54 protein-coding genes (2 of these 54 running past the window's edge) are annotated in these 55678 nt (G+C 57.8%); 29 read left to right on the top strand and 25 right to left on the bottom strand.

The features are described from left to right. From IE102_RS02405 to creD, 3 genes are all read left to right on the top strand, one after another. Window positions 1–137, top strand: partial view of a 2Fe-2S iron-sulfur cluster-binding protein gene (locus tag IE102_RS02405; protein ID WP_189484775.1) — the final stretch only. Its footprint begins 184 nt before the window's first position; 137 of the gene's 321 nt are visible here — the last part of the coding sequence; the start codon falls outside the window, past its left edge; it ends in the stop codon at window positions 135–137. Between the two features lie 99 nt (window positions 138–236). Further along, window positions 237–1358 (top strand): HPP family protein, encoded by a 1122-nt coding sequence (locus tag IE102_RS02400; RefSeq protein WP_189484774.1) that lies wholly within the window; start codon window positions 237–239, stop codon window positions 1356–1358. A gap of 106 nt (window positions 1359–1464) precedes the next feature. After that, complete coding sequence (creD, locus tag IE102_RS02395) at window positions 1465–2925, top strand: cell envelope integrity protein CreD (protein WP_189484773.1); 1461 nt, start codon at window positions 1465–1467, stop codon at window positions 2923–2925. A gap of 35 nt (window positions 2926–2960) precedes the next feature. On the opposite strand, the gene IE102_RS02390 is transcribed toward creD, so the two are convergent. Next, entirely contained in the window at window positions 2961–5366 is a 2406-nt protein-coding gene (locus IE102_RS02390) for a PAS domain-containing sensor histidine kinase (RefSeq protein WP_189484772.1), read from the bottom strand. Window positions 5367–5541: 175 nt separating this feature from the next. Here IE102_RS02390 and IE102_RS02385 point away from each other — a divergent pair, with 175 nt between their 5' ends. Then, entirely contained in the window at window positions 5542–6159 is a 618-nt protein-coding gene (locus IE102_RS02385) for a hypothetical protein (RefSeq protein ID WP_189484771.1), read from the top strand. Here IE102_RS02385 and IE102_RS02380 read toward each other — a convergent pair whose 3' ends face one another. Then, complete coding sequence (locus IE102_RS02380) at window positions 6160–6720, bottom strand: ActR/PrrA/RegA family redox response regulator transcription factor (protein ID WP_189484770.1); 561 nt, start codon at window positions 6718–6720, stop codon at window positions 6160–6162. Window position 6721: 1 nt separating this feature from the next. Continuing rightward, window positions 6722–8095 (bottom strand): ActS/PrrB/RegB family redox-sensitive histidine kinase, encoded by a 1374-nt coding sequence (locus tag IE102_RS02375; RefSeq protein ID WP_189484769.1) that lies wholly within the window; start codon window positions 8093–8095, stop codon window positions 6722–6724. 43 nt (window positions 8096–8138) lie between these two features. Between IE102_RS02375 and IE102_RS02370 the strand changes: the two genes are divergently transcribed. The 3 genes from IE102_RS02370 (at window position 8139) to IE102_RS02360 (ending at window position 10956) form a co-directional block, all read left to right on the top strand. Then, complete coding sequence (locus IE102_RS02370; protein WP_189484768.1) at window positions 8139–8747, top strand: SCO family protein; 609 nt, start codon at window positions 8139–8141, stop codon at window positions 8745–8747. A 154-nt stretch (window positions 8748–8901) separates the two neighbouring features. Next, a complete protein-coding gene (locus IE102_RS02365; protein ID WP_189484767.1) occupies window positions 8902–10152 on the top strand; it encodes a polyhydroxyalkanoate depolymerase in 1251 nt (416 codons plus the stop codon). 114 nt (window positions 10153–10266) lie between these two features. Beyond that, window positions 10267–10956 carry a M48 family metallopeptidase gene (locus IE102_RS02360; RefSeq protein ID WP_229807529.1) on the top strand — a complete coding sequence of 230 codons (690 nt, stop codon included), beginning with the start codon at window positions 10267–10269 and terminating at the stop codon, window positions 10954–10956. Window positions 10957–10959: 3 nt separating this feature from the next. On the opposite strand, the gene IE102_RS02355 is transcribed toward IE102_RS02360, so the two are convergent. After that, window positions 10960–12951, bottom strand: coding sequence for a transglycosylase domain-containing protein (locus tag IE102_RS02355; protein ID WP_189484765.1), 1992 nt, complete (start codon window positions 12949–12951; stop codon window positions 10960–10962). 165 nt (window positions 12952–13116) lie between these two features. Between IE102_RS02355 and IE102_RS02350 the strand changes: the two genes are divergently transcribed. The 3 genes from IE102_RS02350 to IE102_RS02340 all read left to right on the top strand — a co-directional run bounded on the left by IE102_RS02350 (window position 13117) and on the right by IE102_RS02340 (window position 16129). Further along, window positions 13117–14691, top strand: a complete 1575-nt coding sequence (locus IE102_RS02350; protein ID WP_189484764.1) for a RecQ family ATP-dependent DNA helicase — start codon at window positions 13117–13119, stop codon at window positions 14689–14691. 122 nt (window positions 14692–14813) lie between these two features. Then, the gene (locus tag IE102_RS02345; protein WP_189484763.1) at window positions 14814–15569 is read left to right on the top strand and encodes a vWA domain-containing protein; all 756 of its coding nucleotides are present in this window, start codon (window positions 14814–14816) and stop codon (window positions 15567–15569) included. Between the two features lie 68 nt (window positions 15570–15637). Continuing rightward, window positions 15638–16129, top strand: coding sequence for a hypothetical protein (locus IE102_RS02340; RefSeq protein ID WP_189484762.1), 492 nt, complete (start codon window positions 15638–15640; stop codon window positions 16127–16129). On the opposite strand, the gene IE102_RS02335 is transcribed toward IE102_RS02340, so the two are convergent. Together IE102_RS02335 and IE102_RS02330 are read right to left on the bottom strand one after the other, a co-directional pair. After that, a complete protein-coding gene (locus tag IE102_RS02335; protein ID WP_189484761.1) occupies window positions 16126–17043 on the bottom strand; it encodes a tyrosine recombinase XerC in 918 nt (305 codons plus the stop codon). The genes IE102_RS02340 and IE102_RS02335 overlap by 4 nt on opposite strands. Before the next feature lie 144 nt (window positions 17044–17187). Next, a complete protein-coding gene (locus tag IE102_RS02330; protein WP_189484760.1) occupies window positions 17188–17883 on the bottom strand; it encodes a DUF484 family protein in 696 nt (231 codons plus the stop codon). A gap of 78 nt (window positions 17884–17961) precedes the next feature. On the opposite strand from IE102_RS02330, the gene IE102_RS02325 reads away from it, so the two are divergent. After that, window positions 17962–20181, top strand: coding sequence for a primosomal protein N' (locus IE102_RS02325; RefSeq protein WP_189484759.1), 2220 nt, complete (start codon window positions 17962–17964; stop codon window positions 20179–20181). Here the strand turns inward: IE102_RS02325 and IE102_RS02320 are convergent. Together IE102_RS02320 and IE102_RS02315 are read right to left on the bottom strand one after the other, a co-directional pair. Next, window positions 20176–20799, bottom strand: a complete 624-nt coding sequence (locus tag IE102_RS02320; protein ID WP_189484758.1) for an SOS response-associated peptidase — start codon at window positions 20797–20799, stop codon at window positions 20176–20178. The genes IE102_RS02325 and IE102_RS02320 overlap by 6 nt on opposite strands. A gap of 67 nt (window positions 20800–20866) precedes the next feature. After that, a complete protein-coding gene (locus IE102_RS02315) occupies window positions 20867–21616 on the bottom strand; it encodes a TerC family protein (protein WP_189484757.1) in 750 nt (249 codons plus the stop codon). Between the two features lie 302 nt (window positions 21617–21918). Between IE102_RS02315 and IE102_RS02310 the strand changes: the two genes are divergently transcribed. The 6 genes from IE102_RS02310 to IE102_RS02285 all read left to right on the top strand — a co-directional run bounded on the left by IE102_RS02310 (window position 21919) and on the right by IE102_RS02285 (window position 28276). Beyond that, window positions 21919–22473, top strand: coding sequence for a F0F1 ATP synthase subunit delta (locus tag IE102_RS02310; RefSeq protein WP_189484756.1), 555 nt, complete (start codon window positions 21919–21921; stop codon window positions 22471–22473). A 5-nt stretch (window positions 22474–22478) separates the two neighbouring features. After that, a complete protein-coding gene (gene atpA, locus IE102_RS02305) occupies window positions 22479–24011 on the top strand; it encodes a F0F1 ATP synthase subunit alpha (protein WP_189484755.1) in 1533 nt (510 codons plus the stop codon). 140 nt (window positions 24012–24151) lie between these two features. After that, on the top strand, window positions 24152–25030 hold the full coding sequence (locus IE102_RS02300; protein ID WP_189484754.1) for a F0F1 ATP synthase subunit gamma: 879 nt from the start codon (window positions 24152–24154) through the stop codon (window positions 25028–25030). 10 nt (window positions 25031–25040) lie between these two features. Continuing rightward, window positions 25041–26489 carry a F0F1 ATP synthase subunit beta gene (atpD, locus tag IE102_RS02295; protein WP_189484753.1) on the top strand — a complete coding sequence of 483 codons (1449 nt, stop codon included), beginning with the start codon at window positions 25041–25043 and terminating at the stop codon, window positions 26487–26489. Window positions 26490–26643: 154 nt separating this feature from the next. After that, window positions 26644–26919 (top strand): ATP synthase F1 subunit epsilon, encoded by a 276-nt coding sequence (locus IE102_RS02290; RefSeq protein ID WP_189484752.1) that lies wholly within the window; start codon window positions 26644–26646, stop codon window positions 26917–26919. Window positions 26920–27019: 100 nt separating this feature from the next. Beyond that, window positions 27020–28276, top strand: a complete 1257-nt coding sequence (locus IE102_RS02285; RefSeq protein ID WP_189484751.1) for a hypothetical protein — start codon at window positions 27020–27022, stop codon at window positions 28274–28276. On the opposite strand, the gene IE102_RS02280 is transcribed toward IE102_RS02285, so the two are convergent. The 12 genes from IE102_RS02280 to rplU form a co-directional block, all read right to left on the bottom strand. Then, window positions 28273–28755: an RNA pyrophosphohydrolase gene (locus IE102_RS02280; protein WP_189484750.1), complete on the bottom strand. Its 483-nt coding sequence runs from the start codon at window positions 28753–28755 to the stop codon at window positions 28273–28275. The two genes, IE102_RS02285 and IE102_RS02280, sit on opposite strands and share 4 nt — an antisense overlap. Continuing rightward, window positions 28752–29975 carry a divergent polysaccharide deacetylase family protein gene (locus IE102_RS02275; RefSeq protein ID WP_189484749.1) on the bottom strand — a complete coding sequence of 408 codons (1224 nt, stop codon included), beginning with the start codon at window positions 29973–29975 and terminating at the stop codon, window positions 28752–28754. Before IE102_RS02275 ends, IE102_RS02280 begins: the two co-directional genes overlap by 4 nt. Window positions 29976–30078: 103 nt before the next feature. Further along, the gene (locus IE102_RS02270) at window positions 30079–31554 is read right to left on the bottom strand and encodes a S41 family peptidase (RefSeq protein WP_189484748.1); all 1476 of its coding nucleotides are present in this window, start codon (window positions 31552–31554) and stop codon (window positions 30079–30081) included. A gap of 149 nt (window positions 31555–31703) precedes the next feature. Beyond that, window positions 31704–32837 (bottom strand): murein hydrolase activator EnvC family protein, encoded by a 1134-nt coding sequence (locus IE102_RS02265; protein WP_229807527.1) that lies wholly within the window; start codon window positions 32835–32837, stop codon window positions 31704–31706. Window positions 32838–32888: 51 nt separating this feature from the next. Then, a complete protein-coding gene (locus IE102_RS02260) occupies window positions 32889–33764 on the bottom strand; it encodes a hypothetical protein (RefSeq protein ID WP_189484747.1) in 876 nt (291 codons plus the stop codon). 54 nt (window positions 33765–33818) lie between these two features. Beyond that, window positions 33819–34298, bottom strand: a complete 480-nt coding sequence (gene rlmH / locus IE102_RS02255; RefSeq protein ID WP_189484746.1) for a 23S rRNA (pseudouridine(1915)-N(3))-methyltransferase RlmH — start codon at window positions 34296–34298, stop codon at window positions 33819–33821. 14 nt (window positions 34299–34312) lie between these two features. After that, complete coding sequence (gene rsfS, locus IE102_RS02250; RefSeq protein ID WP_373295577.1) at window positions 34313–34765, bottom strand: ribosome silencing factor; 453 nt, start codon at window positions 34763–34765, stop codon at window positions 34313–34315. Window positions 34766–34906: 141 nt separating this feature from the next. Next, on the bottom strand, window positions 34907–35560 hold the full coding sequence (locus IE102_RS02245; protein ID WP_189484745.1) for a nicotinate-nucleotide adenylyltransferase: 654 nt from the start codon (window positions 35558–35560) through the stop codon (window positions 34907–34909). Between the two features lie 10 nt (window positions 35561–35570). Continuing rightward, window positions 35571–36626 (bottom strand): GTPase ObgE, encoded by a 1056-nt coding sequence (gene obgE / locus IE102_RS02240; RefSeq protein WP_189484744.1) that lies wholly within the window; start codon window positions 36624–36626, stop codon window positions 35571–35573. 73 nt (window positions 36627–36699) lie between these two features. Beyond that, a complete protein-coding gene (locus tag IE102_RS02235) occupies window positions 36700–37194 on the bottom strand; it encodes a GNAT family N-acetyltransferase (protein ID WP_229807639.1) in 495 nt (164 codons plus the stop codon). A 278-nt stretch (window positions 37195–37472) separates the two neighbouring features. Beyond that, entirely contained in the window at window positions 37473–37742 is a 270-nt protein-coding gene (rpmA, locus tag IE102_RS02230; protein WP_189484742.1) for a 50S ribosomal protein L27, read from the bottom strand. A 28-nt stretch (window positions 37743–37770) separates the two neighbouring features. Next, window positions 37771–38280, bottom strand: coding sequence for a 50S ribosomal protein L21 (gene rplU / locus IE102_RS02225; RefSeq protein ID WP_189484741.1), 510 nt, complete (start codon window positions 38278–38280; stop codon window positions 37771–37773). A gap of 312 nt (window positions 38281–38592) precedes the next feature. On the opposite strand from rplU, the gene IE102_RS02220 reads away from it, so the two are divergent. From IE102_RS02220 to IE102_RS02205, 4 genes are all read left to right on the top strand, one after another. Continuing rightward, on the top strand, window positions 38593–39726 hold the full coding sequence (locus IE102_RS02220; protein WP_189484740.1) for a CobW family GTP-binding protein: 1134 nt from the start codon (window positions 38593–38595) through the stop codon (window positions 39724–39726). A 156-nt stretch (window positions 39727–39882) separates the two neighbouring features. Then, window positions 39883–40878, top strand: a complete 996-nt coding sequence (locus IE102_RS02215; RefSeq protein ID WP_189484739.1) for a WD40 repeat domain-containing protein — start codon at window positions 39883–39885, stop codon at window positions 40876–40878. 60 nt (window positions 40879–40938) lie between these two features. Continuing rightward, entirely contained in the window at window positions 40939–41643 is a 705-nt protein-coding gene (gene mtgA, locus IE102_RS02210; protein ID WP_189484738.1) for a monofunctional biosynthetic peptidoglycan transglycosylase, read from the top strand. A 90-nt stretch (window positions 41644–41733) separates the two neighbouring features. After that, a complete protein-coding gene (locus IE102_RS02205) occupies window positions 41734–43605 on the top strand; it encodes a M2 family metallopeptidase (protein ID WP_229807526.1) in 1872 nt (623 codons plus the stop codon). A gap of 120 nt (window positions 43606–43725) precedes the next feature. Here IE102_RS02205 and IE102_RS02200 read toward each other — a convergent pair whose 3' ends face one another. Next, window positions 43726–44679: an isopenicillin N synthase family dioxygenase gene (locus IE102_RS02200; RefSeq protein ID WP_189484737.1), complete on the bottom strand. Its 954-nt coding sequence runs from the start codon at window positions 44677–44679 to the stop codon at window positions 43726–43728. 245 nt (window positions 44680–44924) lie between these two features. On the opposite strand from IE102_RS02200, the gene IE102_RS02195 reads away from it, so the two are divergent. From IE102_RS02195 to pseI, 6 genes are all read left to right on the top strand, one after another. Then, window positions 44925–46727, top strand: a complete 1803-nt coding sequence (locus IE102_RS02195) for a S1C family serine protease (RefSeq protein WP_189484736.1) — start codon at window positions 44925–44927, stop codon at window positions 46725–46727. Between the two features lie 173 nt (window positions 46728–46900). After that, window positions 46901–47566 (top strand): YiaD family glycine zipper/OmpA-like lipoprotein, encoded by a 666-nt coding sequence (locus IE102_RS02190; protein WP_189484735.1) that lies wholly within the window; start codon window positions 46901–46903, stop codon window positions 47564–47566. A 45-nt stretch (window positions 47567–47611) separates the two neighbouring features. Then, window positions 47612–48373 carry a WecB/TagA/CpsF family glycosyltransferase gene (locus IE102_RS02185; protein WP_189484734.1) on the top strand — a complete coding sequence of 254 codons (762 nt, stop codon included), beginning with the start codon at window positions 47612–47614 and terminating at the stop codon, window positions 48371–48373. 54 nt (window positions 48374–48427) lie between these two features. Further along, window positions 48428–49480 (top strand): UDP-N-acetylglucosamine 4,6-dehydratase (inverting), encoded by a 1053-nt coding sequence (pseB, locus tag IE102_RS02180; RefSeq protein WP_189484733.1) that lies wholly within the window; start codon window positions 48428–48430, stop codon window positions 49478–49480. 5 nt (window positions 49481–49485) lie between these two features. Beyond that, window positions 49486–50691 carry a UDP-4-amino-4,6-dideoxy-N-acetyl-beta-L-altrosamine transaminase gene (gene pseC / locus IE102_RS02175; RefSeq protein WP_189484732.1) on the top strand — a complete coding sequence of 402 codons (1206 nt, stop codon included), beginning with the start codon at window positions 49486–49488 and terminating at the stop codon, window positions 50689–50691. Then, window positions 50688–51737 carry a pseudaminic acid synthase gene (pseI, locus tag IE102_RS02170; protein WP_189484731.1) on the top strand — a complete coding sequence of 350 codons (1050 nt, stop codon included), beginning with the start codon at window positions 50688–50690 and terminating at the stop codon, window positions 51735–51737. Before pseC ends, pseI begins: the two co-directional genes overlap by 4 nt. Here the strand turns inward: pseI and IE102_RS02165 are convergent. The 4 genes from IE102_RS02165 to IE102_RS02150 are packed head-to-tail and all read right to left on the bottom strand — an operon-like array spanning window position 51734 to window position 54348. Further along, complete coding sequence (locus tag IE102_RS02165; protein ID WP_189484730.1) at window positions 51734–52453, bottom strand: NYN domain-containing protein; 720 nt, start codon at window positions 52451–52453, stop codon at window positions 51734–51736. The two genes, pseI and IE102_RS02165, sit on opposite strands and share 4 nt — an antisense overlap. Window positions 52454–52487: 34 nt before the next feature. After that, window positions 52488–53204: a pseudaminic acid cytidylyltransferase gene (pseF, locus tag IE102_RS02160; protein WP_189484729.1), complete on the bottom strand. Its 717-nt coding sequence runs from the start codon at window positions 53202–53204 to the stop codon at window positions 52488–52490. Beyond that, window positions 53201–54124 carry a phytanoyl-CoA dioxygenase family protein gene (locus IE102_RS02155; protein ID WP_189484728.1) on the bottom strand — a complete coding sequence of 308 codons (924 nt, stop codon included), beginning with the start codon at window positions 54122–54124 and terminating at the stop codon, window positions 53201–53203. The genes pseF and IE102_RS02155 overlap by 4 nt, the downstream gene beginning before the upstream one ends. 2 nt (window positions 54125–54126) lie before the next feature. Beyond that, window positions 54127–54348 (bottom strand): acyl carrier protein, encoded by a 222-nt coding sequence (locus IE102_RS02150; RefSeq protein WP_189484727.1) that lies wholly within the window; start codon window positions 54346–54348, stop codon window positions 54127–54129. Between the two features lie 146 nt (window positions 54349–54494). On the opposite strand from IE102_RS02150, the gene IE102_RS02145 reads away from it, so the two are divergent. Next, entirely contained in the window at window positions 54495–55559 is a 1065-nt protein-coding gene (locus IE102_RS02145) for a 3-oxoacyl-ACP synthase III family protein (protein WP_189484726.1), read from the top strand. 2 nt (window positions 55560–55561) lie between these two features. Next, on the top strand, window positions 55562–55678 hold the 5' end (the start) of the coding sequence (locus IE102_RS02140; RefSeq protein WP_189484725.1) for an aromatic ring-hydroxylating oxygenase subunit alpha. It continues 978 nt past the right edge of the window; only the first 117 of its 1095 coding nucleotides appear in the window; it begins with the start codon at window positions 55562–55564; its stop codon lies off the right edge, out of view.

Genomic DNA, 55678 nt, shown 5'->3' with positions numbered 1-55678 from the left:
GGAATCCGTCAGTGATGGAAGAGAGCATGCTCGATTTCGCGCAGGATGTTCGTCCGACCTCGCGCCTTAGCTGCCAGATCCGTATTACCGATGCTCTGGATGGTCTCACCGTCGAGTTACCGGAGTCGCAGCACTAAGAGCGATACGCCAAAAAGTGGGCACCGGTTTTTGGCAAAAGTATCGCGACAAATCAAAAACCAAGCTAGTGTTTCCGTAAAATAAAATACGGGGATTACATGGCTGTCTTTACTGCCCAGTGGTTTCAGGCGTTTTTGCCGAAGCCTTTAGCTGTCAATCATTCTACACGTCTGCGTAACGTCATCGGGGCTTTTATCGGCATCGGTTTGACGGCGCTCTTGTGCTACATGTGGGGTTTGCACAGCCATGCTGCCGTCTGGCTGATGGCCCCCATCGGAGCCTCGGCTGTGCTGGTGTTTGCCGTGCCGTCCTCGCCTCTGGCTCAGCCGTGGCCGGTCATTGGCGGCAATACGTTATCGGCCCTCTGTGGCATTGTGTGCGTTCACCTCATCCCCGATCCGGTACTGGCCGCCGCGGCCGGCGTGGCGCTGGCGATCGGAGTCATGTTCTATGCCCGCTGTCTGCATCCGCCGGGTGGGGCGGCTGCACTATTGGCGGTGTTAACTCAGGCTGACTGGTCGTGGGCGCTGTTTCCGGCGCTTACCAATTCAACCCTGCTGGTGCTGGTGGGCATTGCCTATAATAACCTGACGCGCCATTCCTATCCGCATATTGCCATAGCGCCCGCCGCTCAGACCACGGGCCTGAGCCGGTTCAGAGACAGCGATATCGACGCCGTTATGGCGCGTTTTAACGAAGTCATCGACATCAGCCGCGATGACCTGCGCGCCATTCTGCAACTGACTGAGCTTCAGGCCTATCGCCGTCAGATGGGCGATATGCTGTGCCGGGACATCATGACCGAAAATCCGGTGTCGGTAGTGTTTGGCACTGAACTGAACGAAGCCTGGGCCCTGATGAAAAAACACGACATCAAGGCCCTGCCGGTGCTCGATCCGCAGCGGCGGGTGCTGGGTATGGTCACCTTGGCCGACTTCATGCGCCATTCCGGGGCCGATCGTTTCGAGGATATCGGGGGTAGGCTTAAGGCGCTGGTGAAACGCACCGACAGTCCCTATTCCGACAAACCCGAAGTGGTGGGCCAAATCATGCAGACCGGCATCAAGACCGCGTTTGAGGCCGATCATGTGGTTGAGCTATCGCCGCTATTTTCCGAAAATGATCTGCGGTATGTGCCGGTACTGGATGCCACCCGGCGATTGGTGGGGATCATCACCCAGTCTGATCTGATGCGGGCTCTGTACCATCAGGCAGCTTAATTTGAACTGTGTTCATATTTATATTGAACGACGTTCAAAAATGATCTAATTTCTGCCCGTCCGGACGGCAAATTCGTGCCCGATGTCCGGTTCAGGAACGATATCCATGACGGAACCCCTCGTCACCCCAACCTCATCGCCGCCCCCGTTACCCAGAACAAAACCCCAGGCCATGCGCACCCGTGGCGGCAAACTGATTATTGTGTGCGTACTGGCCGTGCTTATGTCCATTCCGGCCTTTCTGGTGTTCGGCCTGTTGATGGAGCGCACCAACCGGGCCGATACCGTAGCCCGCGAAATTGGCGGCCTTATGGGCGGCCGTCAGGTGTTCATGGGGCCGGTGATCGCCGTACCCTATACGAACCCCGGAAAGGTCGCCATTGATGCCAAGGGCAACCGAACCGTTGGCGCGCCCGAATCCGGCACGTTGATCGTGTTCCCGACCACGGGTCAGGCCTCAGCCGCGACCAAAAGCGAAGTCCGTGCCCGCTCGATGTTCCGCGTGCCGGTCTATACGTCTGATATTGCCTTCAAAGCCCATTTTGATTTGACTAAGGTTCAGACCGCCATGCCCACGGCCACACTGAACTGGGCGGATGCGCAAGTCCTGTCAGGTGCTTCGGATAGTCGCGGTGCGCGCACCGATATCTTAGCCAGGGTCAATGGCGCGGCTTTGACACTGGCGCCCTCCGGCTATGGCCAGCAAGGCATGGCGGGCACCGGCGACGAAGGCGGCGGATTGATGGATCTGTTTTCAACGCCGGTGTCTGGTCTAACGCCGGATCAGCCGGTCGATGTTGCGCTCAATATGACCTTTACGGGTGCGGAAAAAATCGCCTTTCTGGCCTTTGCCAAGACCACCGAAGCCAAAATTACTGGCGACTGGAACTTCCCGTCCTTTGGGGGTGGCTTCCTGCCGGTGACCCGCAGCCTGCCGCGCAATCCGGCGGTCGCACCCTCGCAAGGTGAACAGGTGACCAAAAAAGGCTTTGCGGCGAGCTGGTCGGTGCCGTTTGTGGCGCGGGGTATGCCCGCCGCCGTCGACATCAGCCAGTTGTCTAACCTTGGCCGTTCGGAACTGTCGGTGACCTTCGTTGAGCCGACCAATCCCTATCAGTCGGTGGGCCGGTCGCTGAAATATGCGCTGCTGTTTATCGGTCTGGTGTTTCTGACCTACTTCCTGTTTGAAACCACCTCAAAGCGGGAACTGCATCCAGCGCAATATATTCTGGTAGGACTGGCGCAGATTACCTTTTACCTGCTTCTGCTGTCGCTGGCGGAGCGGATCGGGTTTGATGCTGCGTTTGCGGTGGCGGCCGGGGCGACAGTATTGCTGATTTCAGGCTATGCCGGTCTGATTTTCTCAAGCCTGTGGCGATTTATCGGCGCACTTGGGGCGTTCAGCCTGCTCTACGGCCTGATCTATATTCTGATGCGGATGGAAGATTATGCCCTGCTGGTCGGTGCCGTGTCGGCCTTCCTGGTCATTGCGATTGTCATGATCCTGACGCGCAACATTAACTGGTACGGACGTGAACCGTTCGGAAAGCCGATTGAAGAGGCTTAAAAACTAGGGCGCGGGTGTTAAAGCCCGCGCCTTTTTCACGCCACCCAGACGGTGTTATCATCACTGGAATCGACATCTATGGGTGTCTCATCCTGCGGAGCGATTTTGGGCTCTGGCAGTTCGATATCATTCTGATGGGGCAGGTGGATTGAGAAGGTTGCCCCTTCGGACGGCTCAGACTCTAAGGTGATCCATCCGCCGTGCAGTTCGGTCAGCGCCTTGACTAGCGCCAGCCCAAGCCCCGGCCCGCCGCGTTCTCTGCCGACATAGCGGTCGAAGATGTGGGCTTGTTTATCGTAGGGAATCCCACGGCCTTTGTGGCTGACCTCAAGACGCAGGGTGTCGCCGTCGCGGTCAGTTTTCAGCACAATCGCCGTATCCGCCGCCGCATTGCGCTGGGCATTATCAATCAGGTGATCCAGCATCTGACCCAGCCGGCGTGGATCGACGCGGATCACGGTATCATCGCTCAGACCCATATGCTCAAAGCGCAGATTGCGCGTGGCCAGCACACCGTCCAGCCGCAAAGACAGATCGTGCAGGATGGTGCCAAACGTCACGTCCGACAGGGAAATCTGCATTTCCCCGGCATCCATCTGCGCCATATCGAGCACGTCATCTATGGAGCGCGCCAGTTCACGTCCGGCGCTCTGGATGGCGGTCAGATAGTTCAGTTGTTTCTCATTCAGGCCCGCCGACTGCGAGGTCATCAGTTCGGAATAGCCAACGATGGTGGTCATCGGCGTGCGCAGTTCATAGGACACATTGGCCACAAATTCGCGTTTCAGCCGCACCGATTCATTGAGCGCCATGTCGCGGTCTTCGATGGCCTGCTCCAGGTTGCGGGTAGCAGTGATGTCGGCAAAGGCCACCAGCGTCGCGCCATCCGGCAGGGGCTGGGTGCGCCAGCGCGCCAGCCGACCGTCCGAAACACGGACCTCACCCATCTGCGGGGCGCGGGCAATCGGATCGGTATCGGTGACCCGCGCCTTAAGTTCGGCCCAGAAGCCTTTGTCATGAACCAGCGGCAGGCACAGTTCGGCCATGACAGAAAAATCCATCATGGTGACCATATCTTCGGCCGACAGGTTCCAGAAGGCATCAAAGGCGGCATTGCGCAACCGCAACCGTCCATCCGATCCGAACACACTGACGGCGTCCAGAAGCTGATCAAGGGTGGCGCGCTGCACCTGAATCAGAGAGTTGAACTGGGATTTGAGTTTCAGTTCGTCGGTTTTATCGACATAGAGGGTCAGCAGCCCCCCCAGCGGATGGGGCTGGCGCACGACCTTGAGTGAGCGTCCTCCCGGCAGGCTCCACATCTCATCGGGGGCGATATCCTTGAGGCCATAAAACTCAAGCTCCTGCGCCTTCCACTTGGCATAGTCGCCCATTTCGGGTAGGCGGCGTTTCTGACGTAGACGATCCAGCAATTCACCGTGGGTCGGCCGTTCCGCCAACCACGCCGGGTCAAGATCCCACAGGGTCTCGAACGCTCGGTTATGGAAGGTCAGGCGCTTTTCAGGTCCAAAAATGGCGACCGCGTCTTCGAGGCGATCAAGCGTTTCGTCGTGGGCCTTGGCGTGGCGTTTCAGCGCATCACGGCTTTCTTCGGCCTCGGTTACATCCAGCGCATAGGCGGCGAAATAGCCCTCGGACAGCGGCTCGACCGTCACAGAAAACGCCCGTCTCTGGCCATCAAGGGTCAGCCAGCGGAAGCCTTCGCGGTGACTGGCCGTGGCCACGGCTTCCTGCACCAGTGCATCCGCCGAGCGATCAAGGCTAAGGTCGCGTTCGCGGGCGTCGGCAAGGCTTTCCGCTTCAACGGCCTTCAACCAGGCGTTATTGGCCCACACAAGACGCCCGTCTTTGGAGACGATCCAGCACGGGGCGGGCAAATGCTCGGCCATCTGGGCGAACGGCCCTGACGACAGTGAGGTCTGCGCCCCGGCTATGGCCAGCCTGATCCAGGCGGTGGCACCCGACGGGCGGCCTTCGACGATCAGGGTCTTGCCCGCAACGCCCACGGCCTTTTCGGCAAATATTTCAAACCGGCAGGGCTTGCCTGTCTCGATCAAGGATTTCAGATCAGCTTCGGCCTGCGGGGAACTTTGGCTTAAGGCCTCTAAGACCTGCGGCGCGCAGTCGGTGATGTCGCCATCAGCATAGGACACACCGAGGGCCTCGGCGCAGGCTTTCAGGGTTTCATCACCCCACACCAGCCGCACCATGTCATCTTCGACCGCCAAAAACGCTTCATCGAAGGCCGAAGTCGCGGCATCCAGTTCCGACAGCATGGTCTGTTTCAGGCCAAGGTCGGCTTTGAGCGCATCCCGCTGCACCCCCAGAGTGCCGCGCTGCCGCCACGACAAAAAGGTCGTCGACAAAGCCAGAGCGAGTGATCCCCCGGCAACGGCTAAGGCTATGGCGGATACGTCCATGCGCTACATTCAGGCTTTTCAGGTTGTAAAACGAATCAGATGACTTGACATGATAAATCAAGTTGAATCTCCTGCCGCCAACAAAATAAGGCTGTGCTGAATTTAACCGGTATTCACCCTTTGGAAACCTGTGGCCGCGTTATAGAGTGGCAACGGTTTTGGATAGGTTCGGATCATGGCCAGCGTGCGCTACCCCATTGCCCTTCATGGCATCGATGTCCTCAATAGTTGGGCATCGAAGGGATTTGCGCGCGCGGCCCGTGAATCTGAAGCCATGGCCGAATCCGGCAAATCCGTACAATTTGTGTCGGAAGTCGTGGGGCCGAAATTTGAGACGGAAAGTGCCGCCCTTGATTATTACGGCGCGCAGTACCCCGAACTGCTTGAGGATGCGCGACCGGGATCGCGATTTACACCGGATGCGGCGGATGTGTTTGCACGCCTTATGTGCCGGGCTGAGCCGGTAAAATCAGCCAAGCGCACAACCCCCGCTATGACCGGCGGTCAGCGCTGGCCAGCCCCCGCAAAGCCGGTAAAGTCGGTGTGGCAACTCAGTGTGTCCTACTGGAAGATCATCCCAAAGCGTGTCGCCAAACCGGCGGCCAGTCTTGAGCCCTATGTGCAGGCGCGGGCCGTGCGTAAAAAGGCGCTGGGGCAGGCCCTGACACCGGAGGAAGTGCAGGCGTTGGCTGCGAATCCGCTCATGTCCTATCGCCCGCAAAAGGCGCTGGATATTGGCCTGTTTGAATTTATCCCGCCGGATAATCCAAATATTATCATTGCGGATGAATAGCTATTTGGGCGCGCGTTTGGCCAGAATCCGTTGCAGGGTCCGGCGGTGCATGTTGAGGCGCCGGGCCGTTTCCGACACGTTCTGGCCGCACAGGGTATAGACGCGCTGAATGTGTTCCCAGCGCACACGGTCGGCGGACATCGGGTTTTCCGGCGGGGCGGGGCTGTGATCCTCAATCGCCAGCAGAGCCTTGACGACATCGTCGGCATCGGCAGGTTTTGACAGATAATCAATCGCACCGGATTTGACGGCGGCGACGGCGGTGGCGATATTGCCATAGCCGGTCAGCATGATGGCGCGGGCATCCGGGCGCTTAGCATGTAAGGCTTCGACGGCTTTCAAACCATTGCCGTCCTCAAGGCGCATATCCATGACCCCGAACGCCGGAGGGCTGGCGGCAATAGCCGTCAGGGCCTCAGCCACGCTTTCAACGGCGGTGACCTGAAAGCCTCTCGCCTCCAGCGCGCGCGCCAGACGCTGACGGAACGGCGCGTCGTCATCGAGCAGGATCAGGGTCTTGTCCGCCAGATTGGCTATGGTTTCACTTACCGCATCGGCCATTTTATAGCTCCAGTCCTGAAATCTGCATCTGATCACGCCTCCACATCGCCTTGACGAAGGCCCCGCGATCAGGGCTTGCGCGGTTGCCGAAGCTGACCGCCGCGCCGGAATATTCGCACAGGGTCTTGGCAATGAAAAACCCTAACCCCATACCGCCGGGCTTATGACGCAGTTGCGCCTTAACGTCACTGTGGCGTGTTGACACATAGGGCTCACCCAGCCGGCCCAGGATCTCCGAAGAAAAGCCAGCCCCGTCGTCTTCGACGCTTAAGGCCACATGGGCATCGAAAATGTCGACCCTGATCCACACCTGAGTGGTGGCAAAATCGACGGCATTTTCGACAAAGGCCGACAGGGCATGCAGCCATTCCGGGCGGCGCTTGATGGTGATGGCGCTGCTGCTCCCGCCGTCCGTAGAAATATCGATATGGATGGTCTTGCCGAAGTGGCGGAAGGGTTCGGCGACCTCTTCCAGAAAGGCCCTAAGCGGCATCTGGTCATAGACCTCATCGACCGTTTCCGGCTGTTGCGACAGGGTTTTAAGAATGTCGCGGCAGCGCTTTGACTGCGACACCAGCAGGGCGGCGTCCTCATGGAGCGGGTCGTCCTTATCGAGCGCCAGCATCATTTCCTTAGCCACCACCTGAATAGTGCCCAGCGGCGTGCCCAGTTCATGGGCGGCGGCGGCGGCGAGACCCCCAAGGGCCGACAGGCGGTGCTCTTTTTCCATAACAGCGCGGGTGGCCTCCAGCGCCTGCTCCATGCGTTTGGCTTCCAGTGCGGCCTGCCAGGCATAGCCCGCCGTGAACACAATCCCGATCAGAAGGGCTGCCAGAAACCCGACCCGGTACATGGGCGGCAGATAAAGCGACTGACCCTCATGCCACGGCAGATCAAGCGACCAGAAAAACAGGCTGATGGAGGCCGCAAGTGCCACGCCTATGACCGCGATCCCCTGACGGGTCGGCAGGTTGGCGGCGGCGACCGTAGGCGGCGCGATCAGCATCAGGCAAAACGGGTTATTGAGCCCGCCGGTTACCCCTAAAAGCACCGCCAGTTGCAGGGTGTCAAAGCTTAACTGAACCGCCGCTTCCCAGTCCTTAAGTTGTGACCGCGACCGCCCGCCCAGCATCAACAGGGCATTGAGCCAGACGCTGGCGGCGATGATGGCCAGACACAGGCCGACATTGATTTCGTAGCCTAACCCGAACGCCACCAGCAAGACCATGCCGGTCTGACCGATGATGGCCAGCCAGCGCAGGAACACCAGCGTGCGCAGGCGCAGGTGATCGCGTCCGCCCAGAGGCGGTGCGGCGGTCAGATCCAACGTCTTGAAATCAAGACCGATCCGCTTAAAGGTTTGGCTAAAATCCATGAATGGCCTATTGAGGCGGAATTAATCAGAGGTGAGTAAATAGATGACGAAATCGCGCCTGACAATTATCCTTATTATTTTTGTGGGATTATTTGCACTCATTGGGTCGTACTGGTACACGACGCTTAAGGCGTCACCCGGTGGCGGATCGTCGCAGGTCGATCCGTCAGTTAAGGTCGGTGGTGATTTTACCATGACTGACCAGAATGGCCGTGTGGTCACGCAAGACATCCTCAAAGGTAAGTGGTCGGCGGTGTTCTTCGGCTTTACCTATTGCCCCGACATTTGCCCGCTGACCTTGCAGCACCTCAATGCCGTGCAAAAGGAGTTGGGCGATAAGGCCAAAGATTTCCAGATCGTGTTCGTCACCGTTGATCCTGAGCGCGACAGTCCGGCGGCGATGAAATCCTATATCGAAAGCCCCGGCTTTCCGGGCGGCGTCATTGGTCTTACCGGCACAGCGCAGCAGGTGGATGACATCGCCAAGGCTTACCGCGCCACCTATTCCAAATCGGGCGAGGGTGAGGATTACACTATGAACCACACGGCGGTCATCTATCTGATGAACCCCGAAGGCCAGTTCGTCTTACCCCTTGGGCGCGAAATATCCCCCAAAGACAGCGCTGACATGATACGCAAGGAAATGCGGTAGTTAGGCCAAAGACGCGACTTGAAATGCCGGTGCTTGAATGCTGCACCTGCTCATCACATCTTGGTTTGCGCCGCAGTAACCTATTGGCAGCTTTGCTGTGATAGGGTTTAGTGGAGTGTCGCCCCGCGGCAGGATAAACCAAGGTAGAGTTCAGATGCTGTATTCGCTTCATGAGTACGCCTATTATTCGGCCGCCCCCATGCGGGCGCTGGCGCAAATGACCCGTGATTTTTGGGGGTCAAAGGCTAATCCGGCCTCCGACACGGCGCTGGGCCGCACGCTTTATGCCTCGGCGGAGCTGTTTTCCAATGTCACCCGTCGCTATGGTAAGCCCGACTGGCGCATCGACAGCGTGACCATCAACGACACGCCGGTGCGCGTGCAGATTGTCGAAGATTGGTCAACACCGTGGGTCAGGCTGCTGCGCTTTCAGCGTGACAATGCCGATCTGCGTCGGGCAGGCGTTAAAAAAACCGCACCCGCCGTGCTGATCGTTGCCCCCTTGTCAGGCCACTACGCGACCCTTTTGCGCGGGACGGTGCAGGAATTCCTGCTCGATCACGATGTCTATATCACTGACTGGGTCAATGCCCGTCAGGTGCCGGTGCTGGAAGGCCGTTTTGATTTCTATAGCTACATGGACCATATCCAGCAGATGCTGGAGTTTATTGGCTCACGCATCCATGTGGTCGGGGTCTGCCAGCCGGGGCCGCCGGTTCTGGCTACGGCCTGCCTGATGGCTGAAGATAATCATCCGAATCGTCCGGCGTCGATGACCTTTATGGGCTCACCCATTGATGCGCGTTTCAACCCGACCGTGACCAATAATCTGGCCGAAGAGCGTCCGTTTGCCTGGTTCAAGTCAAACATGGTGCATAATGTGCCGCCGCCCTATCCGGGGGTTGGCCGCCGGGTCTATCCGGGCTTTGTGCAGCTCTACAGCTTCATGAGCATGAACGAAGAGCGGCACATGGATGCGCTCAAAAGCTATTTCAGCAATCTGGTCGAAGATGACGGCGACGGTGTCGAAAAGCACCTTGAGTTCTACGACGAATATCTGTCGGTGCTCGATCTGACCGAAGAGTTTTACCTGCAAACCATCGATCTGGTCTTCCAGAAACATGCCTTGCCCAAGGGCGAACTGGTTCACAATGGTCGTACCGTGAAGCCGCAAGCCATTACCGACATCGCCCTGATGACGGTTGAGGGCGAAAAGGACGATATTTCCGGCGTTGGTCAAACTCAGGCCGCGCACGAAATCTGTCCCAATATTCCCGCCGATATGAAAGAGCTTTATGTGCAGGCCGGGGCCGGGCATTACGGCGTGTTCAACGGGCGGCGTTTCCGCGAGAGCATCTATCCGAAAATCCGTGACTTCATTGCCAAGACGGATGCTAATCTTTAAGCCGCGCTTTTAATGCCGAAAACCGCTGACACTTTTCGGAAAGCGCTTTAAATTAGCTTCATGCTATGGAAGCGCGAATCGTCAGAATTTAAGGGCTTAGGGCACGGCGACGTCGTGACGTTGGACGACGTCTCGTTGCGTCTGAAGGTCAATGGCCGCGCCCGACGTATATCCCTGCGCATCGACAATAAATCCGGGGAAGCGATCTTGAGCGTGCCCCATGTACGTGAGATTACGCAGGCGATTGCCTTTGCGCGCACCCGCCTTGACTGGGTTCGCAAATTCAGCGCCAAAAAACCGAAAGTCGCCATGTTTGCGCCGGATATGGATATTCCTTACCGGGGCGGCACTCTGGCGCTTAAATCTTCGGGCAATATGGCCTCCGCCCGCTTTCTGAAAACCGATGAGGGGTTGGTACTTACCGCAGGCGGGCAGGACGATGCCTATGCCCGTCGCGTGGGCCGCTATCTGTCAAAGCAGGCGCTGGAGTTTGCCCAAACCTATACCGAAGACTATGCGCAAGGTCTGGGCTATAGCGGCGTGAAAGTGGCCATTTTCGACCCCAAGGGCCGGTGGGGATCATGCACTCCGTCGCGTCAGGCGATACGCTATTCGTGGCGGCTGATCATGGCGCCGGAGTCGGTGTTCGCCTATGTCTGCGCGCACGAAGTGGCCCACCTGAAACACCCACATCACCAGCCCCCGTTCTGGGCGGAGGTTGAGCGCATATTCGGCGACTATAAACCGGCGCGGCAATGGCTGAAAACCCACGGACACAGCCTGTTTGCCTATGGAGCCGGTTAGCGTTTACTGATTCCTTCTTTGGGCTTCTGAAAATATATCGTCCGCATCGGTCGGGGCTGGTTGCTGATCTTCTGGGTTTGGGATCGGCTCCATGGTCACCATCGGCGGTACGGCATTATCATTGGCCGCAGGGCTTGAGTTCAGCAATTCATCGACCGCCGCACTGGCGGCTTCATCCATTTCGCTGACCGGGCCGGTGGGGATGGCGCTGGTCTTGATGCGGGTCAGGGCCGAGGCCATAAAATCACGCCAGATCGCCGCGGGTGTGCCGCCACCGGTCACGCGCGCCATCGGGGTGTTGTTGTCGCGGCCGACCCAGACCGCGGTGGTGAAACCGCCAGTATAGCCGACGAACCAGGCATCGCGGTAGTCACTGGTCGTGCCGGTCTTACCGGCCAGATCATAGTTGCCAGGGATCTTGATGCCATTGCCGGTGCCGGAAATCACCACTTGGCGCATCATCTGGTTCATATAGGCCAGTGGTGGGTTGGCGATGACCTGAGTGCGGACATCTTCGCGGTACTGATAAAGAATTTTGCCCGACGTGGTGCGGATACGGATAATACCGTGGGGGGCGACCTTATAGCCGCCGTTGGAGAACGGCACATAGGCGCGCGCCATCTCAAGCGGTGTCAGACTGGCCGTGCCCAGTGCCATAGCCGGATCGGTATTAATCTTGGAATCGATCCCCAGACGGCGGGCCGTGCGGGCGACATTTTCGCGGCCAACATCATTGGCGACGCGGGCGGCCACGGTGTTGATCGACTGGGCCAGTGCGGTTTGCAGATCCATCGGGCCTAAAAATTTCTTGGTGTAGTTCTCCGGCGACCAGCCGCCGATTTCAAACGGCTCATCAACGACGGGTGTCAGCGGATTGTAACCGGCTTCCATGGCGGTCAGATAGACAAACGGCTTGAACGACGATCCGGCCTGACGGTGGGCTTCGATGGCGCGGTTGAACTGACTGTCGGCATAAGACACCCCCCCAATAAGAGCGCGCACCCGGCCTTCGCCATCAATGGCGACAAGGGCGGTTTGTTCGACCTTTTTCTTGGCGTCACGTTCCATGATGCGCTGAACGGCACGCTCGGCGTCAGTCTGGATGGCCAGATCGAGCGTGGTCTCGACGATCAGGTCTTCCTTAGCCGAGGCCGCAATCGGCTGGACTTCGCTGCTTAACCAGTCGATGAAATAGAGGGCGTGGGCGGTGGCCAGGGTCTTGGTGACTTTCAGCGGTTTCGACACGGCCTCGGCGCGTTGCTCCGGCGTAATCACACGGGCTTCGACCATTTCGTTGAGCACGATATTGGCACGGTTCTGGGCGCGTTCGCTATCGGATAGGGGTGAATAGCGCGACGGCCCCTTCATCATTCCGGCAAGCAAAGCCGACTCGGCAATGGTCAGTTCTTTGGCTGGTTTATTGAAATAGCGCTGCGAGGCGGCTTCGATACCGTAAGCCCCGGCCCCAAAATAGACGCGGTTGAGATAGAGCGCCAGAATTTCCTTTTTGGTGAATTTCAGCTCCAACTTCACCGCCATGATCAGTTCCTGAATCTTGCGCTTCATATTCTGATCAGACGACAGGAACAGGTTTCGGGCCAATTGCTGGGTTATGGTCGATCCGCCCGCCAGATTGCCACCCTTTTTGGTGGCATTGCGCATGGCGGCGCGCAGGATACCGACCGGATCGAAACCGGGATGGTGATAAAACCGGCGATCCTCAACCGCCAGAAACGCCGCGGGCACATAGGGCGGCAGTTCATCGAGATTGACCGGCGGTGCCGACTGCGACCCCTGCACGGCGATCAGGGCGCCGGAACGATCCAGATAGGTGATGGCGGGCTGTTTTTCGACCTTATCGATGTCATCAATCGACGGCAGGCCGAACGAAAACACCGCTATAAAGGCGGTGACAAAGATGATCGCCCACACCCCAAGCACTGTGGCCCAATAGATGAACGCCTTGAGTGGGGGTCGTTTAAATTGCAGGGCCATGCACGTCCTCTGGTCACCAAAAATCAGTATCTAGTTTCAGGGTTAATTTCGTCAAAATTATGCGCGCGTTTTAAAGCAGCGTCACGCCTGTTTTTTGAACTGTGAAAGGCCCCCCGAATAGGCTTATAGCTCATAGGATATATAGAATCACATGAAAAGTGCTTAATGAGTCAGGCCTTACGGCAATTACCAGACGCATCCGCGCCCGCTAATATGGCGGCGGCGGTAAAGTGCCTGCGTGATACCTTTGGCTATGAGCGTTTTCGTGGCCAGCAGGCCCCGGTCATTGAAGCGATTTTGCGCGGCGATGATGTGCTGGCCATCCTGCCGACCGGCGGCGGCAAGAGCCTGTGTTATCAGATCCCCGCCCTGATCCGTCCGGGGTTTGGTCTGGTGATTTCGCCGCTGATTGCCCTGATGAGCGATCAGGTGCAGGCGCTGGAAGCTAAGGGTGTGCGGGCCGCACGCATGGATTCGTCGCTGAATTCGGCTGAGCGCGCCCGCCTGTGGGACGCCGCCCGCGATGGCGATCTTGATCTGTTGTACCTGTCGCCCGAAGGGCTGGTGCAGCCCTATGTGCTCGACCGGCTGGCGCAGCTTGAGGTCAATCTGATTGCAATCGACGAAGCCCACTGCGTCTCTCAGTGGGGCCATGATTTCCGCCCGGAATACCGTGCCTTGGGGCAGCTCAAGGGGCTGTTTCCAAATGTCCCGACCCTGGCCCTGACCGCTACCGCCGATGCCCATACCCGTCAGGATATCAAGGCGGCTTTGCGCATTGCCCACGCGACTGAGGTTATTGGCAGTTTTGACCGGCCCAATCTGTCGTTGCGCTTCGTGCGCCGTAAGGGGCCGGTGATTAAACACATTCTTGAGGTACTCAAAAAGCAGCCTAAAGCGGGCGGCATCATCTATTCAGGGTCACGCGATGGCACCGAAAAGCTGGCGCGGCAACTCATCGATCAGGGCTACCGTGCCGAAGCCTATCATGCGGGCCTCTCCGCCGTTGAGCGCGAAGACCGGCTGACGCGGTTTTTAAGTGGCTATACCCCGATCATGGTGGCGACGATCGCGTTTGGCATGGGCATCGATAAGGCCGATGTCCGCTTTGTGATCCATGCCGATCCGCCGGCCTCATTAGAAGCCTACTGGCAGGAAGTCGGGCGGGCCGGACGCGACGGCAAACCGGCGGCGGGTGTGTGTTTCTACACCTCGACCGATCTCGGCTGGGCCCTGCGCCGTCAGAATTTGCGCGAAAAGGATGGCGCGCCCGCCCAAAGCCACACGCAGGAAAAGGCGCTCAGCTTTCACCGCTTCATGATGGAGCCCGGCTGCCGTCAGGACATGGTGCGGCAATATTTCGGCGAAGGGGCGGGTAAGCCGTGCGGCCATTGTGATAACTGCCTGTCGCGCACGAAGCCGGCTGATCTGACCGAGGCGGCTCAGATGCTGATGTCGGCGCTGTATCGCTTTAATGGCCCCCGTGGCCGTAAAAAGCTGATCGATCATGTGCTGGGCAAAGAGTCCGGCCCCAAGGATTTCAGCACGCGCATGAAAACCTTTGGCGTGGCCAAGGGCTATGATGCCGATGACCTGGCGCTGGTGCTGGATTACTGCGAAGCGCTCGGCATCGCGGCAGAAGAAATGTTCGACGGTAATAAGCCGATTGTGGGCCTAAAGGACGCGGATTTGCTCAAGCAATTGTTCCGCGGCGAAATCCGGGTCGAATTGCGCGCTTAAAGCCCCCGCCACAATCCCGACGTTAAAAGACAAATATCGCGCCATGATTGTGCCGTCTATGCGCCTTTATCCACGCGCAGCCTCAGTCTCAGGATCATCACGATCCGCACGGGGAATGAAAGATGCGCAAGCTGCTTTTGGCCGCTATGGCCCTCACTGTATCACTAAGCGTTGCGTCCAATGTCCAGGCTCAGATTGGTCATAAGCCTGCCGATCTCAATACCTATATTCTGCTCGACCGTACCGGGTCCATGTCGTCGATGTGGGCCGAGGCCCTCAGTTCGGTCAATGCCTATGCCGAAAATGTAGGCAAGTCCGATCCCTCAAAACCCTTTGACCGGCATTTGAACACGCGGGTCACTCTGGCGGTGTTTGATGCGCAGGACGGTCTGCAATTCAATGTTTTGCGCGATAAGGTCGCCCCGCTGAACTGGCAGGATGTCACCAATGCCGAGGCTTCGCCGCGCGGCATGACCCCGCTTTATGACGCGATCGGCCAGATCATCGCGACGGCCTCCAAGGATAATCCCAAAAAAGCCGTTATCGTCATCATGACCGACGGGCAGGAAAATGCCTCACGCGAAATGACCCAGAAAACGGCCAAGGCCGCACTCGATGCCGCCAAAAAGCGCGGCTGGGAAGTGGTGTTTCTGGGCGCTGATTTTTCAAACTTTTCGGATGCCAATGGCGTGGGGATTGAGCGCACCAAATCCATGGCCGTTGATAAATCAGCTTTGGGCGAGACCATGCAGCGGCTGGCCAAAAAGAGCCGTGACTATGGTGTGGCCGAGCCCGCCGCGCCTGCGCCAGTCACCTTCGATGCCGAAGACCGCGCCGCCGCCAAGGAAGAAGCCGTCAAACAAAAGCAGGGGCAGTAGCGCAAAATTCGGTTCTCAGTTTGCATCCCTCATGGCATAAGGCCGTGAGGGATATTTTCGGGGGTGTTATGCGCATTTTCAAAGGTATGGTGTTAACGGCGCTGCTGGCTTTGAGCGGTTGCGTCACCAATGATCCGGTGGGCTTAAATGACGCTGGTCGAAAAATTGCGATGGGCTATGTCGAAACGGCCCTGACCGGTCCCATGCTGGTGTTGCGTCAAAAGGCCGAGCAGGGTGGGCCTTATGCTGAACTAACCCTGGGGCTGGCGTTGATTAGCGGACGCGGCTCATCGGCTGAGCAATTGACCGGCATGGACTATGTTCGCAAAGCCTCATTAGCTTCCGTGTCGCGTAACCTCAGCATTTACCAGCCGCCGGTACGTCAGGGCTTATCGGGGTCAGTCCAAAATGTTCAGGTGCATGATCCGGTAATTGCGCGGGAAATATTATCTGCGGCGGTGGCGTGCGCGCAGGCTTTAGGCGCCAAGGCTTCGATTGCCGATGGTGGCGCGGTCTGTGGCGGCGAGGCGCAGTACCAACGCTTTCAGAGTCTAATTTAGCCCTTGGGATGGGCGGCCGCATAAGCATTCAGCAGGCGTTCCGTATCGACCTGAGTATATTTTTGGGTGGTCGATAGGGATGCGTGGCCCAGCAATTCCTGAATGGAGCGCAGATCGGCCCCAGACCCCAACAGGTGGGTGGCAAAGGAATGGCGCAGGGCATGGGGCGTGGCGCGCTCATTCAGCCCTAATCGGCCGCGCATATGGGCCATGCTGGTCTGTACCTGACGGGCGGACAGGTCTCCGCCACGTTTGGCGCGAAACAGCTTGTCTTCGGGTTTCAGACTAAACGGTTGCTGGGCTTTGTAGGCGTCAATGGCGGCGCGCACCTCATCCAGCACCGGCACAATGCGCATCTTGTTGCCCTTACCCATCATGCGCAGGGTATCGGACAGCGGCGTGTCCTTGACCGTCAGCGACAGCGCCTCAGAAATGCGCAGCCCGCAGCCATAGAGCAGCATAAACACCGCCCGGTCGCGCGCGGCTTCCCACGGCTCAAGGTCGTCGCGCATCAGCGTATCCTGCATCAGACCGATGGCCTGATCCTGATTGAGCGGGCGGGGCAATGTGGTTTTCAGGCGCGGCCCACGCATCAGAGCGACATGGGTGTTGGCGATCCCCAGATGCAGATCAAGATAGCTGTGGAACGATTTCACTGCCGACAGATGCTGGGCCAGTGACCGGGGCGACAGGGGCGGGTCTTTGCCACGCAAATGGGCCATCCAGCCGCGGATATCGGCGGATGTCAGTTCGGACAGATCAGTCAGATTGAGGTTATTGCCAATCGCTGCGCGCATATGCCCGAAATAGAGCGCGGTGGCGTGAGCATAGGCCTCTAAGGTTTTGGGCGCCACGCGCCGCTGGGCCTTGAGGTACAGTAACCACTGATGGCGGGCCTCATCGATTGCGATCATGCGCCATTTGTAGCCACAAAACAGTAAGTAATAATTAACTTTAAAATGTGGAAATTTTCGATGGGCGGCCCCAAGAAAATTTTCTCCGCATCGACCCGCAAAAAATGTATCTGGCGGCGTTAGCCGCCATAACTTTTTTGCGATTTAGAGGACGGGCCATCGATCCGCCACCCGCTCGACCACACGGGCGACAAAGGCGACCAGTTCCGCCCCCATGTCCGGGGTAAAGCCATCAAAATCGGCTGACCCGAACGACACCAGACCCGGCCGGCCTTCGCGCCATAGAGAAATGCGCAAAGCTGCGGCACTTTTGATGCGCTTAACGTCCTCATCAAACAGAACCCGCGCCACGGCATCAGGCCCCAGCAGCGACAGGGCGTCTTCGCCGATGATGTAATCAACGCCGCCGTAATCGAGCGTCTTCCACCCCAAGGGCACCGGCCCGGTGTCTTCGAGCGCGATGGTGGCAGCCATAAGCCCAAAGCGGTGCTTGACCTCTTCGTTGAGGCGGCGGGCCAGATCGGAATGATTGCGCGCCTCCATCAGGTTGATCACCATGCCGTGAGTCTGGTTCTGGGCATCGAAATTGGCCCGTGCCGTAGCTTCCATCTGGCGGCGGACATCGATATCTTTCAGGGCCTTAGCCTCAAGCCGGGACAGGGCCGCAGGGCCGAAATCAATCAGATTACGCGACGCCGGTTTCAGGCCCAGACTATCCAGCAACGGCCGGTCGGCCTTAAGCTTATCGGCAAATTGCGGTAGACGCGCGCGCACCTCGGCCCAGTCATCCACACTTACCGAGGGGGCCGCGTTTTCGCTATCGCTGATTTCGGTCGCCATATGCCCTTAAGCCCCAACAGGCGGATAAACCGGAACGGTCTTGATAACCCGCGTAAAACCTATATCTCACTTTAGATTATGAGCCCGTCCGATATCAACCCCACCCTGTTAGATTTTGATCTGCCGTCTCAGGTGGTGGCAAAGGTCGCGGTCCTGGCCCCGGTGGCCGAGGTGCTGGACTATGCGGTGCCGGACGGGATGGCGCTTGAGGTTGGCGATCATGTCATGGTGCCGCTGGCCCACCATAAGGTGCGCGGGGTAGTGGCGTCGGTTGAGGCGGCGCAGGCGACCCATTTCAAACTCAAAGCCGTCGTGGCCAAAATCGACGATCCGCCGGTGCCGCGCGCAAGTCTTGAGTTCTGGCTGTGGGCGACGGGCTGGACCCTGACACCGCCGGGGGTGTTTCTGAATGGCTGCATTGGTGCACTTAAAACCCCGAAGGCGCAGGCAAAGCAGGCCTATGTCCTGACGGGTGCGCAACCGGCGAAGCTGACCAGGGCGCGGGAACGGGTCATGGAGCAGGCGGTGGTGTCGCTTAGCCTGACCGAGTTGTCGCAAGCGGCAGGCGTATCACCATCGGTGATCAAGGGGCTGGAGACCGAGGGCGTAATGGCGCGGGTTGAGGTCGCGGCCGAGGTGTTTGGCGTACCTGATCCGCAGTTTAAGACACCGGCACTTAATCCCTCTCAGGCCGCCGCCGACGAACTACTGCGCCAAAAGCAGGCCGTGGGCGGGTTTTGTCCGGTATTGCTGGACGGGGTGACCGGATCGGGTAAGACCGAGGTTTATCTGGAATCGGTCGCCCGCACCCTGTCGCGTGACCCAAAAGCGCAGGTTCTGATCCTGCTGCCGGAAATTGCCCTGACCCAGGCCGTTATGGCGCGGTTAAAGGCGCGGTTCGGGGCCGATCCCGTCCCCTGGCATTCGGCTCTCACGCCCTCACAGCGGCGCAAAATCTGGGAAGGGGTGGCCTCCGGTGAGGTGCGGCTGGTGGTGGGGGCGCGCTCGGCGCTTTTCCTGCCGTACCTTAAACTTGATCTGATCGTGGTCGACGAAGAACATGACGGCTCCTATAAGCAGGAAGAGGGCGTGCGTTATCAGGCCCGCGATCTGGCGGTGGTGCGCGCCCATCGTGACAAGTTCATGATCATTCTGGCCTCGGCCACCCCGTCGCTGGAAAGCCTGAGCAATGCCCAAAAGGGGCGTTATGAGTGGATACGGCTCACCGAACGCCACGGTACGGCGCAACTGCCGGATATTCACCTGATTGATATGAAGGTCCATCCTCCGGGTAAGACCGAGATGGGCGATCCGCTGTGGCTGTCAGCACCTCTGGTGGCTGAGATTGAACATACTCTGGCGCGCAAGGAGCAGGTGCTGCTGTTCCTCAACCGGCGCGGTTATGCGCCGCTGGTGCTGTGTCGGGCGTGCGGGGAGCGCATGACGGCGCCGAATACCGATAGCTGGCTGGTGGAACATCGCGCGACAGGGCGGCTGGTCTGCCACCTGACCGGGTTTTCGATGAAAAAACCAGATCGCTGTCCGCACTGCGGCGCACTCGACAGTCTGGCGGCGATCGGGCCGGGGGTGGAGCGAATATTGGAAGAAGTGCGGTCGCGCTTTCCGGCGGCGCGAGCGGAGATTTTCTCCTCCGACACTACGCCCGATGCCGCCTCATCCGAAGCCCTGATCAAGCGGGTGCAGGATCATGACACCGATATACTGGTCGCCACTCAGGCGGCGGCCAAAGGCCATAACTTCCTCAATCTGACCTTGGTCGGTATTGTCGATGCTGATCTGGGCCTCAAGGGCGGAGACCTGCGGGCGGCAGAGCGGACGTTTCAGTTACTGGCTCAGGCGACCGGTCGGGCCGGACGGGCGCATAAGGCGGGCAAGGCCCTGCTGCAAACCTACAGCCCCGAACATCCGGTCATGCAGGCCCTTAAGGCTCAGGACCGCGAAGCTTTTTATGCCTATGAACAAATGACGCGGGAACTGGCCAAGTTTCCGCCGTTCGGGCGGCTGGCGGCGGTGATCATGTCGTCAAAGGATCAGGCCGAACTGAACCGGTTTTCGCGCGAACTGGCGCTGACCATTCCCAATACTGATGGGGTAGAAGTTTACGGGCCGGCTGATGCGCCCCTAAGTCTGGTGCGCGGGCAGTGGCGTAAGCGCTTTCTGGTGCGGGCTGACCGTAACCGCGACCTTCAGGGCTTTATGGCGGCGTGGCTGAGAACCGTGAAAAAGCCCAATATTATCCGTCTGGTCACGGATATCGATCCGTATAGTTTTCTATAACAATGAACCGCTGGTGGTCACTGCCAGAGCGCGAAAGGTGCTTGCCTTTGCCGGTTGCGACAGGTCGGGCAGAGAGTTGAGATCAAGCCAGTCCCGCCACTGATCCGGGTGTAAAATCACCGGTTCGCGGGTATGGATGGGGGCCATGTCTTCACCGGCTGGACGGGTCAGCAGGGTGAAACTGGTGACAGGGCCGTCGGTGCTCTCAGTTCGATCCCACAGCCCTGCAAACATCAGCGGATGATTATCGGCGCGGGTGATTTGCCATTTTTGCTTCTGGCCCTTGTCGCCCGACCATTCCCAAAAGGCGTCGGCGGGCACCAGGCAATGGCGCTTGCGCCACGGCGTTTCAAACACCTTTGATGTGGCGGCGGTCTCGATGCGGGCATTAAAGGTCGTCAGTTTAAACTCTTTTATAGGCCCAACGTGGCTACGCGGAATAAGGCTCCAGCGGGCGGGCCCTACGGCATAACCCTCCGGCCGCGCGCCGATAATCGGATAAAGGTCGGTGGGGCGGATTTCATCATCGCCGCTCACGTCCGGGGCAGGCGCGGTCATGCTGAGGATCTCAAAGATCCGTTCCCAGAATTTGCTGTGGCGTTTAAAGCGTCCGCACATCTGTCCCTCTCATAAAAACGCCCCCGTTTGATAACGGGGGCGTAAAGCTCAGGCTGGTTTGCGTATTTTAATGCGCCGTGCCGGATTTCTTGCGCCGGAACATTTGCAGGAACTCGACAAAGGCCGAGAACCCCATAGCCGCATAGATATAGCCCTTTTCGATATGGGCTCCGAAACCTTCGGCAATCAGCACCATACCGATCATCAGCAGGAAGCCGAGGGCCAGCATGACAATGGATGGATGCTTACTGATGAAGTTGGCGATAGGACCGGAGGCCACGAACATCACAAACACAGCGAACATCACGGCGATGACCATGATCGGCAGGTGATCCGTCATGCCAACGGCGGTCAGGATCGAGTCGATCGAAAACACCAGATCAAGCAGCAAGATCTGGGCGATAGCCGAGGCGATATTGCCCGTCACCGGCTTTGGCGCGTCTTTCGTTTCCGAGGCATCGCCGGCGGCGTGAGCTTCGGTAGCGTGGTTGATTTCCTTGGTGGCCTTATAGACCAGGAACAGGCCGCCCACGATCAGGATAATGTCGCGCCAGGAAAAACCCTTATCCATCAGCGTGATCACGGGTTCTTTCAATGCGACGATCCACGACAGGGTGAACAGCAGCAGGATGCGCATAACCAGAGCGCCGCCGATACCGATGGCGCGCGCACGGGCACGCTGGGCTTCGGGCAGCTTGTTGGTCAGGATGGAAATGAAGATGAGATTGTCGATCCCAAGGACGACTTCCATCACGATAAGTGTAACGAGCGCCGCCCAAACGGCGGGATCAGCAAACAGGGCCAGAATCTGGTCCATTAGAATTTATCTCCCCTTGCATCGCATCGGATGCCATGAATAAAGAACTGTGCCAGTTGCGGTAAACGCTGTCATGCCGTGCGCAACCGGGCATAAGATTCTTAGATAGGGCAATTATACTATAGCGCAATGCACTCTGTGCGGTTTTGTTTGCGAATTGTGTCAAGATTTTTTCAGGCAATGCGGTTTTGCTTGGTTGCGATGCGCAAAGTCACATGCTAATAGGCCGCGATCCACGCCATGAGAACGCCATCCGTGTAGCGGTGTCCGTGTGCTTTATAATTAAATCTTTTGGATGAGCTGTGAGCGATATTTTCAGAGAGAACGAAGTCGGCAATCGTTACGCCAAAGCGATCTTCGAGCTGGCGCGCGATGGCGGCGCCCTTGAAGCGGTCTACAAAGACTTCGCCACGCTTAAGGCCCTGATCACGGAAAGCGCTGATCTGCGCCGCGTGCTGGGGTCACAAGCCTTCGCCAGCGACCTGAAACTTAAAGGTCTTTTGGCAGTCGCAAAAAAAGCCAAGCTGAACGCCCTGACCACTAAAGCTTTGAACCTGATGGGCCACAAGAGCCGTCTGGATCAACTGGGGGCGACGATTGCGGGTTTTAATTCGCTTTATGCGGCCCACAAAGGCATTGTGACCGCGACCGTGACGTCGGCCGTGGCGCTTGACGATGGTCAACTCAAAAACCTCAAAACGGAACTGGCCAAGGCGCTGGGCCGTGAGGCCGATATTACTACCCTGGTCGATCCGGCCATCTTAGGCGGGCTTAAGGTCCGCGTCGGGTCGCGTCTGTTTGATGCGTCCCTCAAAACCAAACTCGATTCCCTCAAATTCGCCCTTAAGAGAGCGTAATACTCATGGACATTAATGCCGCCGAAATTTCGGCCATCCTCAAAGCTCAGATTGCCGGTTTCGGTGAAGACGCCGACGTCTCCGACGTGGGTTCGGTTCTGTCGGTAGGCGACGGTATCGCCCGCGTTCACGGTCTTGATTCGGTTCAGGCCGGTGAAATGGTCGAATTCCCAAAAGCCGGTGTTAAGGGCATGGCCCTGAACCTGGAAAAAGACAATGTCGGCGTCGTTATCTTCGGCGAAGACCGCGAAATCAAGGAAGGCGACGAAGTTAAGCGCCTTGGCGAAATCGTGCAGGTTCCGGTCGGCAAGGGCCTTCTTGGCCGCGTCGTCAACCCGCTGGGTGAGCCGATCGACGGCAAGGGCCCGATTGAAGCCACTGAATTCCGCCGCGTTGACGTGAAGGCCCCCGGTATCATCCCGCGTAAATCGGTCCATGAGCCTGTGCAAACCGGCATCAAGGCGATCGACACCCTGATCCCCGTTGGCCGTGGCCAGCGCGAGCTGATCATTGGTGACCGTCAGACGGGTAAGACCGCCGTCGCCATTGACGCTATCCTGAACCAGAAGGCCGCCAACGCCGGTACCGACGAGTCGGCCAAGCTGTACTGCATCTATGTCGCCATTGGTCAAAAGCGTTCGACCATTGCGCAGATCGTGAAAACGCTCGAAGAAAACGGCGCTCTGGAATACACCATCGTGGTTTCCGCGACCGCCTCTGAGCCGGCCCCGCTGCAATTCCTGGCGCCGTTCTCAGGCTGCGCCATGGGTGAATATTTCCGCGACAACGGCATGCACGGCCTGATCATCTATGACGATCTGTCCAAGCAAGCTGTGGCTTACCGCCAGATGTCGCTGCTGCTGCGCCGTCCGCCGGGCCGTGAAGCCTATCCGGGCGACGTGTTCTACCTCCATTCACGTCTGCTGGAACGTGCGGCCAAGCTGAACGAAGACAATGGTTCGGGTTCGCTGACGGCCCTGCCGATCATTGAAACCCAGGCCAACGACGTGTCGGCCTATATACCTACCAACGTGATCTCGATCACAGACGGTCAGATCTTCCTCGAAACCGACCTGTTCTATCAGGGCATCCGTCCGGCGGTGAACGTCGGTCTGTCGGTGTCGCGCGTGGGATCAAGCGCCCAGATCAAGGCGATGAAGCAGGTTGCCGGTGCTATTAAGGGTGACCTGGCCCAGTACCGCGAAATGGCGGCCTTCGCCAAGTTCGGTTCTGACCTTGACGCCGCCACCCAGCGCCTGCTGGCCCGCGGTGCGCGCCTGACCGAGCTTTTGAAGCAGCCGCAATATTCGCCGCTTAAGGTCGAAGAACAGGTCTGCGTGATCTACGCCGGTACCCGTGGTTACCTCGATAAGATCGCCGTGTCCGACATCGGCCGTTTTGAGCGTGAATTCATCAGCTACCTGCACGGCAAGCAAAGCGCCCTCCTGACCAGCATCCGCGAGAAGAAGGCCCTGTCGCCGGAACTCGAAGAAACGCTCAAAGGCGCGCTAAACGATTTCGGTGGTAACTTCGCCTAACTTCAAGACCTGAGCCCGCTCAGGTCTTGTCTAACAAGATAAACCCAAATCAAAACGAAGAACCGCTTCGAGTTTTGATTTGTCACTGTTGACCCACTTGAAAATGCGCCTTTCGGCATTTTCAAGTGAGAGGAGATTTCATGGCAAGTCTTAAGGACATGCGCAACCAGATCGCCAGCGTGAAAGCCACGCAGAAGATCACCAAAGCCATGCAGATGGTGGCGGCGGCGAAGCTTAAACGCGCTCAGGATGCGGCTGAAAACGCCCGTCCCTATGCTGCGCGTATGGCCGCTGTGATTGCCAATCTGGCTAAAGGCGTGTCCGGCGACGGTGCGCCTGTGTTGCTGGGTGGCAATGGCTCTACGCAGAATCATCTGGTGATCGTATCGACCTCCGATCGCGGTTTGTGTGGCGGCTTTAACTCCCAGATCGTGCGCGCGGCCCGCGACTACATCAACGGCCTGATCGCCGACGGTAAGGGTGTCAAGATCATCACCGTTGGCCGTAAGGGCAATGACCAGCTTAAGCGCCAGTATGCTGACCGCATCATCGCGACCTTTGATATGTCGGCACACAAAGTCCTGACGCTGGACGCCGTGCAGCCGATCGCCGATGCGGCGGTTGCCGAATTTAATGATGGCCGCGCCGACGTTGTGACGCTGTTTTACTCGCGCTTTAAGTCGGTCATCTCGCAGGTGCCGACGCCTAAGCAACTGATCCCGGCCCAGATTGATGCCGTCGCCGAACCTTCGACGGGTTCGGACGCGGTTTATGAATATGAGCCTTCGGAAGAAGAGATTCTGGAAACCCTGCTACCGCGCAATCTGACGGTGCAGATCCTGTCCAGCCTGCTGGAAAACACCGCCGGCTTCTACGCTGCCCAGATGAGCGCGATGGATAACGCCACGCGCAACGCGGGCGAAATGATCAAAGCGATGAACTTGAAATATAACCGTAAACGCCAGGCCCAGATCACGACCGAACTGATCGAGATCATCGCTGGCGCTGAAGCCATATAGGATCAAAACTATGTCCGCCCATCAAAAGATTACGGCTAATAAAGGCCGCCTCACCCAGATCATCGGCGCCGTCGTCGACGTTGAATTCCCAGATGGCAACCTGCCCGCCATTCTGAACGCGCTCGAAACCACCAACGCCGCCTCGGGCGCGCGTCTGGTGTTTGAAGTCGCTCAGCACCTCGGTGAAAACACGGTTCGCGCCATCGCCATGGACGCCACCGAAGGTTTGGTGCGTGGTCAGGACGTCACCGACCTCGGTGCCCCGATCACCGTTCCGGTGGGACCGGCGACCCTTGGCCGTATCATGAACGTCATTGGTGAGCCCATTGACGAAGCTGGCCCGATTGAAACCCAATTCTATAACCCGATCCACGCGGACGCCCCGGCCTTTGCCGATCAGGCGACTTCGGCGGAACTGCTGGTCACGGGCATCAAGGTTATCGACCTGATCTGCCCTTACGCCAAGGGCGGTAAGATCGGCCTGTTCGGCGGCGCCGGCGTCGGCAAGACCGTGACGATCCAGGAGTTGATCAACAACATCGCCAAGGCTTACGGCGGCTATTCGGTGTTTGCCGGTGTGGGTGAGCGTACCCGCGAAGGTAACGATCTGTACCACGAAATGATCGAATCCAAGGTGAACGAACATGGCGGTGGCGGCACCTCGCGTTGTTCGCTGGTCTACGGTCAGATGAACGAGCCTCCGGGTGCGCGCGCCCGCGTTGCTTTGACAGGTCTGGCTCAGGCTGAATATTTCCGCGATGTCGAAGGTAAGGACGTTCTGTTCTTCGTCGACAACATCTTCCGCTTTACCCAGGCTGGTTCCGAAGTGTCGGCGCTGCTGGGTCGTATCCCGTCCGCCGTGGGCTATCAGCCGACGCTGGCGACCGAAATGGGTAAGCTGCAAGAGCGCATCACCTCGACCAACAAGGGTTCGATCACTTCGGTTCAGGCCGTGTACGTCCCCGCCGACGACCTGACCGATCCAGCACCGGCCGCTTCGTTCGCCCACCTGGATGCGACCACCGTTCTGTCGCGCTCGATCGCCGAGCAAGGCATCTATCCGGCTGTGGACCCGCTCGATTCGACCTCGCGTATTCTTGATCCGCGCGTTGTCGGTGAAGAGCACTATTCGACCGCCACCCGCGTTCAGGAAATCCTGCAGCAGTATAAGGCGCTGAAAGACATCATCGCCATCCTCGGCATGGACGAACTGTCCGAAGAAGATAAGGCGATTGTGGCCCGCGCCCGTAAGATCCAGCGCTTCATGTCGCAGCCGTTCCACGTTGCCGAAATCTTCACCGGCACACCGGGCGTTCTGATGACCATCGAAGACACCATCAAGGGCTTCAAGGGCATCTGCAACGGTGACTACGATCACCTGCCGGAAGCCGCCTTCTACATGGTCGGCACCATCGAAGACGCCATCGCTAAGGCGGAGCGTCTGGCGGGCGAGGCCTAAAGAACTTCGGGCTAAAGTCCTTCGCGCGTTGCGCTCAGTGTACTTTAGCCCGGTTCAGCATCGTGAAACATTCCCTAGGGGCGGCCCGTCGGGAATGTTTCGCATTTTTGTTTGAGGTTTGCCGTTAGCAAACCGCAGGAGCAGGGAAGCCAACATGGCTGACAAACTTCACGTTTCGCTGGTGACCCCGGAAAAGGAACTGTTTTCCGGTGATGTCGATCAGGTTATCGCCCCCGGCACCGAAGGCGAATTCGGCGTGCTGGCGAACCACGCGCCGTTCATGACGACGCTGGCAGAAGGGTCTGTTGTGATCCTTGATGGTGATAAGCGTCGGGTGTTCAACGTCCGCGGCGGCTTTGCTGATGTCAATGCATCGGGCATGACCATTCTGGCCGAACACGCCGAAGAGTATTCTGAGAGCGCGCACTAATCCTGACCGTGTCTTATTAAGTTCAAAAAGCCTCGCTTCCGGCGGGGCTTTTTTTATGGCAGGTTGGATGCGGGTATAATCTGCACAAGGCCTATTGACCATGAAACCGATCAAGACCCTGCTGTGCGCTTTGCTGGCCGCTGCGACGCTTCCGGCGTGGGCCGAAACCTTGACCCCGTTGCGGGCGCAGGATGTGCGCGACTCGATAGGTATCAATACCCATATCAACTACACTGACGGGTCATATCGTGCGCCCGATGAGGTCTATAAGGCGCTCGACTATCTGGGCATCAAGCTGATCCGCGACTCATCGCCGTTTCCGTGGGTAGGCGGCAGCACTGGCGTGAACACCTATACCAACCTGATGAAAAAAGGTGTGAAGTTCAATATTGTGCTGTTCGGACAGGGGCCGGGGGCTAATTACGACCCAAAGATACCGGTTGATCTGATCGATAATCTCGAATGGGCCTATCCCGGCGGGATTGTGGCTATCGAAGGCTTTAACGAGATCGACCATGCGCCGGTGACCTATGGTGATCAACGCACCGAGGCATCATCGATCGCGGCGCATCTGGAAACCGTTCGCTTGCTCCGCGAGCGTAAGCGTCTGAAATCTCTGCCGATCTATGATCTTACAGGTACGGCTGCGCCGCAGGCCTTGGGGCCGCGCGGTGACTATGCCAACAAACATGTCTATGCCCAGAACGGCAATCCGCCGCGCCCGCATTTCGAGGGGGCGCACAAGGGCCTGAATGGCCTCAAGCCATGGGTGGTGACGGAATTTGGATATGCGACCTATCCCGAAATCGACTGGCTGGTCATCGGGGTTGATGAACGCACTCAGGCGAAGGGCACGCTGATGGGCATTTTCGATGCCTATCATTTGGGGGCCTCAAGCATATATCTCTATGAACTTCTGGATCAGAAGCTGGAGCCCCATCGTGAGATGCACTTTGGGCTGTTTGATTACCACTATAAACCTAAACCGGCGGAAACCGCTGTGCGCAACCTGATCCGCATTATTGAGGACAAAGGCGCGGGTGCGAAAGCGTTCACGCCGCGCGCGCTTGAGGTCGATGTGAACCTGCCGGAAGGGACGTTTGCGCTGGCGCTGGATAAAGCGGACGGGGTGACGCAACTGGTGATCTGGCGCGAGACCCAGATCTGGGTGCGTGAGGCGGGTAAGCGTAAGGACAACCCAACGGTGCCCTTGGCGGTCAAGCTACCCGATGGGGCCAAGGCCCGCGCGCTCTATGATCCGCTGATCGGTGAGGCTCCGGTCAAGACCTATGGCGGTGAGGGCCAGGTGACCATCGACCTGCCGGATTATCCGGTCATTTTGGAATTTACACGTTAGCTAATAAGCGGTTTGAACGTGTCTATCACCGCACGATACGACTCGCGCTTAAACGACACGACCCGGTCCATGACCTCACTCAAATCGCACCATTCCCAGGCTTCAAATTCCTGCTCACCATGGGCTTGCAGATTTATCTCAGAATCGTCGCCTAAAAAGCGGTAGGCGAACCATATCTGCTTCTGGCCCCTGAAATTACGGCCGATCTTTTTTTGCGCCAGCACTTCGGGCGGGAAATCATAGATGACCCAATCCTGCGTGCGACCGATCAGTTCGACCGAGGTCATGCCGGTTTCTTCATAAAGCTCGCGCTTGGCGGCGGGCTCCAACTCTTCGCCGTCATCGACCCCGCCTTGCGGAAATTGCCAGACATAGGCACCGGTCATGCCAAAGCGATGGCCCAGCCATACCTTGCCGTCACGATTGACCACCACAATGCCAACATTGGGGCGGTAAGCTTTCAGATTATCTTCATTCATCGGCGCGTTATAGCCGAAGCGGGCGCCAGTTGCAGCCCTTTTTGATTGAGCGTTTGCGTCCACTTGATCGCCGTCGCAACCGTCACCGGATAGGCAAAGCCGGTGCCCAGCGCCTGTCCACGGCTTTTGGCGGCGGTCTCTAACCCTGCCAGTTGCGCCTGAATGGCGGTGGCGGTCAGGGACTGATCGATGATGCGGTCGGCACTGGCGCGCGGCATGGTGGCAGCGGCACCGTCAATAGCCCGGCCCTGACCATCATCAATGAAGGCGAGGCCCCGCGCCCGCAGGCTGCCGGTCAGGGCACCGACACCGGTGCGATCTTTCAGGAAGGCGCTGCCCTGATAGTTGGTGACGCCGAAATAGCCGGTAGCGCGACCCAAGACCCGGTTCAGCCGCAGATTAAGGTCATCGGCGCGGGTATTGACCAGCAGAGTGTCCGGGCCAGTGTCATTATCGGGATAGTTGACGGGCTGCATCGGGATTTCGATCAGAACTTCGTGGCCCTGAGCGCGCGCCAGATCGATCCAGGTTTGCAGATTATCGGCATAGGGCACAAAGCTTAAGGTCACATCGGCGGGCAATTGTTCAATCGCGGCCTTGGTGGTGGCGGGGTTGATGCCAAGGCCACCCACGATAAGGGCGACCATCGGGCGACCATCGCTGCGGAACGGGCGGGCATAGGCCTGCGCCGGGGTCTGACCATTTGGCCCGATGGCTGGCAGTGGCCCTTGCGGCGACGGTTGCGACAAACCCGTAATCGGTGCGGGCGGCAGGGGCTGGGCGCTCAGTTTCGGGGCAGTGGCCGTGCCGCCATCACCGCCGGGCAGGGTAATGACCGCGCGATTATCAACTGGCTGACCATTGGCGTCCACCATGCCCACGGGGGCATCGGAAAACAGCCCCAGAGAGTCGATGGTAAAGGCATCGGCACCGGATGGGGCTACGGGTACATCCGTCGTAACCGCAGCGGTGGCCGGTTTTTCTTTCGACATTTTAACGCGGATGCTGGGTGATCCTGCGTCCGGATCGGAGGACAGACCGATAAAGGTGGCACCCAACCCCAGAAATACGACAAGCGCTAAAGATGGCGCCACATAGGGTTTACTGAGGGTGGCCAGAACAGGAGCCAGCTTAGTCTTAAGGTCAAGGCCGGGCCTTGACGGTGTCTTACCGAACACCGAACCTGCCGCTGCGCTTGTGGCCTTAAATTTAGCGAACATCTGACGTACCCGAAAGCGCGCCCTAAAAACAAACGCGCATATTAGATTATTGACCCAATATGCGCGACTTACAGTTAACAAAGACTAACGAAAGTTAAATTTGTCAGGGTTTCGGTGCGGCCGGTTTCGCCGGTTCAGAGGGTGTTTCCGGTGGCTTGGCTGGGGCGGCAGGCGTGGTTTTCACCGGATCTTTGGCAGCGGCGGCCTTGGCCTGCATCTTCTTCTCAAAACGCGAACCGGGCTTGGCGTCTGCGGCAGCGGCATAGGCCTTACCGCGTGGGTGGGCCGCGGCCATTTTGACATCACCGTTATAGCCCAGAACATCCAGGGCGCGTGCCAGTTGGAAATCACCGGCCTTGGTATCATAATCCTCTGGCGGTACTTCCGAAACCTCATGCTTCTCACGGCGGGCCTTGCCCTCGTCAGCATCGAGCGCGTTTTTATAGGCGGCTTCGGAATACTGGAAAGCCGAAGAGGCGATGATCTTAGCCTGCTCCTGGGATTGGGCGACCTCAAGATCCGGCTCAATGCCGGTTTTCTGGATCGAACGGCCTGATGGGGTGAAATAGCGGGCGATAGTCAGTTTGACGGCGCGGCCTTCGCCCAGATCCATCACGCTCTGAACCGAGCCCTTACCAAAGGTCGTAAGACCGACGATCGAGGCGCGCTTTTGATCCTGCAAGGCACCGGCAACGATTTCTGCCGCCGAGGCCGAGCCCGGATTGGTCAGCACGACGATGGGCAGACCCTTCATCATGTCGCCCTTTTTGGCGTGATAACGCACGATGTCAGACGTGTCGCGCCCGCGTTGGGAGACGACTTCGCCGCCTTCAAGGAACATGTCGGCTACGCCCACGGACTGATCGAGCAGGCCACCCGGATTGTTGCGCAGGTCGAGGACGAGGCCTTTGAGCTTATGCTTGGCCTTAAGCTCGGTCAGGGCGTCGCGGGCTTCCTTGGCGGTGTTTTCGTTGAATGACGAAATGCGCAGGTAACCGAAATCCCCCTCCATGCGCGCCTTGACCGATTTGACGTTGATGATCTCACGCGTCAGGGTGACGTCAAACGGCTCATCGCGGCCTTCGCGGACGATAGTGATGGTGATGTCGGTCTTGGGCTCGCCCTTCATCTGGGAAACGGCGTCATTGAGCCGCTGCCCCAGGATCGAGGTGCCGTTGATGGCGGTGATATAGTCACCGGACATGATCCCGGCCTTGCTGGCGGGTGTGTCGTCCATCGGCGTCACGACCTTAACGGCGCCGTCTTCGGACTGAACCTCAAGGCCAAGACCCCCGTAGGAGCCGCGGGTTTTTTCTTTAAGATCGGTAAAATCTTCGGCGGGCAGGTAATTCGAATGGGGATCGAGCGACGACAGCATGCCCTCAAGGGCGGCTTCGATCAGTTTTTTGTCGTCGGTTTCGACCACATAGTTCTGCTGAACGAGGGCGAGCACGTCGCCAAACAACTCCAGCATCTCATAGGTGTCGGATTTTGGCGAGAATACCGGCTGGTTGGCATAGGCCATAGCCCCAACCCCCAAGGCCAGTGCCGCAACGCCACCCGTCAAAAACTTCTTCATAAACGCTGTCCAAACAAAGATATGCCGCAACTGGCCTAACATCATAGGTTACGAGCCTTGCCATAATTTACAAGGGGGCGAGGCGGGTGACCGTAAAATTATCCAGACATGCAACTATGGCGTAACAGAGGCAAACAGGCGGTTAACGCTCAAGATGCCGCCAGATCAAAGCGCGCATTGGGGTTTACCGGTGTCTCACCCCGGCGCAGCTCCAGATAAAGTTCGGTCTTTTTTGACGACAAATTGGGCATGCGCCCGACCGGTTCCCCGGCGATCACGGTCTGTCCGGCATCGACATAGACCCGCCCTAGCCCGGTCAGGACGATCCGCTCATCCGCGCCGGTGCGCACGATCACGACCTGCCCATAGGTATCGAGTGGCCCGGCATATTCGACCGTGCCGCCACCAGGGGCCGTTACCTGCGCGCCGGGTGCCGATTCCAGCGTCAGGCCGCGACTGCCGTCCACACCAAAGTCACCGACCTTGCGCCCGAGCAGCGGAGCTTTGAGGCGGGTATCTTTTGTTGCCCCCAACAGGCCCTTGAGCGGCAGATTACCGCGCAGGCGGTCGGACTGGCTTTTCAGCAACAGGGCCTGACGTTCCGCCGCATCGGCTTCGCGCAAAAGCTGGTCTTCCAGATCGTATTTTTCCGCGATCAGCGCCTCGATTTTAGCCTGCTGTTCTGACACGTCGCTCTCAGACACGAACAGGGCTTCTGATTGCAGGGCGGCGGCCCGCCTGACATTGATCAGGGTTTTGTTCTGCTCGGACAGTTTGGCGGCGCGTAGTTTCAGCTCAGGTGTGATTTCCTTCATGATGATGGCGGCGACCACGGCGTCATTGGCGCGGCGTGAGGACACGAAAATTGCCGGCGGCGGATTGCGCGAATAGAGTTGCAGAGCCGACAACAGCCGCGACTGCTTGGCCCGTACCGCCCCTAACCGGCGGGTCAGGTCGGCCTCCATCTGATTGAGGGTCTCAAGCTTGGCGCGGTAGATGGCGCTGCGTTTTTCGGAAGCGCCCTGCTGGCGGGAAATAGCGACGATCTGTTCGCGCAGTTTTTCGATCTCGGAGGCAATCTGACGGGCCGAGGCGCGGCGCGTGTCGGTCGTACGCTCAGCGGCGGTCAGGCGGGCATCGATGGCGTCAAGTTCGGCCTGCGCCTGTTTCGATAAGGGCGGTTTGGACTGGCTGGTCACCGGCCCGGTCAGGCACAATAGCCCCGTAACGACCAAAGCCGCAACGCTTGCGGGTTTAAGCTGACGGGGTGGTTTGCGCATCATCTATGGGTAAACCGGTTTGAGGCGCTTCTCAATAGGTTAGCCGATTTCAGGTCAGCCGATTTCGCCTCTGATGCGGCCCGACAGGATCAGTTCGACCGGAATATTGTTGGCGCGAACCGCATAGCCGCCCGCACCCCCGCCGCGACCACGGTCGCCTGTGCCCGGTTCGCCGTCACGGCCCGCATTGCCGCCGTTTCCACCGGGAATGGGGGTTAACATACTGCTTGCCCTACCTGACGCCGGCGGAGGTATGATGCCCCCGCTCCAGTACCAGTTTGTTACTGAGTAATTATTGCCACCGCGGCCAGGGCTGTGGAGTGTGCCTGAGCGGCCATTATCGGCACTGCCTCCGCCGAGGCCATAAAGGCCGTTGGGAAAGCCACCACCGCCCCCTCCGCCCCCCGGAGCGTTGAGACTGTTGTTCGCTTCGGCACCGCCCCCTCCACCGCCGCCGCCTTCGACGGTGCCGGTTTCGGCGATTACAATAAGAATGGACGCGCGCACATAGATGGCGTCACCACCCTTGGTGCCCGATTTAGCGCTGGGTCCGCCGTCGCCACCATTGCCGCCGCCGCCGTAGACCTTGCCGTTGATGGCCAATGCCAGATAAACAGTGTCGGGCCAGTCGCCGGTATCTATGGCCGTGCCGCCGCCGGGTTTGCCCATGATGGTCGTCTGTTTTTCGACGACGAACAGAAAGTTTGCGGCGGATTTGCCGTCATATCCAGACGCGTCCGCCAGTGCCCGTAAATTGGCGGGTTCTGTAACCAGGATGGTCGTCAGGGGCTTGGATATCCGATCTGGCGGCAGGTTGGCAGTCACTGTCACGGTTGTGACGTTTTCGGGATTATCAGGTTTGTCCTGTGCGGGCGCAGCTCCCGCTGCCATCCACAACGCCACCACTAGCGCGCACCATTTTAATGTCATGACGGCCCCTTATCTGTATTATTATACTGTATACAACTGAGGCGGGTGTCAAGATTAGTCGCGGTGATAAGGGCTTCCAGCCAGAATCGTGGTGGCGCGGTACATCTGTTCGGCCAGCATAAGACGGACCAAAGCGTGCGGCCAGGTCTGAGGCCCAAAGGCCAGCGAAAAGGCTGAGGCCTTGACCAGTTCCGGATCAAGGCCATCGGCGCCGCCAATCACAAACGCCATCTTGCGCTCACCGCGATCCTTGAACTTATCGATGCGGGTGGCGATCTGGCGCGAGGTCAAAAGCTCTCCGCGTTCGTCGCAGGTGACAAGGGCCACCCCTTCCCCCAGTGCGGCCAGAATGGCTTCGGCTTCCTGACTCTTAGTGGGGGCCTTATTGGTTTTCTTAGTCTCGATTTCGAGCAGTTCAGCAGGCCCCAAACCTAAAGCGCGCCCCGTATTGGAGGCGCGCTGAAGGTAGTCACGGGTCAGGGTGTTTTCCGGCGTCGAACCTAAGCGTCCGACTGCCGCCAGTATAAGTTTCATACGGGCGGGTAACCTTAGTTGGTCGAAACCGTATGGCCGGTGCCGGTCGCGGAAACCGACCAGATTTTCTCAATGTTGTAAAAGGCGCGCACTTCCGGACGGAACAGGTGCACGACCACATCACCGACATCGATCAATACCCAGTCGCACGCCGGCAGGCCTTCTATCTTGGCCTTACCGTGTCCGGAGTCCTTAAGCGCGCGCAGCACATGGTCAGCCAGAGCGCCGACGTGACGATGCGAACGACCCGACGCGATGATCAGGGTATCGGCCATGGACGATTTGCCGCGCAGGTCGATGCAGACGATATCCTGTGCCTTATCGTCATCCAGACGGTTGAGGATGAGGGTTTCAAGCGCCAGATCTTCGCCGTCCGCCGGGGACAGGCTACTGAGATCAATGGCAGAGTCGCCGGTATCAGCGAGGGTGGACGGGGCCGTTTCGGCCGGTTGACGAGACAGTGTCATGGTTCCTTAGATTACAGATAGTGCGCAGACCTTAGCACATTAAATCGCCAAGGTCATCCGCGTTGGTTAGGGCTGTGGGTAATTTTAGAGCGTTTTCCCATCAAATGGTATCATTTGATGGATACGAAAGAGCGACCACCTCTATGTGACTGCCTTACGGCGCATATTACGCAGGGCGGTCGATGAAGCGGTATGGAGCGGGCCGGTTAGATAGGTCCAGGCCGGAACCTTTTGACGGGCAAGGGTTTTGGCCGCCGTTTGCGGGTGGCGGGCATGGGCAAAACGGCGCGCGGTAGGTGAGAAACGGCTGTTCATCAAGGCACCCGGACGCGACACTATGGCCATCGGGATCATATGGGCGATCTGCGTCCAGCCGCGCCAGCGATGAAAAGAGGCCAGACTGTCGCCGCCCATGATCCACACGAACCTGACGCCGGGATAACGGGCTTTGAGGGCGCGCAGGGTATCAAGCGTATAGTTCGCCTTAATGCGGGTTTCAAAATCAGATATTATGTCGCGCGGCCCGATAAACGGGCGAATGGCATCTATGCGTTCGGACAGAGGTGCGGTTTCATGATTTGATTTCAAGGGGTTCTGCGGCGACACCAGCCAGATGATCTTATCCAACCCCAGAGCAATGCGCGCGGTATTGGCGACATGGGCGTGGCCTTCGTGGGCCGGATTAAACGAGCCTCCGAACAGCCCGATGGTCATGCCGCGCTCCAGATGCAGGCCGGTACGCAGCGCGCCGGGCCGCACAGAATGATAAAGAGGGGCGGGACCGGCGAACCACATGATATCTGATTTAGTTGTCCCACGGGGTGTAAGGGGCGGCTTCCGGCGTATCGTCGCTGTCCTCAGTCACCGTTGACTTACCGCTGATGATACCGAATGCGACAAACAGCAGTTCGCGTACACCTTCACCGGTCACGCCGGAAATCAGATGAGGCGTCTTTTTGGCGGCTTTTTTCAGGGCCTTGGCCAGCTCTTTGCGGGCGTCGGCATCCATGGCGTCGACCTTATTGATCGCCAAAATCTCAGGACGCAGGGCCAGATCCGGATCGTATTTTTTAAGCTCTTTGCGGATGATCTTATAGGCGCCGATCGGGTCTTCCTGCGTGCCGTCCACCAGATGGATCAGCACCTTGGTGCGCTCAACGTGGCCCAGAAAACGCGTGCCCAGACCCGCGCCATCTGACGCGCCTTCGATCAGGCCCGGAATATCGGCGATCACAAAGCGCTGCTCCGGCCCCAGATCGACCACCCCCAGATTGGGCGTCAGCGTCGTAAACGGATAGTCAGCGATCTTAGGCTTGGCCGCAGAAGACGCCGCCACGAAGGTCGATTTACCGGCGTTTGGTAATCCTAACAAACCCGCATCGGCGATCAGTTTCAGGCGCAGCCAGATCCAGCGTTCTTCGCCGTCCTGACCGGGCAGGGCAAAGGTCGGGGCCTGATTGACCGGGCCTTTGAAGCGGGTATTGCCCCAGCCACCATTGCCGCCCTTAGCCAGCATATAGGTTTGACCGGCCGTATCGAGGTCGACGATCAGGGTTTCCTGATCTTCTTCGAAGATTTGTGTGCCGACCGGGACTTTCATGATGATGTCTTCGGCATTGGCGCCGTGCATCTGGCGGCCCATGCCGTGGGTGCCGGTCTTGGCCTTGAAGTGCTGCTGATAGCGATAGTCGATCAGGGTGTTCAAGCCCTCGACCGCTTCGATCCACACGTCGCCGCCCTTACCGCCGTCGCCGCCGTCGGGGCCACCATTCGGAATGAACTTTTCACGGCGGAAAGACACGGAACCCGCGCCTCCGTTACCGGAACGGATAAAAATTTTGCACTGATCGAGGAACTTCATGAGGGGTATGTGAACTAAAAGGGAAAAAATATCAAATAGTCTCTGTGAGTATAAGGGGCGAACCCCTTATACTTTAGAGGATTTTGATCAGGTGCAGGGCGGTGTGCGGGCCATGACGCATCAGGGAGGTTTCCTGCGTGCGCCGCCCGGTATAGAGAAAGCCTGACCGGATCAGAACCTGAGCCGACGCCGTATTATCGGCAAAGTGCGCCGCATGAACGATTTTTGCACCGCCATGTGTGCGCAGCCAGCCAAGTGCGGCTGTCACGGCCTCAGTCCCATAACCGTGGTTCTGGTATGGGTGGGCAATAAACAGGCTCATTTGCGGGCCAAAGCTGTCCTGGCCTACGGTTTCGGAAAACAGGATCACACCGATAAGCCTGTCTCCCAATCGGATGCCCCACTTGGGGAAGCGGCGCGAATGTTGGGTCATGGCCATGCTTAAGAAGCCAAACGCATCCTCTAACGCGAACGGGTGCGGGATGTCATGGGTCATGCGCGCCGTTTCAGCCGACGCAAAAACCTGCGTCAACGCCGTGACATCCGAAAAGGTCAGCGGGCTTAACACCAAGCGGTCGGTTTCAATCCGTGTCGCTGTGGGCGGCGTGTGTAATCTGGGGGGCGTTAAACTTAAATCTCTGCCCCCGAAATCTTTCGATATCATCGGAGTGTGTCCCTAAAGCGCATTCTGAAAAGTGTGTGCGGTTTTCAGATATAAATGCGCGACAAAATAACATGCGGGGCAAAGAAAAAGGGGAGCCGGTATGACCCGAACTCCCCGCTTATCGCTTTAGTTCAGATCGGGCTTAAGGGTTAAGCGCGATCTGAAACATGTCTTAGATCGGCTTATTCGGCAGCAATTGCGGCCGGAATGATCGACACATAACAGCGGTTATCGCGCTTGGTTGTGAACTTCACCTGGCCGTGAGCCGTGGCGAAAAGGGTGTGATCGCGGCCCATGCCGACATTTTCACCCGCGAAGAACTTGGTGCCGCGTTGACGGACAATGATGTTGCCGGAAAGGACGTTTTCAGAGCCGTACTTCTTAACGCCTAGGCGCTTCGATTCTGAATCGCGGCCGTTACGCGACGAACCGCCAGATTTTTTGTGAGCCACAGTGGCCTCCTAATAAAATGGTTGTCGCTTAAGCTTCGGTGTCCGAAGCGTCGGCTTTCTTTTTGGCCGGAGCCTTTTTTGCGGGCTTTTCAGCCACAGCCACGTCAGCAACCGAAGGTGTCTCGACAGCAGCAGCAACATCACGCGGAGCGAGGTTACGGGCGCGGGCATTAAGCTCGGCCTTAGTGGTCAGCGATACCGTGCCATCCCATGTGCCGGACTTACCTGCACCATCGATGCCGGTGACGCGGATCACGGTTTCATGCTGGCGATGGCCGCGGGTACGGCGATAGCCCTGACGACGGGTTTTCTTGAAGATCTTAACCTTGTCGCCCTTACGGGTTTCGACCAGGGTGCCAACGACGGCAGCGCCATCAACCAGCGGAGCGCCGACCACAGCACCGGCTTCGTCGCCGATCATCAGGATTTCTTCAAAACGGACTTGCTCGCCCGCTTCGCCTTCAAGCTTCTCAACGACCAGAAGGTCGCCGGCTGAAACGCGGTATTGCTTACCGCCAGTTTTAATGACCGCGTACATGGTCAAGCGCCTCTTATCTATATAGACTAATGCGCAGACCCTGAAATTAACCGAATTAGGTGACTTCAAGCCCGCGCCATAAACGGGTAACCCGACAGACGAATAAAGCCTGCCCGGCGTGAGGGGCGGACTTATACAGACGATTATTGTTGAGTCAATCGCAAAGCCGCCGCAAATCTGCATTATTGGCCGGGGTATGACCAAAAAATATCGCAAGGCACGATAAGCACAGCGTTTGCCGCTTGATTTCAGGCTTAAAAGGCATACTTAAACACCAACTTCTGTCCTCTATATTACTGTGAAGGCGCATTTATGGCCGATACTGCATCCGCATCCCTTAAGACCCCCGTGACGGTTCTGACCGGCTATCTGGGGGCGGGCAAGACGACGCTGCTCAACCGTATTCTGTCGGAAAATCACGGTCAGAAATATGCGGTCATCGTCAATGAGTTTGGCGAAATCGGCATCGATAACGACCTTATCGTCGGTGCCGACGAAGAAGTGTTCGAGATGAATAACGGCTGCGTCTGCTGCACCGTGCGCGGCGACCTGATCCGCATCCTGCAAGGGCTGATGCGCCGTAAAGGCCAGTTTGACGCCATTATCGTTGAGACCACAGGTCTGGCCGATCCGGGGCCAGTGGCGCAGACCTTCTTTGTCGATGAAGACGTCAAGGCCAGAACCTATCTGGATAGTGTGACGGCACTGGTTGATGCCAAGCACTTTAAATCGGCGCTGGAGGCTGACCGGGTGGTTAAGGAACAGATCGCTTTTGCCGATCAGGTCATCCTCAACAAGACCGATCTGGTCACGCCGGAGGAGTTGAATGAAGTCGAGGCCCGCATCCGTGGCCTGAACCCGCTGGCGACCATTCTGCGGGCTGAGCGCTCAGGCGTGGATATCAAAAGCCTGCTGAACCAGCACCGCTTTGATCTGTCGAAGATGGACGGCATCGCTAATCATGACGACCACGGCCCGGACTGTGCCGATGACTGCGGCCATGATCACGATCATTCACACGGGCATGACCATAATCCGGCCCACGGTGACGCGGGCCATGTCCATGATGAACATTGCGGTCATGACCATCACCACCACGATCACGGGCACTCTCATGGACATGGGCACATTAATCCGATCCACGATAATGAAATCCGCTCGGTATCTCTGTCGTCGGACAAGCCCCTGGACGGTGTGCGGTTTACGAAATGGATCGATCAGCTTCTGGCCACCAAGGGGGCGGATATTCTGCGCGCCAAGGGCATTATCGATGTGGCCGGCGAAGACAAGCGTCTGGTGTTTCAGGCGGTCCACATGATCCTGGAAGGTGAACTGCAAGCGCCGTGGAAAGACAGCGAAAACCGCTTCTCGCGCGCGGTATTTATCGGTCGCCATCTTGATGACGCCGCTCTGCGCGCCGGTTTTGAAGCCTGTATCAAGGTTTAAAGTCAGCATATTATCCGCCCCTGCTTGCGGGGGAGGTGGATTTTTGCTTTAGCAAAAAGACGGAGGGGGCAATGCTGAGGACGGTGTTGCCCCCTCCGTTGTCTCAGGCTTACGACAACACCTCCCCCGCACGCCGGGGAGGAGGAATATAAAAAAATGACCTTTGCTGTTCAAAACAACTACGGTGCCTATGTCGTCAGCGCCCTGTTTGATGCCGCCGATGAAGCGATTGTCGCCCTGTCCGATGGGCGGGTGGTGTTTGTCGATGTCGACATGAGCTTTGATGCCCACCCCAATGCCGGGATTTTGTGCGCCGTGGTGCACCCGACCGGCGTTGGCATGGTCACCGGCGGCGATGACGGGCGCGTGGTCTGGACGACTAAGGACTCTCAGCCGATTGAGCTTTTGAACATCAAGGGCGCGTGGTTCGATTCCGTTGCCGTTAATGCCGAAGCTATGCTTTTGGCGGCGGCCTCCGGCAAAAAGGTCTATATCTACGACCTGGCCAAAAAAGGCGAACCCAAGGTTTTCGATCACCCCAACAGCGTCTCAGGGTTAGTGTTCGACCCAAAGGGCCGTAAGTTATACTGCGCGTCCTATAACGGCGCCTATGTCTGGTTTTCGCGCATCCATCCGCAAAAGCCGCAACTTCTGAAATGGGCAGGCTCGCATACCGGCATTGCCATCTCCCCCGATGGCAAGTTTGTGGTTACCTCGATGCAGGAAAATGCGCTGCACGGCTGGCGGTTGTCCGATTCCAAGGACATGCGCATGGGTGGCTATCCGACCAAGATTAAGTCGATTGATTTCTTTGCTAAGGGCAAGCTTTTGGCCACCTCCGGGGCCAATGGCGCGGTGGTTTGGCCGTTCCTTAAGGCCAATGGGCCGATGGGCGAAGAGGCGTCTGAGATAAATGCCGATGAGTCGTCTATGGTCACGGTCGTGGCCGGTGCGCCCGAGGATACAGTGCTGGCGGCGGGGCTTGATGACGGCCGGGTCTGGGTGGCTGAGCTGCAATCGACGGGTATTGAATACATCCAGCGCGAAAAAGGCTCACCCATTTCCGCATTGGCGGTATCAGGGGATGCGGCCCGCATCCTGTTTGGCAACGAAGACGGCCATGTGTGGTTGTTTGAATCGACCGTTGATTGACGTTCCAATTATTTACCAAAATCGTATAAGGTGATCACGTAGCAGGTTACGGGGCGTTTGATGTCGGAGTTTTTCGCAAAGCTTAAATCCGTCAAGTGGGGACGGGTTTTGTTAGGGCTGGTACTGGGGTTTTTTGTGTTCAGCGTGGCCTCGGTGCTGATCCACCGCTTTGTGCCGGTGCCTGTGACGTTCTTGATGGTGCAGCGTCTGTTTGAAGGCGAAGGCTATGATCACCGCTGGGTGTCGATGAAAAACATCAGCCCGCACCTGCAAACCGCGGTGATTGGGGCCGAAGACGCCCGCTTTTGCAGCCATGACGGCTTTGATTTTGAAGCCATCGAAAAAGCCCAGAAATATAATGCCCGCCATACCAAGCGTAAGCGCGGGGCGTCGACCATATCCCAGCAAACCGCCAAGAACGTCTTCCTGTGGCCCGCGCGGTCGTGGGTGCGCAAAGGGGCTGAGGTCTATTATACCGTCCTGATTGAGACTTTGTGGCCGAAAAAGCGGATCATGGAAGTCTATCTCAACAGTGTGGAATGGGGCCCTGGGGTTTATGGGGCCGAGTCGGCGTCGCGGTACTGGTTCAAAAAAAGCGCGTCTGATCTGACCCGCGCCGAAGCCTCACGTCTGGCGGCTATCCTGCCCAGCCCGCGCAAGTGGAAGGCAGCCAGGCCCGGTAAATATGTTGCCAAACGCTCCGGCCGTATCCGCGCCAATGCCTCATCCATTAAGGCGACCGGCGACATGGCGTGCCTGAATTAGTTAATAGCTAATATCCCGCGCAACTATTGGGTTGACGATTAAGCCCAAATGCCTTTCCCTGTGCCGGTTCTGTTTCAGGGAGAGGGTTTCATGATCATCAAGCGTTTGATGCTGTCCGCCGCTATGGTCGCTATCTTAAGCGGCTGCGCCACCACCTCATCGGTAGAGCCCACCGCGCCACCGATGGCCACGGCCCCCGAAGCGCCCGTTATGGCGACGAAACCCACACCGGCTGAGGCCAAGGCTTTTGTCGATGCGGCTGAGACAAAATTGTCGGAAATGAGCGAATATGCCGCGCGTGTGCAGTGGCTGCGAGCGACCTACATCAATTTCGACAGCATGTGGCTGGAGTCCAAGGTCAACGGCGAATTTACCGAGCAAACCGTCACCTTTGCGATGGAAGCCGCCAAATATGATGGCGTTGATGTCGACCCGGTCACGGCGCGAAAACTGAAACTGCTTAAACTGGCCCTGTCCCTGCCTGCCGCCGATCGTCCGGGGGCTGCCGATGAACTGGCCAAGCTGTCAACCAAGCTGGACTCGGTCTATTCGACCGGCAAATTCAGCTATAACACTAAAACCTATACGCTCAATGACGCCTCAGAAGTGATGGCCAGATCGCGTAACCCCGCCGAGTTGCGCGCCATGTTTGAAGGCTGGCGCACCGTCTCTCCGGCCATGAAGGCCGACTATACCAAGCTGATCGAGCTGTCGAACGAAGGCGCCAAGGGCTTAGGCTTTTCGGATGCCGGGGCGATGTGGCGGTCGGGCTATGACATGGAACCTGACGCCTTTGCCGCCGAAACCGACCGTCTGTGGGCGCAGGTTGAGCCGTTCTATGAGAACCTGCATTGTTATGTCCGCACTAAGCTGAATGAGAAATACGGCGATGCGGTTCAACCGAAAAACGGGCCAATCCGCGCGGATCTTCTGGGAAATATGTGGGCGCAGGACTGGGCCAATATCTATGATATCGCCGCTCCTAAGACCGGCAATTATAAGCCGGCCTATAACCTTGATGCCCTGCTGAAGGCCAAGAAATACGACGAAGTGAAGATGGTCAAGACCGGTGAGGGTTTCTATACTTCGCTGGGCTTAGCACCTCTGCCGCAGACCTTCTGGGAGCGCTCAATGATCGTGCGCCCGAAAGACCGCGAAGTGGTTTGCCACGCCTCGGCCTGGGACCTCGATAATGCCGACGATATCCGCATAAAGATGTGTACCCTCGTCAATGGCGAAGACCTCTATACGGTCCACCACGAACTGGGTCACAACTACTATCAGCGCGCCTATAAGAACCAGCCGTTCCTGTTTAAAAACGGTGCCAATGACGGTTTCCATGAAGCGATCGGTGATTTCGTAGGTCTGTCGTCGGTCACCCCAACCTATCTCAACCAGATTGGTCTGCTGGATAAGGTGCCGCCGCAAACCGGCGAAGATATTCCGTATCTGCTGAAAATGGCGATGCAGAAGATCGCCTTCATGCCGTTTGGTCTGCTGGTCGATCGCTGGCGCTGGGAAGTCTATTCCGGGCAGATCACACCGGCGCAGTATAATGACCGCTGGTGGGCGCTGGTCAAAAAATATCAGGGCTTAACGCCTCCGGGCGCACGTCCGGTCGCGGCCTTCGATCCGGGCTCAAAGTACCATGTGGCGGCGTCCGTGCCCTATACGCGTTATTTCCTGGCCCATGTTTACCAGTTCCAGTTCCAGAAAGCCGCCTGCGATCAGATTGGCTTCAAAGGCCCGCTTTACCGCTGCTCGATCTACGGGGAAAAGGCCGTCGGCGAAAAGTTCAATAAGATGATGGAAATGGGTCAGTCAAAGCCGTGGCCGGACGCGCTCGAAGCCTTTACCGGCACGCGCCAGACCGATGCCTCGGCGGTGACGGAATATTTTGCGCCGCTCAACACCTGGCTGATCCAGCAGAACAAGGGCCAGAAATGCGGGTGGGAAGCATAGGGCCTCACCTCTAAAGTCCCTCGCTGACGCTCAGTGTACTTTAGAAGTGTAAAAAATCTCCTCCCTATGCCGCAGGCATGGGGAGGTGGATCGGCGCGTAAGCGACGAGACGGAGGGGGACTAGGTCAGCTTAATTTCGCGGAGACGTTGCTGGAGGAAATCTTCGGCAGTGATGGGGTCGGGGAACTGGTTGGGCCGGTCTGCGCTGATGCAGTTTGTGAGCGTCTCGATCACATAGGGCGGCTCGAAATGCAGGAAAAACGGCGTCGAATAGCGTGAGAAATCCTTACGCCCTTCGGCAGGATTGACGACACGGTGGATGGTCGACGGCAACATGCCATTGGTCAGGCGCGACAGCATATCGCCGATATTGATGACGATGCAGCCCTCCGGCGGGGTGATCGGCAGCCATGTCCCATCACGATCCTGAAGTTGCAAACCGGGCTCTTCGGCCCCCATCAGCAGGGTAATGACATTGATATCGCCGTGGGCACCGGCGCGCACGCTCATCCCCTCAGACGTCACCGGCGGATAATGCAGCAAACGTAAGACCGAATTGCCTTCGCGCACGGTGGGGGTAAAAAATTCCGGATCGAGTTTCAGATAGATGGCAATGGCTTTCAGCACCCGTTTGCCGAGGAAATCGAGCGCGGTATAAAGCTCCGACACATGGTCGCGAAAGCCGCTGACTTCGCCGGGCCAGACGTTCTCTAGCATATAGTCGCGGTAAGGGTGGCCATCGGGCAGGTCGCGACCAGTGTGCCAGAATTCCTTAAGGTCGTGGTGGCTGGCGCCCTTAGCCGTCTCAATGCCAAACGGGGTGTAACCGCGTTGCCCGCCGACGCCGACCTTATATTGCATTTTGGTTTCAGCCGGCAGGGCGAAAAACGCCTTGGTGTCATCAAGTGCCGCATCGACCAGAGTTTTATCCAGCCCCGCACCGTCCTTATCGAACAGGCCCGACAGCACCGCAAAACCATAACGCTCAAACGACGCCCCCAGACTTTGGGCAAAGGCGTCGATATCCTCGGCATAAAGGCTGATCGGCACGGGGGTGATGGCGGAAGCGGTCATGGGGAAAACCTGTCACAATAGATACGTGTTGGGTGGCTATGCCTTAATCCGGCATCGATTGGGGCGCAAGGGATGAAAATGCCGCACTTGCCGTGACGCGCGATCCATATTAACCCGCGTAATTCTATCACAGTCGCCCAAAACTTCGGCGGTTGAGGAAATTTTAATTGCGGGGCGGCTTTAACCATTGTTCATATCGGTTAAAGTCACAAAGTTTGGAATCGAAAGAGCCGTTGCGCATAGCCATGAGATTGTGGGCTCACAAACCCTTAGCGTCAAATATCCGCGGTCTTAGCGCCGGGGCGCTTCTGTGCGCCTTGTGGTTATCGCTGATGGCCGTGCCTGCCGTAGCCACACCTGCGGTAACTGAAGCGCCCGCTTCGGCCTCGACGGATCAGGTTCTGGCCGAAATGGTCGATCCGAAATTCCAGCCGATTAATTCGACCAAGGCGCTGAAATCGTCTGAGCAGTCGGTGGTGCGGGTGCTGGTGGTCTATCGCGGTTTCGGCGGTGTGCCGCTCGATGCCGTCGGCATGGGCTCAGGCTTTGTGGTCGCCCCCGGTTATATCGTCACCAATTTCCATGTGGTTGAAGCGCCGCCCGAAGCCTCATCGGCGGAAATCTATATCGTGCCGCATAAGGACACAGGCGCGGGCTATCAGCAGGTCGAACTGGTCAAATCGTGGACCGAAGGCGATCTGGCGCTGCTTAAAGCGCCATCGCTCAAAGTAGCACCCCTTAAGCTTTATCTGACGCCGCAAAAGAACCAGCGCATCATTGCCATGGGCTATCCCGGCGTGACCGATCGCTTGCTGAAACGCGGTGGGACGGAGCTTTTGGTGCCGGCGGATGCCTATGTGACGCAAGGGTCTATTGCCCTGTTTGCCTCGACAAACCCCGATGGCGGCCGGGTCGATACGCTGTTTCATACGGCCCCCGTCAATCCGGGTAATTCGGGTGGGCCGCTGCTTGATGAATGTGGTCAGGTCGTCGGCGTCAATACCTGGAGTGCGGCCTCATCCCTGTCGGACAGTGGTGATTTCGATGTCCCGGCAGGGCAATATGTCGCCACCCATGTCTCGGCACTCAATACCTTCCTGAGTTCGGCGGGCATTACCCCGCAGATTCAGGGTGAAGCCTGTTACGCCAAGTCCGAGGACGAAATCTCCAAGGACGATGCCCTGACCAAGGCGCTGGCGGCGGCGGCCGAAGCCCAGCGTCAACGGCTGGAGCAGGCCAAAAAGGCCGAAGCCGCTTCGGCCCTGATGGATCAGTTGCAACTGGCGGCGTTGGTGGTTTTGTCCGTATTGGTACTGGTGCTGATTGTTGTGCACATCCGCCGTGAGCGTGAGCATAAGGAAAAAGCGGCACCGACGGCCTATGCGCCAGAGCCCGATACGACGCCGGAAAGTGCGGACGCCAAGCCGTTGCACCTGAAAACAACGCCGGCCAAGGTGCGCATCAAGCATCCGTTCCCGTGGGGCTGGACATTGCTTGGGGTGTTGGTGGTCATACTGGCCATGGTGTTTGTGGTGCGCGATTCCGGTCTGTGGGCACGGCATAATGCCAAGAAAGCCGCCGCTGAGACCGCGTCCGAAGGTCTGGTGCGGCTGGCCTGCGAGGTCGATAAATCCGCATCGCCCCGTCCGCTGAGCGGGGCAGGGCCGACCGAGTTTGAGTTCGAGGCCTCGCGCGCCTGCGTCAATAACCGCACCCCTTATGAGCGTCAGGCGGATGGGTCATTGCTGCGCTTTACGGTTAGCGACTCTGAGCCTTTTGCGGCTAAACTCGAACTGTCCAAAGACGGGCTAAGGTTTAAACGCAGCGATTACCGCCTGTCACCGGAGGCCCATCAGGCCTATGTGTCTCAGCGTACGGCGCTTGGGACTTTGCGGTGCGCATCACCGGATAATACCGGGCAGCAGGCGGCGTTGAAAGATAATCTGCAAAAGGTGCGCACCCTGGCGCAGTCTTACCTGACGGCGCAACCAGAGACCCAGACCGTATGGCGTTGTCATAAAACTGAGGCTGCCAAGGCCGTAAACTAACATCCTCATTGGCTTTTGATGGCTGGCTTATGGCGCCCTTATTTTTGGGTCGGTCATCGGCATTGGTTGTTTGCGACGTTCATTCTAGGTTCAGCAAAACTGGAATAGTTTCAGCTCATATCCGCTTCAACCCATGAATGGCGGAAGGTCTGAGCTTAAGGGAGAGTTTAAGCATGAAAAAAGTTCTGTTAGGTTTCGCTGCGACCGGTATTTTGCTGGCGGGCTGTACGACCACCGACCCAAACACGGGTCAGGTGGTGCGTGATAACACCAAAACCAATGCCATCATCGGTGCGGCCGTCGGTGCTGCGGCGGGTTATGCCACCAACACCAATAAGGGTGAGCAGGGCCGCAAAAACGCGATCATCGGTGCCGGTATTGGTGCGCTCGGTGGTGCCGCTGTCGGCAACTACATGGATAAGCAGCAGGCTGAACTGCGTAAAAAGCTGGCCAATACCGGCGTGACGGTCGATCGTAATGGCAATGTCATCACCCTGAACATGCCGTCCGACGTGACCTTCCCCGTCAATGGCGATCAGGTTGATACCCGTTTCTACAAAGTTCTTGACGATGTTTCGGGTGTTCTGAAAGATTATCCGTCGACCTATATCGATGTGATCGGCCACGCCGATTCGACCGGCGCTGATGATTACAATCAGGCCCTGTCGGAGCGTCGCGCCAATTCGGTGGCCAACTATATGTCGAGCCGCGGCGTCGCTTATCAGCGTATCTATGTGGCCGGTGCCGGTGAAACCCGTCCGATCGCCTCAAACGATACTGAATCGGGCCGCGCTCAAAACCGTCGCGTCGAAGTGACTTTGCGTCCGGTTGAGCAGTAGGTTTAGGCAGTAATTTTTAAATACCTCTAATCTATAACAGGCGGCATGACACCCTCATGCCGCCTGTCTTTGCTTGGAGCCGAAGTCGATGCCGTCACTCCCGATGAGGTGATGTCGGCCATCGCGCAGTCAGTGACCGCAAAACGCCAGATGGTGATCGCCAATCATAATCTGCACAGTCTTTATCTGTTTCATCGCCGCTCAGACATGCGGGCCTTTTACGATAAGGCCGACCTGATCGAGATCGACTCGACGCCCATGATCCTGTGGGGGCGGTTGCTTGGCAAAGACGTATCGCGGGCCCATCGCTGCACCTATCTCGATTTTCGCGAAAGCTTCTGGGCGCGGGCGCAAAGTGAGGGCTGGCGGGTCTGTCATGTTGGCGGTGCGCCGGCGCATAATCCGCTATCGAAGGCAGCGATCCTTAAACGCTTCCCCCAGGTTCACCTAGACATGCACACCGGTTATTTCGATGTGACGGGCGCTGATAATGAGCGGCTTTTGGCCGAGCTTGCGGCTCAAAAACCGGATGTATTGTTGGTCGGCATGGGAATGCCGCGTCAGGAACTCTGGATACTCAATAACCTGAAGCGACTGCCTGAGTGTGCGATCATGCCGATCGGGGCGGCTTTCGATTATGAGGCCGGTGTCATGTACACCCCGCCGCGCTGGACCGGGCAGATGGGTATCGAATGGCTGGTCAGGTTTTTCCATGAGCCGAAGCGTTTGTTCAGCCGCTATTTCCTGGAACCGTGGGTGTTGATCCCCCATGCTATGAGGGATTTAATGAGGCGAGATCGGCGTTAACCACGCCTTAAGCGCACCACAGCATCATGCGCACATGTAACTGGAGTTTCGACCATGTCCGCACCGTTATACCGTGATTTTGCCCCTCAGATGGACCCCGTTCAGGGCAAGGTCGTTCTGATCACCGGTGCCACCGGATCGTTCGGGCGCAAGATGGTCATGACGCTGCTGCGGGATTATGATCCGAAGAAGGTCATCATTTTTTCGCGCGATGAGCTTAAGCAATATGAGATGCGCGCCGAACTGGAAGAGATGTTCCCCAAGGAAAAAATCTCTCGCCTGCGCTTTTTCTTAGGGGATGTACGCGACCGTTTGCGGCTGGTTACGGCGTTTCGCGGGGTCGATATCGTCATCCATGCCGCCGCGCTGAAACAGGTGCCTGCGGCGGAATATAACCCGTCCGAATGTATCGCCACCAACGTCAATGGTGCGGAAAATGTCGTTTCGGCCTGCTTGCAGACGGGTGTGCACCGGGTGGTCGCACTCTCGACCGATAAGGCCTGTTCACCGATCAATTTGTATGGCGCGACCAAACTGGCGTCGGACAAGATTTTCGTGGCCGCCAACAATATGGCCGGCGATACCGGCATCCGGTTCTGCGCCGTGCGTTATGGCAATGTCATCGGCTCACGCGGGTCGGTGGTGCCATTGTTTAAGCGCCTGATTGCGAATGGTTCCAAGACCCTGCCGATCACCGATCCGCGCATGACGCGGTTCTGGATCACGCTTGATCAGGGGGTGAATTTCGTTTTGTCGTCGTTAGAGCTGATGCAGGGCGGGGAAATTTTCGTGCCGAAGATTCCGGCGACCCTGATGACGGATCTGGCCACCGCCATGGCCCCTGAGCTTGAGCAGCCCACCGTCGGCATCCGGCCGGGCGAAAAACTGCATGAAGTCATGATCTCCGCCGATGATGCCCGCTCAACTTTTGAACTGGATGACCGGTTCATAATTGAGCCGGAATTTGCCGAATATACCCGCAAAAGCTTTGCCAAGGTACGCGGGGCAAAGCGCGTGGCGGAGGATTTCTATTACGCTTCCGACGTTAATCCTGAGCGGCTGGACATCGACGGCATCAAGGCGCTTTTGGCCGCCTACACGGGGTAGGGGCGATGTTAAGCCAGCCGTTTTTGGCCTATGGCCGCCAGTCGATTGATCAGACCGACATCGATCATGTCATTGAGGCCCTGAAATCCGATTTTCTGACCACCGGGCCGTGGGTGGAACGCTTTGAGCGCGAACTGGCCGCCTATGTCGGCGCGAAAGAGGCGGTGGTGGTCGCAAACGGCACGGCGGCGCTGCATCTGGCCATGCTGGCTTTGGGGGTAGGGCCGTCCGATGTTATCATTGTACCGTCGATTACCTTTGTGGCGTCGGCCAATTGTGCGGCGTTCTGTGGCGCAAAGGTGGTGTTTGCCGATGTCGATCCCCAAACAGGCCTGATGACCGATGAGACGTTTGAGGATGCGCTGAAGATCGTGCAGCGTGACTATAGCGAACTGCGCTTTGCCGGTGTGGTGCCGGTGCATTATGCGGGTCGTCCGGTGGCGCTGGATCAGATCGCGGGCCGCTGCGCTGAGTTAGATGCCTTTGTGGTCGAAGATGCTTGCCATGCGCTCGGCACCGTCGATAAGGGTGTCATGACCGGCGCGTGCCAATACTCCGATATGGCCGTGTTTTCCTTCCATCCGGTCAAGACTCTGACGACTGGTGAAGGCGGGGCGATCATGACTAATGACTCCGAACTGGCGCGTAAACTGCGCAGCCTACGCAGCCACGGCTTAGAGCGCGATCCGACGCGATTTACCGGACTTGGCTTTGGTGACGACCGCGATAGCGGCGGTTGGGTCTACGAGATGCAGGCTTTGGGGTATAATTACCGTTTACCTGATCTGAACTGCGCGCTGGGGGTATCGCAACTCAGTAAGATGCCGCACTTTGCCGCTCGTCGCCGCCGGTTGGTTGAACTCTATCAGGCGGCACTCGCTTCGGCGCGCCTGCCGGTAAGCTGGGCACCGCCCATGCCGGACTCTGATCCGGTTTTTCACCTTATGGCGGTGCAGATTGATTATCAAAGCCTTGGTAAAACCCGCACTGAAATTATGTTTGAATTAAAAGCGGGCGGTGTCGGCACGCAGGTGCATTATATTCCTGTGCACCGCCAACCCTATTGGCAGCAGCACGCCCTTGCGCAACGCAACCTGCCCGGAGCGGATACCTATTACAGCCAAACCCTGTCCTTGCCGCTCTATCCAGACATGACTGACAACGATCCGGCGGCGGTGATTGCCATCCTGAAAGAGGTGTGCGGCCTATGAGTTATGAAATCGAGATCGCTGGACGCAAGATCGGGTCGGCTCATTCGCCCTACATAATCTGTGAACTGTCCGGCAATCATAACGGCTCGCTGGAACGGGCGCTGGCGCTGGTTGATGCGGCGGCGGAGACCGGCTGCGATGCCATCAAGCTTCAGACCTATACCGCCGACACGATCACCATGAAATCCGACCGGCCGGAATTTTTCATCGGCGGTGGGCCGTGGGAAGGCTACGGCCTGTGGGATCTCTATAACGAAGCGCACACCCCCTGGGACTGGCATGAGGCCCTGTTTGCGCGGTCGCGGTCGCGCGGTGTGACCATGTTTTCATCGCCCTTTGATGAAACCGCGGTTGATCTGCTGGAAGGGCTGGGGGCCCCGGCCTATAAGATCGCGTCGTTTGAAATGATCGATTTGCCGTTGATCGCCTATGCGGCGTCTAAGATGAAGCCCCTGATCCTGTCGACCGGCATGGCTAATCTGGCCGAAATAGAAGCGGCGGTTGAGACTGTGCGCAAATACGGCAATGGCCAGTTTGTGATGCTGCATTGCGTCAGCGAATATCCGGCCAATATCAACGATGCCAATGTGCGGGTCGTGCCTGATCTGGGGGCAAAGTTTCAGTGCCCGTCAGGCCTGTCGGATCATACTTTTGGGACGGCGGCGTCTATCGCGGCAGTATCACTGGGTGGGTGCGTGATTGAAAAGCATTTCACCCTGGCGCGAGCAGATGGCGGGCCGGATTCGAGTTTTAGTCTGGAACCGGCTGAGTTTACGGCGCTGGTGCGAGACTGCAAAGATGCCCACCGCGCCTTGGGGAGTGTGCATTACAACACTCTGGGGTCTGAGCGCGGCTCAAAGACCTTCCGGCGTTCGCTCTATGTGGTCGCCGATGTCAAAAGCGGGGAAGTGCTGACCAAGGACAATGTCCGCTCGATCCGGCCGGGACTGGGTTTGCCGCCGGTCAGACTGTGGGATGTGCTGGGTAAACGCGCCGCCCGCGATCTGGTGCGCGGCGAACCACTGACGGACGAGATGGTGGGTTAATGGCTGGCTTCGGTTAGTTTAAGCCGAAGACGGGAAATAGTGTCTGTTCCGGCTTTCAACTCAATTTCCACATAGCCGGGGCTAATCTTGTGCAGCAGCTTGCTTAAGGTTGCTACCGAATGTTCCTTACGCTGAGCCGCTACATATTCCTTACCGAGTTTTTGACTTAAATGCTGCCCCAAGACAGCCGGTGTAGTCCATCCGTCCTTTGAAGTTGCTATAATCGCAGCCTTTAGCTGCTGATTAAATGTAAGTGTGTCAGGTAGTATCGGCGTGGATTCGTTCCGGATTGGCGTGGGCAATGTTATGAATTGCGTGCAGGCTTCCCGAAGGGGAAGGGGGGCTTTATGTTCGCCAACGCCGTAAACCTTAAGTCCATTCTGCCGCAAACGTAATACTAACGGGGTAAAATCGCTGTCGCTGGTTAAAAGGCAGATGCCATCATATTTATGGCTATACATAAGATCCATCGCGTCGATGGTAATCGCGAAATCAGTGGCATTTTTACCCGTGCTGAATGCGAGTTGCTGAATTGTCTGAAGACCATGTTTCAGGACGATCTTTTTCCAGACGGAAGCGTTGTCACGCGTCCAGTCACAGTATAATCGGCGCACAGTACATGTGCCGTGGGTTTCAAGTTTACTAAGCGCGTCACTAATGTGCGCGGTTGGAAAATTATCACCGTCGATTAAAATAGCCAGATTAGCGGACTTCATTTCATAACTTTAGCGCGAAATATTTAATCTCTAGCTAAATCGATCCACGTCTCTTCAGCACTTCAAACGCCACTTCGGCGACGTCCCAATCTTCGGGGGTGTCGATATCGTGGACCAGATGGCGGGGCAGGATGACTGGCACGGAGACCGGTGAAAAGGCGATATGGCCATTAAGCCAGGCCTCGGTTCTACCCCAGTAGAACTGGGCGGCGTCGTGATAGGCAGCCTCTAAATCCTGCGAACGCTTGTTCAGGTTCTCCGGCCAGAACATATCGACGCTGCCGTCCGGCGTGCGTTTCAAGGCCCGCTGGATGGGGAAGGCAAAGGATGTGACGGAAAACGCAAAGGATTTGTTGTGCGCCAGCAAGGCATCATGGCCTTCAATCAGGCGTTCTACCTGAATGAACGGGGCGGTGGCGTAGATGCAGCAGGCCAGATCAAACTCGATCCCCCGCGCTTTAAACCAATTGATCGCATGGACCACGACGGCCCCTGTGCCGGTATGATCATCGGCCAGTTCGGGCGGTCTCAGGAACGGGATTTCAGCGCCGTATTCTTTCGCGACCTCAGCGATTTCGGCATTGTCAGTCGAGACGATCACCCGCTCAAACAGGCCGCTGTCGATCGCCGCGCGGACCGAATAGCTGATCATCGGCTGACCATGAAAGGGCTTGATATTCTTGCGCGGGATGCGCTTTGAGCCGCCACGGGCGGGGATAATGGCGACAGACTTTAGATTTGGAGCGCTCATCGCAGGAAAATCCGGTTGATATAGGGATCATAGCCGCCGGGATTATCCATAAGGGGCGCTTTCGGGCAGTGCGGTGAGGCGTAGAGATTATACTGGATGGCCAGTAGCAGACGCGGCTTATTGACCGGCAACTGGCCCTTGTGAAAACCATAAACGTCCTCAAGAAACCACGACCCGGCGGGGCCGGTAATGGCGGTGATGCGATCCGCGCCAAACGCTTCCGTAATGGCCGCATCGGTTTGGGCCTTACCGGTCTCTAAGATGCGGTCATGGTGGGAGCCGCGCACAAACATATGGGGACCCGCGTCGTCGTCAACTTCGGTCAGGTAGTAGAACACCTTGATGTTTTGCACACAGTCGTAATCGCGGTGAAAGCGCTGCACCCCCTTGGCGGTATGGCGCTGCGGGTATGACCAGAAGGCGCCGATATTATCGACCACCGGTTTACATCCCAATCGCAATTCCATCACCTGCAACACTTCGGGTCGGTTCATCAGATCGAGCATATGGGGGGCGCGCAGGGTTTCCTCTGCGGTGTAGTAGCCCATATTGATCTCATCTGCGGGCGGTGTGTCCCAGCCGAACGTGCCCACCTGTGGTCGGAACGGATCATGGCAGGGTGTGGCCTTGAAGTAGTCCACCACCTCATTAATCACATCGCCCGGTATGGCCGGTTGTACCGGGGTCAGGCCGTCCTGTTGCAGGGCTTGGCATAAGCCGCGGGCCGTATCGGACGGGGCAAAATCGGGAGTTTTGGGTTTTAAAGCTGCGATCATTGCCGACACGCCGCCGCGCTCAGGTAAACCCAGAACCGGCAAAAGATCATAGGCGATATGGCGCGGGTCTGTGCGGGCGCGCTCAGAAAACCGTTTCAGGGACGGCACGCGGGTCCTTAGCCGTTCTGAAAAGGTCGGGGTCATTTTTAAAGCCCTGCGAGGTCTGCCAGATCGTTGAGGGTTTTGGCTTGCTTCAATTTTTCATTATCGACGATCCGGTCGAGGTCTGAATCGACCATGGCCACGAACGAGATAACCGCCAGACTGTCCCAGTTGCCTAGGGCATCAAGCGTTTCATCACCTGTAAGACCAGTCGTCTCGGTTTCAAGTATTTCCGCAACGGCGGCGAAAAAAGCGGGTTTGTCCATGTACGGTACTCCGGTAAGGCCTGCACGAATCGGCGCGTGCGGCTAAGTTGATCAGGTCACAGGGAATATGGTTTTCGTCAATATTTGCTTAAAACTTGCTAACTAAGGTTAACGCGACATCGTCCCAAACCCGACGGAGGGCCGGCATGACTTCAGCCCGTTTAAGCGGCATTGCAATCAAGGGCGTGCGGGTGTGCGTGCCGAAGGATATCCGCCGCCTTGAGGACGAAGGCCTTTTTCCCGAAGCCAAAGACCGTGACCGCCTGACCGGCTCGATCGGGGTGATCGAGCGCCGGGTGGCGGCTGAGGGTGTAACGACGTCTGATCTGTGTGAGCGGGCGGCTGAGAACCTCTTGGCCGAACTGGGCTGGGCCAAGGATAGCATCGATGTGCTGATCATGGTCACCCAAAGTCCCGATTTCGTCATTCCGGCGACCGCCTGCACCCTGCAAACGCGAATGGGCATCGGCAACTGTCTGGCTTTTGATATCAACTTAGGCTGTTCGGGTTATCCCTACGGTTTGTGGACGGCAGCCAGTTTACTGAAGACGCTGACGGTTGCGGGCAGACCCGCCCGCGCGTTGGTTCTGGCCGGGGATATTTCGACCGTAAAGCTGCTGAAAGACGATAAGGCGACCGTGCCTTTGTTTGGCGATGCCGGATCGGCGACGGCGCTGGAGGTCGATGACGCCGGCGGTATCTGGCACGGTGTGTTCGGCACGGACGGATCAGGCGCCGAGCATATCATGGTCAAGGCGGGGGCTATGCGCCGCTCACTGGTGCCGGCCGATGAACCCAAATCGCCCGAAGACCAGGCCGCCCTTTATAAGGAATCGCGCCTGCATCTGAACGGGGCGGAGGTGTTTAACTTCACCTTGCGGGCCGTGCCGGCGCTGGCGAAAGAACTGTTTGAGACGGCGGGTATTACGGCCGATGATGTTGATTATGTCGTGCTGCATCAGGCCAACGCCTTCATGCTCAATCACCTGCGTAAAAAAATAGGCCTTCCGGAAGAGAAGGTGCCGATAGCGCTGGGCGCTTATGGCAACACGTCATCGGCCTCGATCCCGCTGGCTATGGCGTCGCATCTGTCGGATGAACTGACAAAGCCGCAGCGCATGGTCATGATGGGCTTTGGGGTGGGCTGGTCGTGGGGAGCGATCAAGCTAGATATGACGGCGATCCGGGCACCCCAGATCGACGAATACTGAACATGTTTGACGGGCTCTACAGCGGCTTTACCTCTGACGTTTATCTCAGGCCCGACGTGTTCGAGGCCGAGATGGAACGGGTATTTGCCCCTTCGTGGTTGTGCCTGGGCTTTAGCGAT

The sequence above is a fragment of the Asticcacaulis endophyticus genome, assembly GCF_014652575.1.
Classification (GTDB): domain Bacteria; phylum Pseudomonadota; class Alphaproteobacteria; order Caulobacterales; family Caulobacteraceae; genus Asticcacaulis; species Asticcacaulis endophyticus.
The sequence above is the reverse complement of the archived record's forward strand: the minus strand, read 5'-3'. Positions and strand labels throughout refer to the sequence as shown.

What these genes read in the sequence shown, in the direction of transcription:
- IE102_RS02215 (WP_189484739.1), top strand. Translation starts at nt 39,883, where the DNA reads ATGACCTTTGCTGTTCAAAACAACTACGGTGCCTATGTCGTCAGCGCC.
- IE102_RS02315 (WP_189484757.1), bottom strand. Translation starts at nt 21,616, where the DNA reads ATGGACCAGATTCTGGCCCTGTTTGCTGATCCCGCCGTTTGGGCGGCG.
- IE102_RS02325 (WP_189484759.1), top strand. Translation starts at nt 17,962, where the DNA reads ATGAGCCCGTCCGATATCAACCCCACCCTGTTAGATTTTGATCTGCCG.
- IE102_RS02275 (WP_189484749.1), bottom strand. Translation starts at nt 29,975, where the DNA reads ATGTTCGCTAAATTTAAGGCCACAAGCGCAGCGGCAGGTTCGGTGTTC.
- IE102_RS02370 (WP_189484768.1), top strand. Translation starts at nt 8,139, where the DNA reads ATGACGAAATCGCGCCTGACAATTATCCTTATTATTTTTGTGGGATTA.
- IE102_RS02220 (WP_189484740.1), top strand. Translation starts at nt 38,593, where the DNA reads ATGGCCGATACTGCATCCGCATCCCTTAAGACCCCCGTGACGGTTCTG.
- IE102_RS02285 (WP_189484751.1), top strand. Translation starts at nt 27,020, where the DNA reads ATGAAACCGATCAAGACCCTGCTGTGCGCTTTGCTGGCCGCTGCGACG.
- obgE (WP_189484744.1), bottom strand. Translation starts at nt 36,626, where the DNA reads ATGAAGTTCCTCGATCAGTGCAAAATTTTTATCCGTTCCGGTAACGGA.
- IE102_RS02260 (WP_189484747.1), bottom strand. Translation starts at nt 33,764, where the DNA reads ATGACATTAAAATGGTGCGCGCTAGTGGTGGCGTTGTGGATGGCAGCG.
- IE102_RS02205 (WP_229807526.1), top strand. Translation starts at nt 41,734, where the DNA reads ATGATCATCAAGCGTTTGATGCTGTCCGCCGCTATGGTCGCTATCTTA.
- IE102_RS02280 (WP_189484750.1), bottom strand. Translation starts at nt 28,755, where the DNA reads ATGAATGAAGATAATCTGAAAGCTTACCGCCCCAATGTTGGCATTGTG.
- rsfS (WP_373295577.1), bottom strand. Translation starts at nt 34,765, where the DNA reads ATGACACTGTCTCGTCAACCGGCCGAAACGGCCCCGTCCACCCTCGCT.
- rlmH (WP_189484746.1), bottom strand. Translation starts at nt 34,298, where the DNA reads ATGAAACTTATACTGGCGGCAGTCGGACGCTTAGGTTCGACGCCGGAA.
- IE102_RS02195 (WP_189484736.1), top strand. Translation starts at nt 44,925, where the DNA reads ATGAGATTGTGGGCTCACAAACCCTTAGCGTCAAATATCCGCGGTCTT.
- IE102_RS02350 (WP_189484764.1), top strand. Translation starts at nt 13,117, where the DNA reads ATGAGTCAGGCCTTACGGCAATTACCAGACGCATCCGCGCCCGCTAAT.
- IE102_RS02400 (WP_189484774.1), top strand. Translation starts at nt 237, where the DNA reads ATGGCTGTCTTTACTGCCCAGTGGTTTCAGGCGTTTTTGCCGAAGCCT.
- rplU (WP_189484741.1), bottom strand. Translation starts at nt 38,280, where the DNA reads ATGTACGCGGTCATTAAAACTGGCGGTAAGCAATACCGCGTTTCAGCC.
- IE102_RS02375 (WP_189484769.1), bottom strand. Translation starts at nt 8,095, where the DNA reads ATGGATTTTAGCCAAACCTTTAAGCGGATCGGTCTTGATTTCAAGACG.
- creD (WP_189484773.1), top strand. Translation starts at nt 1,465, where the DNA reads ATGACGGAACCCCTCGTCACCCCAACCTCATCGCCGCCCCCGTTACCC.
- IE102_RS02320 (WP_189484758.1), bottom strand. Translation starts at nt 20,799, where the DNA reads ATGTGCGGACGCTTTAAACGCCACAGCAAATTCTGGGAACGGATCTTT.
- mtgA (WP_189484738.1), top strand. Translation starts at nt 40,939, where the DNA reads ATGTCGGAGTTTTTCGCAAAGCTTAAATCCGTCAAGTGGGGACGGGTT.
- IE102_RS02385 (WP_189484771.1), top strand. Translation starts at nt 5,542, where the DNA reads ATGGCCAGCGTGCGCTACCCCATTGCCCTTCATGGCATCGATGTCCTC.
- IE102_RS02145 (WP_189484726.1), top strand. Translation starts at nt 54,495, where the DNA reads ATGACTTCAGCCCGTTTAAGCGGCATTGCAATCAAGGGCGTGCGGGTG.
- IE102_RS02150 (WP_189484727.1), bottom strand. Translation starts at nt 54,348, where the DNA reads ATGGACAAACCCGCTTTTTTCGCCGCCGTTGCGGAAATACTTGAAACC.
- IE102_RS02335 (WP_189484761.1), bottom strand. Translation starts at nt 17,043, where the DNA reads ATGATCGCAATCGATGAGGCCCGCCATCAGTGGTTACTGTACCTCAAG.
- IE102_RS02165 (WP_189484730.1), bottom strand. Translation starts at nt 52,453, where the DNA reads ATGAAGTCCGCTAATCTGGCTATTTTAATCGACGGTGATAATTTTCCA.
- IE102_RS02390 (WP_189484772.1), bottom strand. Translation starts at nt 5,366, where the DNA reads ATGGACGTATCCGCCATAGCCTTAGCCGTTGCCGGGGGATCACTCGCT.
- atpD (WP_189484753.1), top strand. Translation starts at nt 25,041, where the DNA reads ATGTCCGCCCATCAAAAGATTACGGCTAATAAAGGCCGCCTCACCCAG.
- pseI (WP_189484731.1), top strand. Translation starts at nt 50,688, where the DNA reads ATGAGTTATGAAATCGAGATCGCTGGACGCAAGATCGGGTCGGCTCAT.
- IE102_RS02245 (WP_189484745.1), bottom strand. Translation starts at nt 35,560, where the DNA reads ATGTGGTTCGCCGGTCCCGCCCCTCTTTATCATTCTGTGCGGCCCGGC.
- IE102_RS02355 (WP_189484765.1), bottom strand. Translation starts at nt 12,951, where the DNA reads ATGGCCCTGCAATTTAAACGACCCCCACTCAAGGCGTTCATCTATTGG.
- IE102_RS02190 (WP_189484735.1), top strand. Translation starts at nt 46,901, where the DNA reads ATGAAAAAAGTTCTGTTAGGTTTCGCTGCGACCGGTATTTTGCTGGCG.
- pseB (WP_189484733.1), top strand. Translation starts at nt 48,428, where the DNA reads ATGTCCGCACCGTTATACCGTGATTTTGCCCCTCAGATGGACCCCGTT.
- IE102_RS02155 (WP_189484728.1), bottom strand. Translation starts at nt 54,124, where the DNA reads ATGACCCCGACCTTTTCAGAACGGCTAAGGACCCGCGTGCCGTCCCTG.
- IE102_RS02340 (WP_189484762.1), top strand. Translation starts at nt 15,638, where the DNA reads ATGCGCATTTTCAAAGGTATGGTGTTAACGGCGCTGCTGGCTTTGAGC.
- IE102_RS02380 (WP_189484770.1), bottom strand. Translation starts at nt 6,720, where the DNA reads ATGGCCGATGCGGTAAGTGAAACCATAGCCAATCTGGCGGACAAGACC.
- IE102_RS02200 (WP_189484737.1), bottom strand. Translation starts at nt 44,679, where the DNA reads ATGACCGCTTCCGCCATCACCCCCGTGCCGATCAGCCTTTATGCCGAG.
- IE102_RS02345 (WP_189484763.1), top strand. Translation starts at nt 14,814, where the DNA reads ATGCGCAAGCTGCTTTTGGCCGCTATGGCCCTCACTGTATCACTAAGC.
- atpA (WP_189484755.1), top strand. Translation starts at nt 22,479, where the DNA reads ATGGACATTAATGCCGCCGAAATTTCGGCCATCCTCAAAGCTCAGATT.
- IE102_RS02365 (WP_189484767.1), top strand. Translation starts at nt 8,902, where the DNA reads ATGCTGTATTCGCTTCATGAGTACGCCTATTATTCGGCCGCCCCCATG.
- pseF (WP_189484729.1), bottom strand. Translation starts at nt 53,204, where the DNA reads ATGAGCGCTCCAAATCTAAAGTCTGTCGCCATTATCCCCGCCCGTGGC.
- IE102_RS02185 (WP_189484734.1), top strand. Translation starts at nt 47,612, where the DNA reads ATGACACCCTCATGCCGCCTGTCTTTGCTTGGAGCCGAAGTCGATGCC.
- IE102_RS02290 (WP_189484752.1), top strand. Translation starts at nt 26,644, where the DNA reads ATGGCTGACAAACTTCACGTTTCGCTGGTGACCCCGGAAAAGGAACTG.
- pseC (WP_189484732.1), top strand. Translation starts at nt 49,486, where the DNA reads ATGTTAAGCCAGCCGTTTTTGGCCTATGGCCGCCAGTCGATTGATCAG.
- IE102_RS02270 (WP_189484748.1), bottom strand. Translation starts at nt 31,554, where the DNA reads ATGAAGAAGTTTTTGACGGGTGGCGTTGCGGCACTGGCCTTGGGGGTT.
- IE102_RS02300 (WP_189484754.1), top strand. Translation starts at nt 24,152, where the DNA reads ATGGCAAGTCTTAAGGACATGCGCAACCAGATCGCCAGCGTGAAAGCC.
- IE102_RS02265 (WP_229807527.1), bottom strand. Translation starts at nt 32,837, where the DNA reads ATGATGCGCAAACCACCCCGTCAGCTTAAACCCGCAAGCGTTGCGGCT.
- IE102_RS02330 (WP_189484760.1), bottom strand. Translation starts at nt 17,883, where the DNA reads ATGGCGACCGAAATCAGCGATAGCGAAAACGCGGCCCCCTCGGTAAGT.